Source organism: Sphaerospermopsis aphanizomenoides BCCUSP55, from assembly GCF_001586785.1.
Lineage (GTDB): Bacteria > Cyanobacteriota > Cyanobacteriia > Cyanobacteriales > Nostocaceae > Sphaerospermopsis_A > Sphaerospermopsis_A aphanizomenoides_A.
The window spans coordinates 1-57,671 of record NZ_LUFH02000013.1 but is presented as its reverse complement, the minus strand read 5'-3'; the positions used below and the strand labels follow the sequence as shown (position 1 = coordinate 57,671).

Here is a 57,671-nt window from a genome sequence, read left to right as displayed (position 1 = left end):
ACCGATAAACTTAATCGGCGCACCGGAAATTTGCCGCACTGACAAAGCTGCACCACCACGGCTATCACCATCCATTTTGGTGAGAATTGCCCCAGTAATGCCGATTTGGTCATGGAAGGTACGGGTAAGATTTGCTGCTTCTTGACCCGTCATTGAATCCACGACTAACAGAGTTTCGTCAGGTTCGATAGTTGACTTGATGCGGGCTAATTCCGCCATCATGTCTTGGTCGATTTGTAAGCGTCCAGCCGTGTCAACAATTACTGTATTAATACCTTCTGCCCTGGCGCGTTCCACCCCTTGACGGGCTATTTCTACAGGGTCAGCATCACTGCCCATCTCAAACACTGGTACGTCAATTTGCTTACCCAGCGTGATTAACTGATCAATAGCTGCGGGACGATATACGTCTGTAGCGACTAATAAACAACTACGATCTAATTTTCTTAAATGTAGGGCTAATTTAGCGGTAGCAGTGGTTTTACCAGTACCCTGTAAACCCGCCATTAGCACAACGGTGGTTTTACCTTCAACTTCTGCTAAGGGAACATTTTCTTCCCCCATGACCTGTACCAGTTCATCATAAACAATTTTGATAAACTGTTGGTCAGGGCGCACGCCAGCTATTACCTCGGCTCCCTGAGCTTTGGTTTCGACTTCAGAAATAAAATCTTTGACTACCTGGAGGTTAACATCTGCTTCCAACAAAGCCCGACGCACTTCCCGCAAAGCGTCTTGAATGTTGGATTGAGAGATTTTATCTTGCCCCCGCAGTTTTTTCCAGGCGGACTCTAAACGGTCAGATAGTGCATCAAACATAATTCAGTTACAACGTAAGTTAGCCAGTGAGAAAGTCTGAACCGCTGATATGGCGCTCCAGGATATCCGGTAAAGTTTGAACGTGCTATATTACCAGCTTAGTAGTTTTTGCTCCAAACTGTAGCACCAGGTAATGAAGGGGTGTAAGGGTGTAGGAGTGTAGGAGAAAAAAATACTTCATTCTTATTTTCGTTTTTGTACGGACATGGCTATTTTGATGGGCATTATCTGAGCTAATAAATTATTTATACTTAAGTAGGTGGGTGCAAATAAACATAACTATGTGAAGAAAAATTAACGAGGCTAAAATCCTCTTACCTTCTGCCTCCTACCTCCTGCCTTATCCTAACGATAAATATTCTCGCCCACCTACTGATTCATACTTACTTATATATTTAAACGATACCCTGCTCCACGAACGGTTTCTATGAGGTTGCTACCTAATTTTTTTCGCAAATATCCAACATAGACATCCACAATATTTGACCCTGGCTCGTAATCATATCCCCACACTCTATCCAGCAGTTGCTGGCGGCTCAGAACCTGTCCTGGATGACGAAAAAAAGTTTCCGCCAAGATAAACTCACGAAAAGGTAGTTCGATCAACTGATTATTTACCTTCACTTTTCTAGTTCTCAAATCCAATACAATATTATGAGCATTTAGAGTAAATTGTTCTGATGTAGAGATTTGGTTGACCGTTCTTAAACGCACACGAATACGGGCGAGTAACTCTTCAAATCGAAAGGGTTTGGTCATGTAGTCATCCGCGCCAGTTTCTAAACCAAATACCTTATCTTGGAGATCATCACGGGCAGTCAAAATCAAGATGGGTAGAGTTGCACCTTGTCCACGCAGGTCTTTCAAGACCTCAAAGCCATCTTTACCAGGTAGTCCTAAATCGAGTATCAGGAGTTCAAACATTCCACTTAGCCCTAATGAAAGTGCCTTTTGGGCATCAGTAGCAACCGTGGTGATAAAGCCGTGACTCTTGAGACCTTTCTCGATAAAGGAGGCAATGCGGGGTTCATCTTCTGCGATCAGAATTTGCGACATGATCTTCTACTCTTGAAAAGGATTAAGGGGTATGACAATTAGAAAGGTTGATCCTGTTCCTGGTTGACTTTGGAGTTGAATCGAGCCACGGTGTGCTTCTACGATCCCTCGGACAATTGATAATCCCAGCCCCGAACCATCTGAATGACGATGACTATTTTTGACACGAGCAAACCGCTCAAAAATTCGTTCTTGCTCACAGAGGTCAATTCCTTCTCCCGTATCCTCAATCCATATCCTCAACTTCCCATTATTGAGAGAAGCACCTAGTGTAATGCGATCGCATTCCTGGGTATGCTGGACAGCGTTCTGGGCTAAATTCATGACCGCTTGGGTGAGACGCTGGCGATCGCCAACCAATATTCCTTTCACCTTGATCTGAAATTGCCAATTCCGATGAGCTAAAGCCTGTACTTTGGTAGATATTGTGTCTAAAAACGATTTGGCATCAATGGTTTCAAGAAGTAAAAAATCTGGACGCTCAGACTTTGCTAATAAACTCAGATCATCTACCAACCGACTCATACGGTCAATCTCATCAATCACTAAATTAATGGTTTCCTGTTCAATACCAGAAGCCTGATCTAGATCCATTAGTTCCAAATGCCCTCGAATGATTGTGATCGGTGTTCTCAATTCATGACCGACATCATTCATAAAGTGTCGTTGACTGACAAAGGCAGCTTCTAAACGATTCATCATGGCGTTGAAAGAGTTTGTTAATTCAGCTAGTTCTCCACTTGTTTGTACTTCGATTCTTTCGTTGAGATTTTTCTCAGTGATTTTAATTGCTGTAGAGATGATAGAATTAAGAGGAGAAAGGACTTTTCCTGCCATAAACCAAGTCACAAGAACAGATAATATAAAGACACCTATCATTACCCAAAAAACTATTTTGAGGGTATCAAAAGCTTCCTCTTGTTCTCCATATACAGCATGGGCAACAATCAAGCGTCCGATAATCTGTTCTTGAAAATGAATAGGTTTAACTATATAGAGAATATTGCCAGTCTTCGTATTAGGTTGTAGTTTAATACCCTCTTGAACTGTTTTTATTTTGATCAAAGACTGCATGACTGATGATTGAGGCTGCAATGTCTTAGGCAGTGCTTCTGGACTGGAGCGATAAAAATCTTCATTCAAGATCCCAATCAGATAAGTGTCATCTTCTGGGATGCGTCGTGAGAGATAAATGTTAAACAAGTTAGCGAGTTGCCCAGCATCCTTTGGATATTTTATTTCTTGACCCCGGAGACCCAATTTATATTTACTCTGACTGTCATTATTCAGAAGACCTTCAAATATTTCGACTTCTTCTCTAATATCTTCAGTAACCCGATTAGCAATTGCGGAAAATACAAATTTGAATATTAAGGGGACTGTAATAACTAAAAATAGAGATAACAAAATAAAATAAGAAATAAAAATTCTTGACCGGATCGAGGTCAATACAATTGGTTTATAATTCCACATAAAGTCAATTCAAGTAATCAATTAAATTCAGTTATCAAACAGAATTCAGGAGTCAGAATCCAGAATTCAGAATGAATTTTGTGCGACTGGTGGATGAATAAACGGTATTGTACCTGAGTTTAATTAAGGTATAGGACTCCTATTTGAATTTTGAACAAAACTCCGTACAACTAAATCATCTAAAACCCTTTTGCCTCTTGCATGAGTGCCTCTTGCCTGCCTACACAAATGATTATGGCTTACGCCACGCTTCGCTATCACGAATCAAAGCGGATTCCTATAGTTTCAATCCATTTGATCAAGGAGCAATCTAATCATCGCTCCTTGGCACAGAGAGTTATTAGATGAGAATAGAGTGCATCAAAGCATCCTGCTCAGAAATCAAAGTAATTTTATAACTTTGCACATTGGTCTTCTTTACTACCTTGAACGATATTACCGCCACCAGTTGGACTAGGAGCATTTTCCTTGCATTGCAAATTGCCGTTAATGCGATTTTGCCGAATCGTCACCCCTCCAGTATTTTGAAAGGCTTGTAAATTTCCACCAATCTGGTTTTGGTTAGCAACTATTTGTCCTGAGTTTGAGTCGAACTGCACATCTCCAGTAATGCGTGTACTCACCACACGAGCCGCACTACCCTGCTTCACTTGGATGCTGCCACCCACGGTAGCACTAGAATTTACATCGACTAGACTTGCTCCCTCTGCTTGAATACTGCCATTTACTTTTGCACCTATGGCCTTGAGAGTTGCTCTCTGTTCGACAACAATATTTCCTTTAACAGTTGTACCATTGAGTGTACAAGTTTTGCCTTGAGGTACTTTCACATTATCAACGGTGATTGCACCTAAGCTTCCTTGGCAAGCAATTTCTTCAGCGATCGCCACGTGAGGTAACATCAGACTAGTGCTAAGTCCGATTAATGTCATCGCCACACCAGAAATTGATTTTAGCATTATGGTTAAAGCTTTTTGTGAGAGGTTACAGTTATTAATGTCACATCGTTACATGAACCTTGTTTAAATAATTGATGAGAAAAAGTTCATAAATATCAGGATTTATGCAAAAAATTTGGTATGGGTCATGGTTCTTGAGGACGGAAAAATACTCGCTGTGCTGCGTACGCTTCGCTAACGTAAATCCCAAATCCAAAATTTTCAAGCTCTACACTTGAGGGTGGAGTCAATCCAAAATCGAGTGACGTTATATTCTATCTTTGAATAGAGTGTTACTATTTTTCAACTTATGGCAGGACATAGTAAATGGGCAAATATTAAACGTCAAAAGGCGGTAGTCGATGCGAAAAGGGGAAATATATTTACCCAACTATCGCGGGCGATTATAGTTGCAGCTAGAAATGGTATCCCAGATCCGGCGGGAAATTTTCAGTTGCGGACGGCGATTGATAAGGCTAAGGCGGCGGGGATTCCCAATGATAATATTGAGAGAGCGATCGCTAAGGGTGCAGGGACTTTTGGCGGCGATAACTCCAGTTTAGAAGAAATTCGCTATGAAGGTTATGGCCCTGGTGGTGTAGCGATTTTAATTGAAGCCTTAACAGATAATCGTAATCGCACCGCTGCGGATTTGCGGGTGGCTTTTAGTAAAAATGGTGGAAATCTGGGAGAAACAGGTTGTGTGAGTTGGATGTTTGCCCAAAAAGGGGTATGTGTAGTTGAGAAAGTTGTGGATGAAGAACAGCTGTTAGAAGCTTCTTTAGAAGGTGAAGCGGATGCTTATGAAATGATTGCTGAGGAAACGGCTGAAGTGTTTACTGAGGTGGTAAATTTAGAGCAACTTAGTCAAACACTCAAAAATAAGGGTTTTAAAGTTACTGAAGTAGAATTGCGTTGGATTCCTGGAAATCAGGTGGAAGTTACAGAAGCTGATCAGGCTAAATCTCTGCTGAAATTAATTGATACTTTAGAAGGCTTAGATGATGTCCAAAATGTTACAGCTAACTTTGAAATGTCTGAGAATTTAATGGCTGCCAGTATGAATTAACAACCCAACAATATGTAGGGGTGTAGGGGAAAGGATTTTCCCCCTTGTTACCTGCTATATCAATCGGATATGACTGGCAGGGATGGATTTAAAGGAGTAGTAAAAATAAAATAAACTACTCCAGATCCCAGAATCATTATTGCCAAACTGAAAAGAATTACCCAGCGGTCTGTAGGTTCGTAAGTATCTTCCTCAATATCACGACGGACGGCGAAATAGTGTGTTGTGGAAAGCCAAACTGTGACTAAACCTACTAAGGAAAATACTAAACCTAATTTCCAACCAGTACCTAAATGGGGTACGAGAGGTGTTTGCAAAACACGCAACCGCACAATCACAACACCAAAACCCAAAAGCGCGATCGCTGTTCGCATCCAGGCTAGATAAGTACGTTCATTAGCTAAATGATCTCTAATCCTTGATGGATTCAGTCTTCCGGGTTTTCTGTGATTTTCTTGAGTTGATTTGGACTGTAACTGCATTAAAATAACACCCTTAATACCAAATTAATTTGCAAAAGTTTCTTTCTTTTCACTGATTAGCAGCACCAAAATAACATCTAGTTAAGATAGCTTATGCAGATGGTATATATTTTATTGATATATTTTTTACATAAAATATCCTAAGATAAATTGTAGCAAAAAACAACCTCTTAAATCTGAGTTTAATTTTACAGGTGCTGCCTGAAAATTAATTGCTCAGTAGGTTAAATATTAAATATAAAACACTCGCAATGGGATGGAGATTGGATAGTAAAAAACTACCTCTTATCTGCATAAGCAGAGTTCAATTTTAACTTTACATAGCAGTCTGATTGAAGTTTTAAACTGACTCCTAAATTCTCACAATTCAATTTTGACCAAGATTGGAAGGGACAATTGTCAATGGCAGGAATGACCCTGGATCAGCTACGCATTTTTCTAGCTGTGGCAGAACATCTACACTTTACCCGTGCAGCAGAAGAACTCTATATTACTCAACCTGCTGTGAGTGCAGCGATCCAAAATTTAGAGCAAGAATACGGAATCAAGTTGTTCCATCGTATTGGCCGTCATATTGAAATTGCTGAAGCAGGTAAGTTATTGCAATTAGAAGCAGAGAAAATTCTTAAACAAGTCACGTTGACAGAAAGGGGATTGCGAGAATTAAATAATTTACAAAGAGGTGAATTAAAATTAGGTTCAAGTCTGACTATTGGGAATTATTGGCTACCAAGTAAGATTAGTGAATTTAAAAGTCAGTATCCAGGAATTGAAATTAACTGTACTCTTGCTAACACAGAGGAAATTTGTGTAGGAACAGCAACAGGACTATTTGATTTAGGTTTGGTAGAAGGAGAAGTGAAAGCATCATTGCAAAATACTTTGGAGTATGAAATTATTGGTAGCGATCGCCTACAAATTGTTGTTGGTCAAACTCACCCTTGGTTTGAATACCCAAAAATTAGCCTCACAGAGTTAAATCAAACTCCTTGGGTGATGCGAGAACCTGGTTCTGGAACACAGCAAAGATTTGAGGAAGCCTTGCTAAATTGGGGAGTTAATCTGGATGAACTAAATGTGATATTAATCTTTAACAGCGGAGAAATGGCCAAAGCTGCTGTTGAAAGCGGTGTCGGTGCGACTGGGATTTCTGAATTGATGGTCAAAAAAGAACTGCAATTAGAAACTTTACGAGCTATTCAAACTATAGATGATCGCAAAGGTGTTGCTGTGAATGTGGAAATAGTCCGACCCTTTTACAAACTCAAGCATCGACAGAGGTTTCAAACAGGTATATCTAAAGCCTTTGAACAGATTTTATGTAAGAATTCAGGAGCAGGAGTCAGGAGTCATAATATTTAATAAAACCGTAGATTATCACTAGCGTGATTTTTGGCGTAACCTTAATCATATTGCCACAAATTTTGCATTTGTTAATCCGACTATGCACTCATAAATTCTTAATGTATCTTTGGATGAGCAATAAGCTGACTAACAAAGGAATCATGAAACTACCGAAATGCAATAACCAAACTCCAAAATTTTGATTTATTGAAGGCAGATGAATTGTCAGCACAACAACTGTTAGATAAAATCCACTGGCAAACATCAAAACCCGACCTGCAAATTTATTAGCAAGATACCAGATTCGTGGTGCTGACAAGGTTTTAGGAGTACGAATTCCATAGCCGCAATTGGGCGGCACGATCTCCGTAATCAATGGGATAGACAATAAAAAGATTAGAAGTGCCGGAATAACAAATGTTTGTTGCAGCATATTGTCATATTGTCATATTGTCAGCGTCAAACTTACTGGACGCTTTTTATTAAAATCTTTTATTACATCTATTTTAGGCTGTTTTATAATTTTTTATTTTTAAGTCCGATTAACTTGGATGTAGAAATGTTATGTAAATTCACAAAATGTTATCGTTAAATGCGGCAATAGTATGTCCAAAAAGCCGATGTGGTATTGAGGGTTTATAGCATCACTTTTATTTATCGTTTTAAAAAGAAAGAGTATTTGCTTCTATTGTTTAGTCGGCGTAAATTAAATGTCATCGGGTCAAACACAAATGGCAATTATCTCAAACCGGGTGCAACATGAATATCAAAAACATCCAAAAAACTCAAAAACCCCATGTAGTAGAGCAACAAACAGTAGTTGAAAATACGACCAATAATGATTTGACTCTTGGACAACGCCTTGCTGATAAATTTGCGGCAGAAGTAGGTTCTTGGAGATTTCTCATCTGCCAAAGCAGCATTTTAGCAGGATGGGTAGGAATCAATTTAATGCCTGGAGTTCCCCACTGGGATGAGTCCCCATTCATGATGCTTAACTTAGTATTTTCCTTCGCTTCAGCTTACACTGCTCCTATTGTTTTAATGAGTCAAAATCGCCAGTCTGATACAGATCGCAGAAATGCCGAAATTGACCACCAAGTGAATCTCAGAGCCGGACAAAATATTGAATTGCTCCATCAAAAATTAGATGACTTGCACACTCAACAGTTAAACGAACTAACTCAAATTGTCCAAGATCAACAAAAAGTCCTAAATGAATTGAAGGTAGTTTTAGTGCCTCCTGGTAAAGAGAATAAAGAAGCTAAAGTAACTATATTACCAGGACTATATATGCAAAATAACAGCAAATTCCCCAAGACAACTGTCAATAATATCATGTTTAATGTTGACCAAACAGTTGGAGACAATGAGAAAGTGGTTGACAAATTAATTCATCACTAAAAGTATGTCTCGTCTCAGTTTTAAATTTAAATCATCATACCCGCAATTTCATAGGATTAAGTTCTAGTATTGACACTTCATATCTCATGGTTATAACAGCATTTGCAGATATTACCTCATACTAGCTTCAAAAACTCCAGTGACAAGATTAAGGAGAAATAGAAATGGAAGAATTTTTAACTGCTATTCCCACTGGAATTACAGCTTTTACCGCTACAAATTTGGATGATTTAGTCATTCTCACGCTGTTATTCTCTCAGGTGAATGCTACTTTCCGTCGTCGGCATATTGTCATAGGTCAGTATTTAGGTTTCTGTACGCTGATAGTTGCCAGTATGGTTGGTTTTTTGGGAGGTTTAATATTACCATCTCATTGGGTTGGACTTCTCGGTTTAGTACCTATTACTATCGGACTCAATAGGTTGCTGAATTCTGAAAATGATTCATCATCAGAATCGGAATTTGATTTAACTCATACTTCTACTTTTGCTAGTTTTGTGTCTCCCCAAGCTTATAGTGTAGCAGCTATTACCATCGCCAATGGGAGTGATAATGTGGGGATCTATATGCCGTTGTTTGCTCATACTGCCCTTTCTAGTTTACTGGTAATTGTTGCAGTCTTCTTGTTACTGGTTGGGGTTTGGTGTTATGTGACTTACAAATTAACTTGTCAGAGTTTTATAGCTGATTTACTCTCTCGTCATGGTAATCATCTTGTGCCTTTTGTATTGATAGGTTTGGGTGTGTTTATTATTCTAGACAGTGCTTCCCTAACACCAATTGCTTTAGTTGCTAGTTGCTTGTGTTTAATAGGATTAATCAAAATTGTTCAAACTTCCAAAATCAAAACTCAAAGTTTGTAGTCCTGGAAAAAATTATGCAGCTTTTTCGATTTGCTTCCCTAGTTTTAGTAATTGTAGTTAATTTGATAATTGCTCTCCCCTCTTGGGCTGAAACACCCTCTTCTTCAAATAGTAATCCTGATTATTTTCAAGTAGGACAAAAAGTTATTTGGCTTTACAAATCTCGTGCTGATTCCAGTGATATCCAAAGAATTACCGTTGAGATAGTTAAGTTAGGCTCTAAGCAAATACAAATTAAAGTACCACTCCGCAAAAATGAATTTTGTCATCGGTGGGTGAATAGAAGTAAACTAGAGAATTTCCACAGTCTGAAAGATTAATAATCCTGGTAAATGCTAATCAAGTTTAACGAAGGCAGGAGGCAGAATGCCATTTTTTAACGAGGATATATATCCCTTTCTAAAAACTTTGGACGAAGTCCGGTTTTAGACTTGATTGTTTCGATAAAAATATTACGGTTTTAATTATTTAAATTGTTTTCTTTTTTTTGTGAAAACAACCTCTGATTTCCAACACAGGAGAAAAAATATGCAGTTTCTTAAAATCGTCATTGTTGCCCTGGTATTACTTGTAAATTTAGTGATTGCTCAACCTTCATGGGCAAGTAAGAATTTCACGAAAGGGGCTGATTATGTTGAAGTAACTCAGGAACTCAATCACCTTCTACAAGTACAGAATACACCTGAACAAGCTGGTTATACACCTGAACAATTTCAACAGCGGCTGTTACAATTACAGTCTCAAAAGACTATCATGGAAACTGCCAATAAACGGGCGCAATGCCGTAATGAAACAGGAAAAACATTAGCTGTCTATGCTAATAAAGGCAAAAAATATCCCACTCAACTTTATTACTTGGCAGATGGACAAATAACTGATGATGATTGGGATTGTGATGGTCTTTATTTACCCGCAGGAATTCAGATAGTTCTCAGTCCAAATGGTCAACCAGAACAATTGACTGATGCAATCGCTGTTAAGTTTGTTGATGGTACACAGCCTGTCGCTCAAACTAATCCTACAACTGGTGCGATTGAATTGAATATTGAACCTGCTAAAATATTCAAAGTTGGTGAGGGTAGCTGGTTGATACCATCTTTGTCTCAAGCAGAGATTGATCAGCAAATTCCTAGTCCCCAACTTATTGATTAATCTGGGCTGAATGATTCAACTTGTATCGTAAGAATTCAGGAGTCAGGAGTCAGGAGAAGCTACGCAGACATCTGGTGCAGGAGTCAGAATATTTGTTTGTAGCAGGAATCTTCCATCAGCAAGTTTTTTCATCAATGATCAAGAATGACTCGAAAACTCTAATTCATCCTGTAGGCGTAGCCGTGCCGCAGGCTATCCTGTATTCTGTATCCTGAATCCTTACCTTTTATCACAAGACTTCAACAATTGACAATTACCTCTCCCATCAAGGAAGAGGATTAAAAAATATGCACCAATTGATTTTTAGTCTGCTTTTGCCTTGGCAGACCAATTGAGGATTAATGCTCTTACTGATAAATATACGACCATACCATTAAAAAGATGCCAAAGAAAATGAGTACCACTTGAAAAGTAAGGGCAAATTACCTGATCCAGAGTGCGGAATGAAAGGGCTAACAGGAAGATTCCCGATGCAGCAAATAAAGTAAATTGTTCATTCTTTTGTTTTTGATAGTGATAAATTCCCAACATCAATAAAATTGCCAATCCAGGCAGATAGGAAAGAGAACCATTGAGAAGATTGGGAAATTGTCTACTGAAGTTACTCAGGAATAAAAAACTTATCAGCAATGCTCCTGTATAAATATATTTTATCCTAATTACCTGACGGCTATAAAGCCATAAAAAGCAAAGTTGAAACACGAAAATAGGGATCACATCTAATAAATATGCCCATTTTTGGGCAAATGTGTGCAGTAGAGTGCTACCAATGCCAATAGTAGTTGTTAAGATTATCAGTATATAAATGCTAGTTGGTACTTTTTGTTGCTGTCTTTGAGCTAATTGCCAAATAGCCCATGCGGCAATAAAGAAGGAAATATTAGAAACTGCATTAAGCGGTTCATTCCACAAACCAGGAAGAATACGTTCGCAGTAAAGGTCGATATAATCATTCATCTTGCTCTATTCAGGGAATTGGGTAAAAATAATAGGTAAAACGCTGTCATCTATCTTTACAATGTCACTCACCCAGCTTTCTCAAACCCTAACCCCTAACCACACAGCCACAGACTACCGGGGATATAATTATGATCTGGTGATTGTCGGTGGTGGTATTGTTGGTTTAACTCTAGCTGCTGCTTTAAAAGACTCTGGTTTAAGTGTACTGCTGATTGAGGCCAGGGTAACATCAGCCGCAGTAGCCAAAGGCCAAGCTTATGCTATACATATGCTTTCAGCCAGAATTTTCCAAGGAATTGGTATTTGGGATCAAATTCTGCCTAATATCGCTAAATACAGACAGGTATTTTTATCTGATGCTGACTATCCTGATGTGGTTAAATTTCAAAATTCTGATTTAGAAATTCAAACACCAGAATTAGGTTATGTAGGCGAACATTTTGCACTTTTAGAACCTTTACAGGAATTTGTCCAAAATTGTGCAAATGTAACTTGTCTGTGTCCGGCAGAAGTAGTAAATACCCAGACTGAAAAAGATATAGTTACTGTTAATATTCAGGTTGACGGTGAACATCGGAAAATTAGAACTAAGTTGTTAGTAGCTGCTGATGGTTCAAAGTCACCGATTCGTCAAGCTGCGGGAATTAAAACTAAGGGTTGGAAATATTGGCAGTCTTGTATTGTCGCTTTTGTTAGACCTGAAAAATCACATAATTACACGGCTTACGAAAAATTCTGGACGAGCGGACCTTTTGCGATTTTACCTTTACCTGGAAACCGTTGTCGAATTGTTTGGACTGCACCCCATGAAGAAGCGAAGGCTTTGTGTGCTTTGAGTGATGAGGAATTTTTAGCTGAACTGACCAAGCGTTATGGTAATCAGATGGGTAAATTGGAACTATTAGGCGATCGCTTTATTTTTCAGGTACAGTTAATGCAGAGCGATCGCTATGTTCTGCCCCGTTTGGCTTTAGTTGGTGATGCAGCACACAATTGTCATCCCGTCGGTGGACAAGGTTTAAATTTAGGTATTCGTGATGCAGCAGCATTAGCAGAAGTGATTCAAACCGCACACCAAGCAGGTGAAGATATTGGTAAAATTGAAGTTCTCAAAAAATATGAAATCTGGCGAAAAAAAGAAAATCTCGCCATTTTAGGTTTTACCGATTTGTTAGATAGAGTATTTTCTAATAACCTTTTACCTGTGGTAATTATCCGCCGTTTGGGTTTATGGTTTATGCAGCGAGTCCCAATGATCAAAATATTTGCCCTCAAATTAATGATTGGGTTAAAAGGAAAAACTCCGGAATTAGGGAGAATGTAAGTATTCAACATTTCTGGGTTATGCCAAAAATTACGATTTGATAAGCTGTCAAATATTATCTTTCACATCAACGGTGATTTATTTTAACATTGCTATGTGAAAGATGGAAAAATCAGGTGCTATGCCCAAACGTCTCCTAGTGGTTGAATCACCCGGAAAAGTCAAAAAACTGAGTCAAATTCTCGGTACAGATTGGATTGTTCGTGCTAGTTGTGGACATATCCGCGAACTCAGCAATGAGGGTGAAGATTCCCTAGGATTCACAATGGAAGGTAACAATGTCCGTTGTAATTATATTCCCCGTGACCAACGCGCTAAAGAAACCATTCAACAACTCAAAGCTGCTGTTAAACAAGTTGATGAAGTTGTTTTAGCAACAGACCCAGACCGAGAAGGAGAAACCATTGCTTGGCATCTCAAAGAAACCCTGGGATTGAGAGAACCCAACCGAGTAGTTTATACAGAGATTACAGCATCGGCGGTAAAAACAGCCATTTCCCATCCTCGAAAACTTGACTTCAACTTAATCGGTGCAGGATTATGTAGAGATTGCCTTGATAAGCTAGTAGGATACAAAGGTAGTCCCTTAGTTTGGGCATTAAATAACGGTGCAAAAAGTGTAGGTAGAGTCCAAAGCGCCACATTACACCTCATCTGTCAGCGCGAAAGAGAAATACAAGTCTTTGTTCCCCAAGATTACTGGAGTGTGTGGGTAGACTACAAAGAAGGATTTCGGGCTTTCTACAAAGGTACAGTTAACACTGCCACAGAAACACCAGAACCGGAAACAGAAACCCACGATGATGCAGCTACTAATAACCCAGAAAAACCCGAATCTAAGCGGGTTCTTTCCGAAGCAGAAGCAGACAGATTAGTTGCAGAAGCAAAGCAGCATCCCCATCAAGTCATCCAAGTTGAAGGGAAACTCACCTACCGTCAACCCCCTCCACCATTTACCACCTCAACCCTACAACAAGCAGCCGGTTCTAAACTGAAATTTGCCCCGGAAAAAACCATGCAGGTGGCACAAAAGTTATATGAGGCTGGTTTAATAACATATATGCGAACCGATTCAGTGATGTTAAGTCCGGAATTTTGTGCCAGTGCGCGTAAGTGGTTGGAGGAACATGACCCCCAGAATGTACCCCAGCAAGTAGCTAAACACCGCAGTAGTAAAACAGCACAGGAAGCACATGAGGCGATTCGTCCTACAGATGTGTTTCGTCCTTCGGTACAGTTGCGGGCAGAATTACCTGAAGATGAGTTTAACCTGTATGTGATGATTTGGAAAAGAGCGATCGCTTCCCAATGTCGTCCCGCACAAGTGAGAAAAACTCTAATCATTACTCAATCAGGAAATTTATTATGGCAAGCTAGGGGACAGGTTGTAGAATTTTACGGTTATGCGAAATACTGGCCTAATCTGGGTAAAGATGCCGTTTTACCCGTTGTCCAACAGGGACAAATACTAACTTTAGAAAATGCCGGACATGAAAAGAAACAAACCCAACCACCACCAAGGTACAGTGAACCAAAACTTGTACAATTAATGGAAAGAAAAGGTATTGGTCGTCCTAGTACCTACGCGCCTACGGTTGCGACATTAAAGAAACGTAATTATATTGAATTGAAAAAAGATCATCTTCATCCTACAGCTTTAGGGTTAGAAGTTGACGAGTTTTTACAAAAGGCATTACCAGATTTATTAGAGGCAGAATTTACTGCCAAGATGGAAGCAGAATTAGATAAAATTGCTGAAGGTAAAAATTCTTGGCAATCTTATTTAACTACTTGGAATCAAAGTTATTTTGTCCCTGCGCTTTCTCAGGCTAAAACTGTGGTTGTTAATTCAGCAACTACAACTAAAGCTAATGGTAAAGTAGATCGTAAATATGAAAGTTCAAAAACCAGATGTCCTGAATGCAAAAACTTTTTAGCTAAAATTCCTAGTAGTAAGGTGAAGAAGAAATACTTTCTTAAATGTGTGAGTGGGTGTGAAAATGTTGTTTTGTTTTGGAGTGATTTTCATAAAAGTTGGGAAGCACCAAAAACTAAAACATCGGAAAGTGAAAAGACTACTAAAACGGAAGCTAAGATCACATCTTATCCCTGTCCGGTATGTAAGAAACCTTTAGAGGAGTATAGTTATATTAAAGATGGGCAGAATAAAACTATGTTGAGGTGTTCTGGTAAGGACTCTTGGAAGGATAATAAACATAAGGATGCGGCTTATTTTCATACTGCTAAGGGATGGTGGAGTCCTAAGTTTGGGAATTTGATAATTTAATTGTCGGAATCAGGATATCCAGGATTTGAGGATTTTTAGGATAGAAAACGCAGATAAACGCAGATAAACGCAGATTTTGTCAGAATCAGGATATCCAGGATTTAAGGATTTACAGGATGTTTTTGATTCTTGAAAATGGCAATTTTTTTTAATGTAATGATAGATAATATCTTGTGATTGTAATTTTTATAATTACATGATATAATTATTGTAACACTAGCATAACATAAACTAACAATATGAAAAAGCTGGAAATAGAAATAGATGCTGGTACAGAATCACAGTTATTTTGGTTATCAAAGCTATATAACTGTACTCCTCAAGAATTATTTATCAAAGCTATTCAACAAATGGCAAAATCAGAAATAGATAATTATCCATTGTTAGGAGGTTGGGAAAATGAAGCAGAAATGGTAGATAAAATGCTAGATGATATTATTACCAATAGAGGCAGAAGCAAAAAGAAGGAAGTGGAAAAAAGTCCTGCTTGATACAGATATTTTTTCGGAAATTCGTAAAGGTATTAACCCTGTTGTTTTCAATAGGGCTAAGTTTTATCTTTGGGAATTTGGGTTTTATACTATTTCCATGATTACTGTTACAGAGATTGTTAAAGGTTGGCATAAACTGAAAAGAGAAGATAAAATTGATAAATTTTTAATAGACATTAAAGCAGCATAAATATTAACATTTGATCAAAAAAGTTCAGAATTAAGTGGACGTATTAGTGCAGATTTAGAAAAAATTGGTCAACCCATTGGTCTAGCAGATTCTTTAATTGCTAGTATTGCTATAGCTAATAATCTAGTTTTAGTCACTGGAAATACAGCCCATTATCAACGTATTCAAAAACTTGGTTATGAATTAAATTTAGATAATTGTCGTATATAAAGTCACAAGGTAAGTATTTGTCAGAATCAGGATATCAAGGATTTGAGGATTTTCAGGATGTAATAAAATAAAAATGGGTTTATTAAACATATTAAGTTTTTAAAAACTGATTTAGCGATGTTTTCAAGTAATTAAGAAAATTCATTAATTCCAACGCCAATCTATACAACTCGTCTCAAATAAAATTAATCTCCTGATGTTTACGTTGTGAAATTGTTAGTTCACTCAAACCTAAACCCCCTCAACCTTACTCTGGATATTGTGAATTTGACTGGGGACGTGGTTTTCTATTACCTGCGACGAGTAAACCGGAAATTCTGTGCATTAGTGATACTATCGCTGACCCGAATAAATCTGTTCTAGCCTATGGTCAAACTTGGAATCATGGCGGGTTTAAGTGCGTTTCCCAAAAAATTGGATTAACTTGCACTAATACTAATGATATTGGTTTCTTCCTCAGTCGGGAAAAATGGCGAGTATTGGGGATCTCACAACGTTAATTTTGTGAAAATAAAGCTGTTTGATCAAGCGATCGCTTTTTGCTCAACACCGGCATATATTAGGAACTGGAAACAGTATCTTTAAGTGCCTTCCGAGCTAATTTTACATAAGTTTTAACGGTGGCATAGGGCATTTCCAAATCTTGGGCTATGGTCTGCAATGATTCTCCCATTTCTCGCCGTGCTAAAATCGTTGCCCAGGTGGAAGCAATTTTGTCAGTGCGATCGCCCCCTGTACGTTTGCGTTGGGCTGTAAAGATTGCTGTTAATTCATCTATGCGTTCTCCTAGTAAATTTGTTAATACTTCAGAATGTGTAGTTGGTTCTGGTTCTACCCAGTCTAAACGGGTTTGTCCTAGTCCAAAGGTGGTTTTGTGACCTGTGCCACAGTAGGGAGAAAGTCGGACTAAAGCATAAAACAACTGGGTAAATTCAGTGTTAGCTAACGCAGATTTACTCAACCCACAGGAAATTGCCCCAGTGAAACCAGTCACAGAACCCCGTTTTCCCGCTGCTACTTTTACCGACTCCAAGCGGTGCTGGTGAATGATGACATTTTCATCTATCCATTCCAGAAAAGCATCTTGTTCTACAGGCATTCCCGAAAAATCATTCCAGCGTCGGAGGTAGCTGTGAAAAAGATTAATAGGAACGGGAAGGGGGAAATGATGACCTTTGCGACGAAAGCTGGTAGGTGAAACAAAACTCAGACTCACATCAGAATATTTATTTATAGGTGCGTTTAGCAGTTTGTAGGTAGTCGGTGCATGGGCAATACGCACCTGTTTTATCTGCAATGGTGCATCTCTTAATTGTAGTTGAGGGGGCAATTGGGTTAACCATTGACTAAAAAACTGAACTACTGGTTGGGAAATAGCGTTGACGTGCCAACGGTAAGTTTGGTTTGCTTGTAGTTGCAGTTGTTTACCAGTGGGAAGCAATTGACCTTCGAGGGCGGAAATATTGAAGGGTTTTTCTGATTCGCCATCATGCAGATATGCAGAAAGTTCGGGGTTATATTGCCGTACTTGGTCGAGAAACCAAGCGTGAAGTCCAATGCTGTATTGAGAATAAAGGGAAGCGGTACTGGTTGCTTCTAGGTCAAAAACTAAACCAACTAATTCTGTATCATCTGCCCAAGATAGAGGGGTGTTTCCTTGGGGTTGAGTTTTGCGTTTGCTGGATGTAGCTGTTCTTGGCATTGTCTGATGCACTTGTCGGTGATGTTGAATATTTTACTCGATTTCCGTCCCCTTGTGGGGATTACAGGAGCTATCAGCTATGAGGAGTCAGCCTAAAGGGACTTCCAAATAAAAAAATATCCACTCGTTGAGTAAGCAGGGGACGCAGGGGACGCAGGGGAGGAAAAATTTTTCGCTCTCAAAATTGGATAATTTAATTTCTGGAAGTCCTAAAACTCTCTTGCTGCAAGCCCTAATTAAAGTTTGTACCTCATTCACTTTCAATATTCTCTATTTTACGAATCTGCCTTAGTCTATAGATATTTTATAACTTTTGTTAGAGGAATAACTAGCTTTTTATTTCTAATTTTGAATTGTGCTAGTGGCAGCTAAATTGGTGATCAAACCAATATGATTGACTGAATCATCTCTAATGCATATGATTATCTAACCAATCAAGCTTTACTAAGTAGTAATTTATTTACATTGAACTGATGGAGTATAATGATGGCAATTTTATTTACTAAATTACTAAATTCTATTAAGTTTATATGTCAAAAATGGGAATTTTAGCGTGTTTTGGCTATTTTCTTAGTTGATTTTGCAGTGTTCGCAACAAGCTTAGATTCTAGTATTGAATCTGGAAGTAGTAGCGACTCTGTCACCAGAAGATTGGACAGAGTTGTACATAAAGATGATGCTGATAGACCTAAAACTACAGGAGAATGGCATCAAGAAGCACGTGAAACAGAAAATGCTCCTGGTGAAAGAGCTAAAAGAATTACAAAACAATCTGGTGAAGCTTTAAAACAATGGGGTTCTGTGTACCCAGACACAGCTAAGAGAAGTGCTGAAGAACTCCAAGATAGTAATGATTGATTAAAATTGGCAAGGTTTTATACTGATATCTTGCATTATTTTCAATAACCGTAGAGTGGGCATTGTAAATAACTTAAAAATCAGGCTTTTTCGTACATAAAACAATGCCCATACTAGATAATTTAAATTATTAATTAAGCTGCAAAAACTTGATCAACTGTAATAATGCTTACTCGAATTGAGCAAGAGTAATTTCCTTATTTGGAAAATGAGCTACTATTTTGAGATTCCCTCCTAATTCTTTGATATAACGAGAAAGAGTGGAAATTTGAATGTCTTCTTGGTTTTCTAATTGGTTTTCTAACTCACAAGTAATTGACGAAAAATCCTTAAATTGTGCTTCTATTTCAGCTTCCGTTAACCCTAAAGACTGTTGTAGTTCTAGAAGATTAATATGCAGTAGCATAATTTGAGCAATAGTTTTACTTTTTGCTCTGCGCTCTGGTGTCATTTTCTTGCTTAATTCGCTGAAAGGTTTTGTTTTCATAGTAAATTAATACTCCATTTTTTTTTGACACTAATTTAACCAATTATTTTTTAATTTTAATCCCCTTGCGGGGAAGAGAGATGGGAGACGAATAATTAGTCTAATCATCCAGCATCTCACGGATCAGAGTTTCCGTCCCCTTGCGAGGAAGCTTAAGATATTAATTAAACTCTGACAAGCATCATTATTTTATCATCTATCTTGAGTTAAAAAGCTGTAGAGATTATAAAATCATCCCTACAGCTTCAAAAGTTTAGTGATAATCTTCAATCTTGATTATCACCAGATACTTAACACCTCCTATTGTCTTAAATTGTGTTATTAACCTCTGGTTAGCTGTAAGCCACAAAGCATACTCTTGCTTACAATTCCGTTCCAGCTTATGAAATTTTAGATTTTTAAAGCTAGGTGATTTTTGATCACTGGAATTACCTGAGATCATCCGCAGAACTTTAAAAAAAGCCCTTACAACTGCTTTTGGATACCTCCTGGCTTCTTTCTTGCTTTTGTAGAGGAGTTCCAAATCCTTAGACAACTTGAAAGGTATACCTTCCAGACAAAAATCTAAAGACTTAGCAGCAGTTTCAGTTTGCTGAGAACTGTAAACAAACTTGTAGCGAGAGCCACTAGAACGTTTTTTACTTTTGCGAGAGCGAGATACCGACGATGCAGGGTGGTTAGAATAATTAGAATTAGTCTGGTTATCCACTTGCTTCATATTTGCGTCCTTTCATAGTTGTTAATACTCCTTGCCAAGTTATAGGGAACTGTATTTCTCATACTATCACGGATTTTTTCTAGATGACAAGTCACTCAATACACTTCACACTCTTAATACTTCCATCCTCTTTCAAAGCAGCAATTTTAACCTTCACTATCTGTCCTTCCTGTAGTAAACTTGCCTTTTTTGGTTCTTTCTCAGTCAGCTTAATGACTTCCAATATCTCATAACTGACCTTATTCCCACTAATTTTAGTAACTTTCGCTTCTATGACATCCCCTTCTTTAAACTCCTGAGATTCCGTCACTTTAGCAATTTCCGCTTGACGTGCTGACTCGACAACTGGTGCTGCGGGTGTGGTAATTTCCCCAATGGGAACACCTGCTTCTTTGTAATATCGCATCAAGCGAGATACCCAACCTAAAATTTGCAGAATAGTTTGAGCATCACTGTTAGGTTTAAAATACTGACTACAGGTAATTTCTATATTGTGATAATATCCAAAAGTTTTACCACTGTGTCCAATTTGTTTACCGTCTCTAACTAAGGTTTTGAGGTAGGTTAAAAATCTAGATGTAGCATCAGATTTATCAATTATTGTCCGCAGATATGCAACGGTTTTACCTACTTCGTTGACATCTGTATCTTGTTGGACTAAAGTTTGTGCGATCGCATGGGCAATTTCCCATTGATTATCTGTTAAACTCATAATTAATACATTCCTGTTGGTGGTTGTCTGTCACTGGGATAACGTAAAATAGCCGCTAGTTGATCTAATTGTTCTTTAGCGATTAATTTTGAATGTGCAGCTTGAATTTGTTTTTGAATAAATTGGTCTAATTTTGCTCCTGTTAATTCGTCATCTTCGCTAATTTCATAAGCTAAATAACGCTGTTTTAAATTTTGCGGTTGATTGATTTTATCTACATTGACTGTCATTGTTCCCATTCCAATAGGTTTACCACCACCTACTTTTAAAGCTATGGGATATTTTTTGTCTTGTCCTAAAGTAATTAATAATGTTCCTAATTCTTCGGGAAGTAAATTTTTAAACTGTATTTCTGTTGTAAAAGTATATTCTCTTCCCGCTTGTTGTACAGAAATTCCTTCTTTTTGTCCTTTATCAATAGCTTTGGAGGTATTAAAATAAAACTTCCGTCCAGCTACTTTACCATTAACAAAGTATTCATCCCGTTGATCTGGACGTGGACGGTGCAAGGAAGGCATAAATCCCGTAGAAAATCCTATATTTTCACAGTTAGCATCATTAAATTCTATCAAACCTTGCCAATCTAATGCACCAAATACCCGACTAGCTGGACAAAGTTGTTCTTTTTTTCGACAAGGTAAACGTTCTTGAGGAATTTTATCTTTATATCGAGAAGTGACAACTGGTAATGTACTATTAGTAATTGCTTCATAAACAGAACGAATACAACCTTTTAAAGAACTACCTTGAATTGATAATTTGCTATTAACTCCCTGCATCATTGTTTTAATTAGGGAAATTTTACTACCAATATCGCTACCCAAAACTACTGCACCTGTGGAAACATGAAGGGATGTTTGCACTTTCAAAGTTAGGTAAATTGTCCCATGTAAACGATTAGCATCATATTTATGATGTCCATAAGGACGCTGTAAGTTAGGTCTTTCTTTGGGAAAGGAAACAAAATCATAAGGTTTGGAATTTTCCAACTGAGTTGCACTTTTAGGAGTTGGTATTTTTGGTGGTTGGTAAGTCATAATTTATTTCTCAACTGTGAGCGATATAAAATGTACAGTTGCGGTTATTTTATCTAGAAAATATCGCTGTTTGATATGTAGGTTGTCGGGATAGTCAAAACCTTTAGGAAAGCGAGTTTCTGTAGACTGATAAAAATGAGCTTTTCTTTCTTCTATTTGCCAATCTTGACCTAATTGTTGAAAGTTATCATGATTTTCACCAGTAGTTAAAAGCAGAACTTCGTAAGTATTATTTCGTTTGTGTTTCCATCTTAGTTCAAATTCATGATTAAATATCTGCCCTTCCAACATGGGAAATTTATCTTCTGTAATTGGCTTTTTTTTAAGCGTCTGAATTCCGCTTACTTCATGAGTACAACGTAGAAAATAATGGGTATTGTCTGTTTTCAATTCATTGATTACTATCAACAGTTCAGGAACTGATAAAGGCTTTTCTTTATAACCTACAAAAGTATTCATTTTGTACCTACTAATAATTTACTCCAAGACCTAACACCGCGTTCAAATAAATCGTTAACTCTACCTTCTGTCCAAGTCAATTCAACACCAAAACCTAAAGCCATTTCTTGAGCAGCAACAGGTGTATCTTGACTATCTTGTGGTGAAAAACTGTATAATTTCGCGTCATCTTCTGTTAAAAATTCACCTACACCTAATAGAAAAGTATTGCGCCATTTTTTATTATTACCAAAGGCACAAATTTCCTGTTTATCTGCTGATAAAATACAACCAGGATACTGCACGACAGCTTTATTTAACTTGACTTCTACAGTACCCAAACCGCGAGATTTCGCAAAACCTAAACCAAACCAACCATCATTTAAATCTCGCAATACTAAACCAATTAAACCTAACTGTGCCAGGGTGAAGTTTTTTAAATGTAATTTGGTTTTAAATTCTCCCGCAGTGCAGACTTGATAATTAAATGGACCAACAGCAACAGAACCAAATACTCTGTCAATAGCTACACCGTTTCTTTCTTCTGTTTTTAATGGTTTTGAATTATCTGGATAAGCATCTTCTATTCTCAGACGACTAGCAATAGAAGTATTGCCAAATATTTGGTCGGTAAAAGAAGAAAGTTGATAAATTTCACTAGATGATTTATTTTTCAAATAATCATATTTATCATTTAATGGATCATTAGCCCAAGGTAGCTTTTTACTGTTAGGTTTTTCTTCTCCTACAGTTCTGACAATACGTTCTGCATGGGCGCGAATTGCACCTTTTAAACTGCTTCCAGGTAAGTATATGGTACGTCCACCAGGATGATAGGTTTCGACAAATTCCATATCTGGTTTTGTGGGATCTGCACCTTCTTTTCCAGATTTTATAAGAATGGGACCATCGGGTATGATGGTTAAATCTATGGTGCAGTGATTGACAAATTTTTTGTGCATAATGAATGTTAGTGTAAGTTATAGCCCACCTCAGAATGAATTCTGAGGCTAATAAAAGAAGTCGTCTCAAGACGACTATTGTCTCTAGATTTAGTCCGTTTTAACGGACTTTTGCTATTAGCCTGGAACTATGGCTTACGCTACGCTACGCTATCAGTTCTGGGCGGGTTATGTATATGATCTCGTAAATGATTTATAAAAGAATTAGTCCATTTTTTCTTGTTTTCTTTTAATTGTTGTTCACTGCATAAATAATGATTTTTATCTCCTTGAACTAACCTTTGTAAGTAATTTAATAATTCTTCGGGTTTATTCTCTGGATAATCAAACCACCACATCTCACCAATATCTAGTTTAACAACTCCTAAACCGCGAGAACGTCCACCACCAAGGGGAATTTGTTCTGTTTCAAATTGGTGTAACCCAATCATTAATAATCCTAGTTCCCAATCTTCTGCATTTTCAACTACTGCGCGAAATTCAAATTCTGTACTAGCTGGTACTACTTGAAAGTCGTAGAGTTTACCATCTGCTGCGGTTTCTGTGTCTCTATCTATTGATACTCCGTCACGTTCTTGATATTGTCCAAACCATGTATCAGGTACTACGGTTAAGTCGCGGACTTGGAATTTACTTGCTATCCAGGGTGAACCAAATAGACGAGAGATTAAATCTGTCATTTCTAACAAACTTTCTGTTAATTGTAAGTCATTATCTTTGAATTTTTCTTTTAACTCTTTAAGCTCGTTGTTTCTATTTGCAGTTGTAAAATCTGCGGGATCTTCTGCAAATTTAGAATCAATTCCTCTGAGGAAACTTTCAAGACGGGATCTTAATGCACCTTTAAAGCTTGAACCTGGTATTAATGGTTGTCCTAATGCGTCTTTGATGACGGGTAAATCTGTTCCTATGGGTTCGGTGGAACGTCCTTGACTAATGCGTAATGCGGTGATTGTTGTTAGTTTTCCGGTAATTTCTAGGCGGTTTTTGAATGTGTCGAACATAAATTAATTATTCTCCGCAAATTTTTTTTGTAGGTATATGGCTATAGTATTTGTCTCTGCTTTATTTCTTCCTGTTGTTTCAATACATATACCTAATCCTGTATCTGTCCAAGTTAATACGAATTCTACTATTCCATTATCTGTTGTACGTCGAATTGGGTTACTACGTTTGGGATTAAAAGGCAGAGAATTGATTACTTTCTTCACATAAGGAGATTGACATACTCTCTCAGAAAATGCCTGAATTATATCCTTACCATGATCATCTCTTAAGTTAATAATTTTACGACTTGGTTCAGTATCGTCTTGAGGAATGAGAGAAAGAATAGTATTTTCTTGTTTAGCAAATTGTAATCGAGAACGTTCATTAAACAAAACACCCATTGCTGAAAGACTAACTACATTGGTTTCTCCTTCAGTTTCTTTATCAATAAGTGAATATAAGTATTCACTATCTAGATTACCTTCTAGTTTTGATTCTTCTATAATTTGTTCGTCCTCAAGTTGTGCAAACAAAAGATAATTATTCAACCAAAATGCTAAATCTAAGGCTACTGGTTGTGGTGGTAACTCAATCACTTCTGAAAATTTCTCAAATAAATAGTAAACAGGAATTTCTAATGCTTGTCCAATCATTCCAGCAAATGATATCTGTGCTTTATAACCACCAGTTGCATTAATGGCTATTGTTTCTGGAGTAAATTTTCTTACTTCTGTGCTAATTTCTTTGACTAAATTTTTTAACCCCTGTTGTTTAAAAGCCTTAACATCATTATCACGTAAACCTTCAAGTATGCGATAATCAACTTCATCAAACTTTAAAGAATTTTTTTTATTGCTATAGTATAGCTTTAACACTTGACCTGTATTCTTACCCTCTTCGGTATCTGAAACTAAAAAAATCAAGCGTATTCTGGATGTCAGGAGATTTTTACTGCAAATACTGGTAATAGAATTTATTTCTGCACCGCAAACCCGCGCTGTATTTTCTTGTTCAATTAATAACAATGCTAATTGATTCCAATTTTTATCTTCAAATGCTTTTTTTATTGATTCCTCAGAATTTCTGATATTGCCAAATAGACTTGTTCCAACAGTGCAAATTAGTGTGTTTCTCATTTCTGTTTTTACCTTCAATTTACGAAAAATATTTTACTTAAGCAGCATTTCCGTCACGCTTAAACTTCAAATGACGTGCGCCATATCCCAAATAACGGCGAATTAGTTCTAACCAAATAGGTTTAAAATCAGCATCGCAACATTCACCAATTATTTGAGCGGATTTCTTGATATTATTATCAATATCTTCAATGATTTTCTCAGCTAAAGAACCTTTACCTCGTCCCCATTTTTTATCACGTCCAACTTGATAACAGATAAAGTTCTTAATTACTTCTGCACTATCTGTAGTGTCAGCGACACGGAGTAAGTTACGAAATTGAGATTCTTCTAAGTCTCCATAACTTGTTTTATCCAAGGCGCTTTTAATCCAGATAACGAGATCATCCTCAGCTAAACGTATACCTTTTTGAATTTGTAACTGTTGTTGAGTTGATAATTCAATCATACTGCTTCCTCTCTTAACACTAAATGAAACTCATTGCAGATTTGCACCTGTCCAAAACCTTCGGAAGTGCGATCGCCTATTCCATACATTTCCAAATCTTCCCAAGCTTGTAACCACGAGTCTTTATTGTCTGTACTAAATAAATACACACCTCCTCTATTTGTCACTAACTCCACATCTTTCATCAAACCCCAAGCAGCATTCCAACCAGAACGATAGTCATAGCTACTATAAGCAGTGTGAAGTTGCAAAGATGAATCCTTCACCCCTGTAAACTGTTTTAGCATTGTTTCGGAAATTACTGTTGTGCGTTGCCAATTTTCTGTTAAAATTGCATCCGATTGTAAATCAATGGTGAAATAAATACGATTTGCGGGTAAGTCGGAAACTGTACCAAAAATATTACTCCATTCATCCCAACGTTTACGCAATTTTTGATTAAATTGATCTATTTGATAATTGACTTTTGATTCAATCTCTTGAGGTGGTTTGGCTGTCATCTTTATCTTTCCTAAACCACGTGAACTTGCACCTCCTAAACGGAAACTATCTTGATGATTATGAATAAATGTTTGCAGAGTATTAGCTAAATCATCAGGTGCTAAAATTTTGCTTGTGTATATGACAGCTTCCTTTTTCTGTTCTTTTGATTCATTTAATACTTCAATACTATAAAGTACCCTTTCTTCAGAAGTAGCACGTCTTCGGTTTATTCCTACTCTAGTTAATAGACGAGTTTTAGCAGAGTTCTTAGAATATTTACTGCTTTTTCGACTATAAAAACCAGGAAAATTATCTACTCTATCTCCTTCTACTTCATTACCCTCTCTCGGACTATTAAAATCATACACTTGACCATAATTTTCTGCACAAAAGCGGTCTATTAAAGTGTCAAAAACACCATCCCCTTTGGTTTTAAATCCAGGTTTTATTTTAGAACTTAACGCAGTTGTAGGTATGACTATAACTTCGGATTTAATTTTAGCATCTTCTGGATAAGCATTTTGGAAAATTGCCGGATTTCCACCCAAAAACAATTTATAAAAATCATCATCTGGTTCAATTTCTTGATTTGTTTGTTTCAATATCTGACTAGCAACTGCACCACGAATTACAGAACCAGGAATACAATCTTCAACTTCACTAATATTACCTCCTGGTTTCTTGTGTCCAATTGCTAAAGGTGATAAAGCCTTAATTTCTAACTCAATTTTTTTCATTATTCTCTACTTCCTTTAGCTAAAAATTCCCATGCTGCTTGTTCTACAGATAAATCTGGTAATTCCCAAGTTAACCAACCTAAACCGGCTGATTTACTTCCACCTAAAGCGTTAATATGTTTCAATCCGGCTAAAATTAATGGTGCTGTATAAGGAGGTGCATTTAATAGGTGAATATCACCTTTAAACCTCAGTTTTGTATTTGCTGGTGATGTTTCTAAAAAGTAAAGTTTGCTTTCTTCTGAAGTGCGACGACGACGGTTGATAGTTACACCAGGACGGATAATTTCTGGTAAGTTATCAGGATCTTCTTCACAAATTAAATCATCTACTATGATGCGGGAAGGTAAAACTGGATTTCCAAAGATTTGACAAATTAAACAATGATGGTTTTTGTCATCTTCTGATATTTTATACTCTTCTCTTTCAAAATTACCATCTAATCCCGCTCTTTGGGGACACATTGTTTGCGGGTTGGGAGAATAGCAAATATCCCATTTTAAACCTCTGGCTATTTTCTCACATTCATGGCGTAAACGTCCTTTTAATTGTGAACCAGGAATGAGTAAATTTCCTTCTGCGTTGCGAACTATGGGTTTATCTGCGAGTGAACCGGAAGAACCACCAGCACCTATACATAATGCTGTGTCAATGATAGCGGTAATGGTTTTAGTTTCGGTTGAGTTAGTTATTTGTTCTAATTTAATCATGACTCAACCCCCGCTGTTAAATTTTCTGATTTATCTGATTCTTCACTTTCTGGTTCTTCTACAAATTCATAAATATCAACAATATCGCGCCAAATTGTTTCGTAGATTTTTTCCTCTGCATCATACATCCAAGGTGCTAAGTTACCATTATTATTTTCATCTTTGGGTAAACACCAAACTTCTTCAAAATCTCTTTTTAATTCAGCTTTACCTTGTTTAAGTCTGACTCGGAAATAACGATAGTTAAGGATAGCTGTGTGTTTACCTCGTTCTAATAAACTACGAATTTGATAAAGTTGTGATTTGGGGAACTTGGCTTTTTTCAATGCTGCAATGGATTTTAATAATCCTCCTATTTCATGTAATGTATAGGGTGCTGCATAAAGTCTTAATTTAGGAGAAGTTTCGATAATTAACGCTTCACTACGGAAGTCTTTAACATTAGATGCAATCATGCTAACTGATTTTAGAGTTAGAAAGTCTATTGTTCCACCGTGATATTCTACTTTCTTTAATTTCTTGGCCTTTTCTTTGGCGGATTTTAGTAATTGTTCTGTTAAATCTTTGGCGTAGTAAATTGGTGTGTTAACAGCAGTAATTAAAACTCCTATGGATGTACTCAATTTACATTCTGAGTTTTTAGCTGTTTGTGGTTGATAACGGTGAATTTTTCTCTTATCTACAGGTTTATTTGCTTCAATTCTATAATCTGTTATTTCATCTGATCTGTCAATCATTATTTCTTCAAATTTCTCTCCTATCATTTGAGAAATTTCTAAGGCTTTGTTAGCAGGAACAATGATGAAAATGTCGTCACCACCGATGGTAATGATTTCAAATGGATGCACTAAATCTCCACTTTTAAATCTATGATCTTCATCATTATTGTAATTCTTCAAAACATGAGGATGTAAGTTTTCTGCTATTGCGTGAAAAACAGCCTTTTCTGTAGCTTTACTTACGTCTGCACTAAATTTTTGATATTTCTGAGGAGTGCGAATTTTTTGGATATATCCACCCATGTTATTACCATCTGCGTAAATATAGGCTACAAAGCCATTACTAGCATTGGATACATGAGTTAATGTTTTAGGAATTTCTACATCTTTAGGTTTGATATTTCCATAATATTTGGTTTTTAAATAGTCATGCTTTTCTAAAAATCTATCAAATCTTTTTACCCAACTTTCAAATATACCTCTACGCCATTCTAATTTAGAATCAATATACCATGTTGGTTCTTCTGTATCTCCATCTTTGGTTCTATCACCAACAAGATATTTTCTAACTGATGCTTCCGAAAAATAGGTTTCTCTTGGTAATTCACCTTCACCTACTCTCATAATAGTAGAACGTCGATCACTTCCATCTCTAACTAAATAAGGATGGGTTTCAAACATGACTGGATATCGACGGTTGGTATGTCGTCCGGGAATATCATTACCGCTACGTCGTTGATTAAATAAAATGGCTAGTTTGGTGGTGATTTCATTAAAGCTTTTGCGGTTTTGAAATACTTCTAAACGTTCATTTTCATTTTTAGGAAATCCGAAATAAGCTTGAACAATTGGTTTTTGGTAATTCTTTTGATACCAATCTAACCAAGGTGTATCTTCTATTTTTTCTTTGAGTAATCCAAACCGAATTTCTAATAGTCTAAATGTATCACCAACCGCACAGGAATTAGCTGTTAATGTTTCATGAGTATAACGTTTTTCGATAGCATCAGCTAAGTCATGAACATACGCAGCAGGACAAAAAGCCAGAATGTTTCCACCTGTTGAATAGATGATTAATTGGGGAATGAGAACTTCTGATAAATCGTAGTCTTGATTAAAATTATCGTTTAACCATTTTTTTACATTATTACATTGAATTGTATATAAGTTTTTATCTCTTTCATTAGAGGATGCTGGTTGATAAATTTGATTGAAAAATGCTGGTAAATCAACTAAATTAATTCTATCTAATAAACCAGATGCACCACGCACTTCTTGAATTTTTGCTGATTCAAATACATACTGTTTAACCTTAGTTACACCACCATAAACTAAACCAATTTCCGATTCCCAAAATTGAGGATATTTTTCTGTTAGTTGCTTTAATTCTTCTACAGTATTAGGAAATTTCAACCCGTCTAATTCTTGCGCTTGCTGAACTAACTTATTCACTTCCTCTGGAAATTCTTCATCATTTTTTAAAGCTTCCCGCATTTGCTGGATAACTTCTTTATTCTGCGGTTCCCGTCCATTACCCCAAGCTAAACACCAACTAATTGCGATCGCCACCGAACTCATACCTGTCATAATAATATTTTCCGTCTCTCTACTACTGAATTTTCTTAATTCCTAGCCATTCACAATCTTTCTTACTCGTTCTAGTAAAATCTCTGGAACAGCACGCGCTTTACCTCGTACCCAAGCACCACAAGTAATTTCTACATAAGGTTCACAGGTGTGAACTATTTCAACTTCTGTGAGAGTGCTGAAAATAACAGCTACTGGTATTAAATTAGCATAACTACCACAAAAATCATGCCAACCATCCACCGCTTCCAGTCGGGAACTAATGATTAAATAATGTGTACAAACTTCCAACAGCGGTAATTTTTCTGGTTGTACCATCCCACCCACATCCACAATTACCAGAGACTTCTGTCGTCGTAACTGAAGAATAGCTTGCGCTTGGTAGGGAAAAAACCTCTCTGTCAGAGAACCGCGATTACGTGCTTTAAAAGCTTCAATTTCTTCATCTGTAGCCTCTGTACCCATTTCTAACACATAATTTCCCTCACCATCCCAATGTGCGCGTTGTAAATAAATATCAGGATTTTCTGATAGCAAAGCTTGAAACAACGCATGGGAAAATACACTTTTACCACTGTCAGGAGGACCGACAACCATCAAAGCTGGACACAATTTTTCCTGTTGTGGAAGAGGAGAAATAGACGTATTTTTTGCTCTCAATTCCTGAAGATTCTGAAAATAATTAGACCATTCTTCTGGTGTAGAATTCCCTTCCTGTGTTCTACCGTTGGGAGGAATAATTTTGATTACTTGTCCGATATGCACTAACCGAGTGTGAGTAGCTACCACTACCGCACCCATGCGAGGATCATAACAAGCCACCCAAGCTGTAGGATGTAATTCATGGATAAGATAGCCATATAACCAAATCGGTGCGCGTCCAGAAATTACCACACCACCAGTTGTATCAATTCCCGCAGGTAGTTCTAAGTCTATCAAGTCTTGTGGTTCAATGATGCGATCGCTTTTTGTTAATTCAATCAATAACATCTGATATTGTAAAGCTTCTACCATCAGGGTTTCACTTAATAACAAGCGTAAAGCAGGTTCAGTCATCAGCATTTCTCCTTTGCTGTGTAGATAAATCTAAATAAAATTGACAATTGATAATTGACAATTGAAAATGGTTTGATTCCAGCAGCTTTCAGCAGTCAGCAGTAAAACCCTTTTGGTGTAAGGCTTTGTGTTAAAAATTTGTACCTTATTGATCTGCAATATGCTGTAAATTATCAATTGCTACAGATAAAGACATAACCATAAATTTGTCTTTTCAAGTTTGACAGGTATCATTATGTCACCCATACAGAAGAGGGGTATTCCAACGCCAAAAGAAAATAATTGTCAATTGTCAATTGTCAATTATCAATTTTTTTACTGCTTTTTATGATGGAAGTTAAAAGTTTGATTAACTCCATATTATCATCTTTGATGCTTTTGTATTGTTTTTCTGTGAGGTAATCTGTTTGATAGATTAGTTCTATCCAGTAATCTGATTCATTTGCTTCTTTCAGCGAAATTGCTAATTTATGAATGAAATCTGCTTTACTTTCTGCTTGTTCAGCTTCTCTTACTAATGCGCCAATTGCAGTACCAGATCGGAGTAATTGCTTTGATAAAACAAATTCTTGTTTTTCGTTACTTAAATATTTATATAAGTTGACAACACGAACTGCAAAATCAAAGCTTTTACCCTTAATAATATTTTCTTTCATAATTGAGAATCATTTTATTTATCTTCGGGATAGCAATATTATCAATTGTCAATTGTCAATTATCAATTGTCAATTATCAACACAGATTAATATTTAGCAATTTTTTGTAATTGTAAGAAAAGTTTGGTTTTTTGAGTTGACATCTTCAGGTTTTTGTTTTATTCTGTTTTTATTGCCTCAATACAGCTATCTGAACCTTAAAAAATTAATACTTGTTTTGATTGTCACATTGTTGTTTCAGTAGCTCGGTGCAGTCGCACTTTAAAAGCTAAATGTGACAAGGGTTTCATAAGTGTAGGGTTTTTCATAACCACTTCCCCGCAAGGGGATTGAAACCGTTCAGCGCGTCTAAGCTCTTAGTATGATTCTTAATCATCCAGGTTTTTCATAACCACTTCCCCGCAAGGGGATTGAAACTACTGGATCTCATCTAAATCATCATTGAGATCGGTCACGTTTTTCATAACCACTTCCCCGCAAGGGGATTGAAACCTCCCCACAGAGTAAAAATTCTACCGTCTTTTTTGACAGAGGGTTTTTCATAACCACTTCCCCGCAAGGGGATTGAAACTCCTCTGTATCGAATCCTGATGCCTTGTTTCTAAATAATCCTGTTTTTCATAACCACTTCCCCGCAAGGGGATTGAAACCTGCTAGTTCAGATTTCTTATCTGTAGGTATCTTTACTTTAATAGTTTTTCATAACCACTTCCCCGCAAGGGGATTAAAAAAACTTCCCTTTCTCAAAAAAATACCTTTCTTTTTCTTTGCGCCTTTGCGCCTTTGCGTGAGACTAAATCATATTTTCAAACATCAACACCAAAAAAATATGATTTTCGTGAATTGCTATGACACCTGGATGTGAAAAAATACAGATACAACCCAACCAATATAAACATTGAACTCCTTCCCCTATCCACCCACACCGCAAATATTACATTGGTTAGCAGCAGGACAACTAGCCAACAGATTACAGCGTTCAATCAGACTATGGGTAATATTAAATAAACTCTACGGGGAAGAAAACTGCACAACAGACCTACCAAAAAATTTTACCTACGCACAACTGCGCGATCGCCTATATTCTCCACACCATCCCAAAAGCGAAAAACTCAACGCCGAAGAAATAACTACAAAATGTCAAGATATCACTTGCATCTGTCATCAAACAGCATGGCAAATTATCCAAATATCAAATTGCCACATATCAGAAACCGAATGGCAACAAGAAATATTACAACTCACCGGCATAAATATTAAACAACTCCAAGAACTACAACAACAACGCCCCTTTGCTACCGTTCATCGTTCCATCAGAGATGATCTCAAACAGCTAACTAATTTAGGATGGCTACAAACAATTCTCAAAGGACAATATCAAATTCTTCCCAAAGCCGAACTACCAGCACCCACAACACCATCAGCCACACAAACCACCTTTACCCAGTTGTCCTTACCCCAAACCTGGGAACTACTGCACGTATTAGAGTCAATAGCTTTTGTCCAACCAAACTTAGATATCATCATCCAAAGTTTGTGGGAACAAATATTAGACCATTCTCCTTCTTCTTCCTCAACTACCCAAGAACCACAACAAAGGATATTTCTGCACTTAGATTATATTCTGTCTCCAGAAATGCAAGACCAAGTAGACAACTATCAAGAACAGCTAGAACAGCTTTGGCGTAAACCTCCTGGTGGAGTAGTGCAGTTTGAATATTGGATAGCAAAAACCGAAAGCAAAGTAGAAATTACAGTTTATCCAGTTTGTTTGCATTACCTACGTCGTGCTAAATATCTCAGCGCCTATGGCTTAGATCCTCAAGGAAATTTAACATGGCACAACTACCGTCTTGACCGCATTGCTTCAGAAAAATTGCAAATTCTAGCCTGGGGAGATCCTGCCATACCTAAACAACTAAAAGAAATGTGGCATATAGGAAATTTACCCACCCCAGAATATGTACAATCAGAATTAGAGAAAGCTTGGGGATTCAACTTTTACCTCAAACGAGAATTATTAATTATTCGTTTTCCCTCCGCATTTGCCCATTGGTATGTAGATAACACATTTCGCCATCATTCTTTTCGGCGTATTGCTTTTGAAAAACTACCAAATTTAATTACAACAAATATTCCCGCAGCCCAGCAACAAGAGATTTTAGGTATTCTCAAACAAAGAAATAATCAAGATGTTTATTACATGGCTTGGATACGTACTGGTGATATCAACGTCCTGATGCGCTTGCGAGACTGGCGACCAAATGGAGAAGTAATTTCACCCTTATCAATTCGACAACAACTCAAAGAAGAAGCAATCAAAGAATTGTCTAACTATAACAAGTGTTCAACAATTGACAATTGACAATTGACAATTGACAATTAACTCTACCTAGAAATGAGAGGATTAGAAAATAGTAACTGTTTGAATTTTTATCCTGGAAAGGAGAGGTTTTAAACCTGAAATGAAACAATTATCAATTATCAATTATCAATTATCAATTATCAATTATCAATTATCAATTATCAATTATCAATTATCAATTATCAATTATCAATTATCAATTATCAATTATCAATTATCAATTATCAATATCACTTCCGGAGAGAATACCTTGGAATAGGCTACTTCCACTGTCATGTATGATGTAGTCATTGGTTAGAGATACAAATCATGACTACTTACAAAATTGAGTTGCAAGAAGGAATTTTACGAATTAATTTTGGCGAACCTGCCCAAAATGACCAAATTGTTAAAGATGCAGCCGCACGCTTGGAACAGATGGCACAGTCGGGAGAATTAGCAGGAGGTCAATTGTTGAAGATTAATGGCCCTGTGTCTATTCCTGTGGCTTTTGTGCTGGCGCATAAACTTGCACATATCTATGGTGCTATTGGTTTTTTTGACCCGAAATTGGCTAAGTATGTAATTTGTATTACTCACAATCCTGCTTATAAGCTAGGAGATTTGATTGATTAACTACCGAGTACAGCGTTGGGAGAATGGCTGAGAGGCTGGCAAATAAAACCATAAGCAATCGTTGAATAAGCCGTAGGAGTGGGGGAGACAGGGGACGGAGGGGGAGAACAATCAGATAGTTATCATTAGATGCAGGAAGTTTACAAGTTGTAGCAATTATTTACAGCGATTGTAATATTGGCAGTGATTATATTGAGCAAAAAGGGCATAAGCTTATAGGGAGAGTTCACTGTTTACAGCGAAATGGAGATGTATCCTAGCGTCCGATGGTGCAAGCTTTGGCGTGGGTTTTAAAGTTGTTGTGAGCAAAAGTATTTATGGTGACAAGTTCTCAAATAGCATTACAGGTTATTCAACAAGCGATCGCAGCTTTAGCAAAATGGGCTGAATGTGATTATCCTTCTCCAGATAATAAAGAGTATATAGAAGTTACAAGAGCAAAGAAAATATTAGGTTGGAATGAAAATACAGAAGTTGGAGTATTACGCTTGTTGTTTGACCGTGTAAATTTATCTGATACCCCAATTCAAGAACCATCAGAAACTCATTACCATGCACTAGCAGCTATTAAAAATAAAGACGAAGACTATCCGACAATACCTTATCCATTGAATTACAAACCTGATCAAGAAGCACAGGAAGGTTTCAAAGCTGAAATTAATCAGGAACTTGACAAGTATCTCAAAGATAATTGGCAAAATCTTTCTTTATTAATGCTCATATTAGAAAAATTTGGTTCATGTCTCAGCTTTGGAGAATCTGATGTAGCTTTGGTAGACATGGCAAGAACTACAGCTGCAGTAGCAGCAGCTTTAATTGACAATCCTGCTGAGGAAATTAGCTTAATTGCTGGTGATTTATCAGGGATTCAAAAATTTATTTATACTATTTCTGCTGATGGTGCGCTTAAATCTTTAAGGGCTAGGAGTTTTTATTTAGAATTGGTGACAGAAGAAGTAGTACAACAATTACTAGAAGAGTTAAACTTACCAAATACTAATATAATTTATGCGGGTGGAGGAAATTTTTATGTAATTGCTTCTACTGACTTACAGCAAGTTAAGAAATCAGTAAATAAAATTTGCAAAAAATTTAATAAATGGCTGTTGAAAAGCTTTAAAGGTAAACTTTTTTTAGCTATTGATAGCTTATCTGTACCTACTCAAGCTATCAAAGAGAAAAATTTTGCTGAATATTGGACAAAACTCACTAAAGACTTAGCAGAGCAAAAGGCTCGTAAGTTTAATCAAGAAATAAATCTTATTATCCAACCAAATCCGAGTTATCAACCATGTAAAGTTTGTCACAGAGATGACTTACCCAGTTTAAAACCATTAATTCAAGGAAATAATGATTCTTCTCGCGCTTGTTGGATGTGCCGCAATATGTTTGAACTAGGAGAACGCTTATTTAATGTTAAAGCATTACTACGGTCTAAAAGGTCAAATGTCAAAGGTAGTGTAGATAAACATATAGAAAGAATTTATATTCCAGGGTACTACTACTATCTTTGTAAAACACGAGAGGAAGCACTGAGTTTAGCTAAAAATGACGAAAAAATTATCCTAATTAATGATTGGATTTTGGAAAATTATAAATCAAAAAATACTAGTCTTTTATTGTTAGGAAATTATGGCAAGAAGAATGAAGAAGAAAAAAGATTTATCCGTGCTGAAGAAATGGCGAAATCAGCAGAGATAGTGGGTGCAATTCCCAGAGTTGGTTATTTGCGAATGGATGTAGACAAACTAGGAAGAATTTTTGCAGAAGGGTTGAATAAAAACAATCGGACTTTGCCTAGAATTGCTGGACTTTCCCGCCAAATGAGTTATTTTTTTAAAGTTTACCTCAATAGTTTAGCAGAAACCCGTTATGCTAATTTTATCCAGCCTCAAGAACAACAAAATATCACGGTTCTAAAAAATGCTAAATATTTAACTAGAGAAAAGCGAGATCATTTACTATTCATTTACGCAGGAGGTGATGATTTATTCATAAGTGGAGCATGGAATGAAATCGTAGAATTTGCTTGTGATATTTACCAGTGTTTTCGAGCCTATACAGGGAATAATCCAGATATTACGATATCAGGCGGAATTAGTATTGATGATATTAAATTCCCGCTTTATCAAGCTGCGAAATCATCAGGTGACGCTGAAGATGCTGCTAAAGCAAATGGTAGAAATAGTTTAGGGCTATTTGGAAAAGCCTTCAAGTGGAGTGAGTGGTTAGGATCAGAAAATGTTAATGTTTCAGATATTAAATTATTCGATTATAAAATTAAACAATATTTAGGGTTAAATACAAGGCTTGATTTATTTGGTATCCTCCCATTTGTAAAGAAAATACAAGAACAGAATATTGAAATCAATTATGCTCGCAGCTTTGTTCGTAATCTTCTAGATACTGCTCAAATGCAAGAGCAGAAAATTCAAGAAATTGAGAGTAAACGTAAAAAGGAGCAATATGAAAGTGAAATTGATGATATCCGTTACTATTTACACTTACCTAAAATAGCCTATACGTTAGCAAGATTACCTAGTGAAATACTCAATAATGATAGCTTTACTCCGGTTCGGAAATCGTTAATGAGTCCTTATAACGCACGTTATTTTTTGGCTATTGCTACGTGGATTGAACTATTAAATCGTAATCAAACAAATGATACAACCACCAAAAAAATTCAACTCTAAACCAGAGCCTAAGTCTCTACCAGCTAAAGCAGTTGAAACATCACAAAAACGGTCAGAGGCACAAATGCAACTCACCGCTGACCAAAAGATGATTCAAACTATCAAAGCTTTAAAGGATGGAGAATTGCGAAATTATGAAATTCGTTGTTTGGTTGAACAAGCTAAAGAATTGGGAGAATATCTGCAAGAAATAGGATTAACAACAAACCAAATTCGCAAATTTTTGGATGCTGTTAATCGCCTCAAAGTAAAACTTGCTCAAGACAAAGATGAAAAATTTTCGACTATTGAAACAGAGGTAGTTCTGCTTAAACCTAAATTGGTATATGCTACTGCCCGCAAAGATAAGGAAAAAATAAATCCAGTTAAGCCATTGAATGATGTGCTTTCAGAGGCGATAGATAGAGTCAAAGATATACCTGATTTTTATCGGCTAGTAAATTTAATCGAATCTATCATTGCTTATCACAAAGCTGCTGAAACAAATAATTCAAATAGGAATAATTAAATGCTAAAACAAAAACAATTACTTGGTAAATTTCGTATAGAAGGAATTCTCGTTGTAGAGACTGGGTTACATATTGGAGGTGGTGAAGGAAAAATGGATATTGGGGGGTTAGATAAACCTGTAGCGCGTGATCCAATTACCCAATATCCTTACTTACCTGGTTCTTCTCTCAAAGGAAAACTTCGCTCTCTTCTAGAACGATTTCACAACAGGCCTTTAAATCGTGCTGGAAGTCGGGATACTTTTCGTTATGAAAGTGATGATTTAGTTGATGGATATACCGAACTTGATGGACACACAATTAAATATACAGGAGCGCGGACTTGTCCTATCAGTAGATTATTTGGTTCAACTGGCGGTTCTAATTTTTGGGTAAAAACAACAGACGCAGTAGCTGAAAATTTAGACAGAGTTAAGCAAAATGACGAATATGTTACAAAAGACTTTTCTGGAGTGGAATATAGCAAGATTCTAAGGGGTCGTAACTCTCCAGCTAAAATTATTGTGCGAGATTGTCGTTTATGTGAAGACTCAGCTAAAAAACTAGAACGAGTTGACACAGGTTTATACATGACCGAATGGAAATGGGAAAACGGTTTGGATCGGGTGACAGCAGCAGCGAATCCCCGTCAAATCGAACGAGTACCAGCAGGTGCAGAATTTGAGTTTGAACTAGTTTATACAGTGGAAGCAGAGGGTAGCCAAACAGAACAAGAAGCATTCATTGAAGCTGCGGAGGATTTGCGGAATATTGCGATCGCACTATCATTATTAGAAGATGATGCTTTAGGTGGACATGGTTCACGTGGTTATGGCAAAGTTAAGTTTAAAAATTATAAGTGCTTTTGGCGGGACGTGAAACAATATCGAAAGGTAGTGGAGGATGGTGTCGAATTTAAAGAGCCAATCATTACCGCTGAAGATACTTTAAATATTCTCAAGAAATTTGGTAATTTAAGCGATGAAATGCAAAAGAGTTTACCAGGAGCTTCATAATGAATAGCTGGAAACTCGTAAGGCTGAATTTTGGCTCTAATGCTGCTCACTTTGGAGAATTGGGAATTGGGATTGAAGAAACTAGTGAAAGAGTACGTTCTGACACTCTATTTAGTGCCTTAATTACAGCCTATGCTCAATTATTTCCTGATGCAGTAAGCAATTTATTACAGCAATTCTTAGAGCAACCAAATAAGCCTCCATTTCGTCTCAGTTCTACCTTTTTATATCAACAAGTCGCAGATAAAATTGTTGATTATCTTCCCAAACCTTTGAAATTCCCATGTAATTATCCTCAAGATGATGATTTGGCATTTTTCAAAACTTACAAAAAGTTGAACTTCTTACCTGTAGAAGTTTGGCATCGTTGGTATCAAGAAGATGGTTTTAGAGCTTTGGGTGTTGATTGTGATTGTCACCAATTAATTCAAGAAACAACAAATAAATCCAATGGTAGTTTACGCAAAGCCTGCACCTTTAGTTATGGGAAAGGCTTTGAAAAGACTCTTCTACCGAAAATTGCTGTAGACAGAATTACTAAAGCTACAAACCTCTATCATACTGGGTTGATACACTTTAAACAACAGTCTGGTTTATATTTCATTATTCAGTTTCCAGAAGTCAACAATAAACTAGAAACTCAGGTAAAAGCTGCACTGACTTTGTTAGGAGAACAAGGGTTAGGAGGTGAACGTTCTAGCGGTTCTGGGCAGTTTACATTCCAGTGGTTTGAATTTTCTCAATTATCTGAAACTTGGCAAAAAGTTTTAAATTCTCCAAGCTTAACTCATTACTCCCTTATCAGTTTATTTTGGGAATCAAATATTTCGGAAAGTTTGATTGAAGGTTCTAGCTATGAACTTCAAAAACGAGGAGGTTGGATTTATTCAAGTTCAGGTTATCAGTTACGCCGTAAATCAGTGCAAATGTTTGCTGAAGGTTCAGTTTTCCAGACTCAACCTGTGGGACAACTAGCTGATGTCACCCCAGAGAATTTTAACAAATACAGAAATTGGCATCCTATTTATCGCAGTGGTATTAGTTTGAGTCTTCCTATTAAATTACCCTCGAATATATGAGGTTATCATGACTAACTATGACATGGTTTTGTATAAACCACAATTCATCCAATCTCGAAGAATTAAACTAAAAAGCCCCATATTACACATCGGAGGAGAAATACAAAAGTTAAGTCCTTTTGAATATATACAAACTCCTGAAAATATTTATATTCCCAATCAGGAAGCATTAGCCAAAGCTTTATACAAACGGGGTTATTTGCAGACACCCAAACCTTGGGAAAGAGTCAAGGATTTGAATTCGGGAAAAGCTTTAGATCAATATATTCAAGCGATTAAAAACAAAGATGATCGAAGAGTTACAGAAATCATTGAGCTTGCACTAGGTAAGCAATGGTCTACTGCAAAATCTGAAGATGACAAACCTATCTTTCCTGATTATGGAATTATCCCTAAATCATTTCCACATAGAATTAATCATGAAATACGTCCTATGATTCGGGATGCTTTTGGGAAATTGTATATTCCAGGTTCATCAATTAAAGGGGCAATTAGGACTGCAATAGCATACTATATGCTGAAAAATAAACCTACACAACTCAGTGATATTGAGCAGAAGCTCCAAGAAAGGTTGAAAATACCTCAAAGGGTTGGTAACAGTAAAAAAACTTTAGGAAATGAATTATTTATGAAGGATTTATTTTCTAACTTCTTACTAACCTATCAAAATAGAGAATTTAATCCTGAGAGCGAATCAAACAGAGACTTTATGAGATGTTTGAAAGTTACAGATTCTCAACCTTTGTTGAAAAATGGATCTATGAATTTATCTTGTGTCGATGAAGTTATAATTTCTAGCTATTATAGAGAATCCACGTCTATTCAGGAAAAAAATCCAGCTAAATATCGTGGTTCTATTTACACAGAGATGGTTCATAATGTGGAAACTGAATTTACTCTAACTCTAGACAATAATTCAGAGGAAGATATAGAAACTACAGGTATGCTCTCGTGGTTTAGTCGCAATGATGGAATCAAAATACCATTTCATAATATTGAAGGAGCATTTCATAATATTGAAGGAGTTTTAAATATCTGCAAAATATTTGCTCAAGAACAATGGAATCATGAGCGAAATTATTGGCAAAGAATAAAAAATAACTTAGAGGATGTTAAAGGGAGAAATATCAACCTCAATTTTGACCTGATTAATGAATTCTATCAAAATTCTGAGTGTCCTTTTAACTTACGATTAGGATGGGCTAGTGGAATGCTAGGAACTACGATTGGTTTACATTTAAATGATGAAACTAGAAGAGGTATTAGAGATGAATGTGCCAGTCCCAAAAATCGCGCTCCATTATTTGAAGCTCCCAAATCTAGACGCAGTGTAATGAATAATAATGGAGAAATTGAATTTGTCCCTGGATGGGTTAATTTAGAATTATTACCAAATGTATGCTAATTCACACTACATTTACCTTAACCGTACCCACAGCAACAATTTTACCCCGTCCCTATGGGTTAGAACTGATAAGACAACTGCATCAAAAACTAAACTTAGAAATGGGAAGTGAAATAATACCCTCAGTTTCCTATTCAGGAATAACAGGTAATTATTTAACATCCAGAGATTTTATTACATTCCATCCAGAAGAATTTTATCAATTATCTCTATCTGGATTAAATGAAACATCTGCTAAAGCTATCTCTCACCTTCATCTTGGAGATTCATTAGAATTTTTAGGAGCAAAATTTAACATTATCAACCGAGAAGACGAAATTACCAGCTACGAGGAACTATATACAACATTAGTAGGAAATGAACCTGAACCAATTAGAAATTATAATTTACAATTTATCACACCTACAGCCTTTGCTCAAGGTAAAGCAAAATTATCTTTACCCGTTCCTACATTAATGTTTCATAGTTGGTTAGAACGGTGGAATAGTTTTGCACCTGTTTATTTAGGAGGTGATGAATTAATTGCTTATCTGAGCAATGCAGTATTACTTAAACATCACAAAATTAGAACTAAAAGTTGGCAATTAAATAACGGATTTGTTAATGGATTCGTTGGTGATGTGAGTTTACAAGTTTTCCAACGTGCTGATCCTTTGTTGGCAAATGTGGCTAATTTATTAGTTCAATATGCGCGGTTTGCTGGTACGGGAATTAAGACACGGTTGGGAATGGGATGGACTAGGCTTAATTCAAGTTATAAGTAATATCTTTTCACAATAGAGGTAAGTATGAAAGCAATTTCATTTTTAGGATTTAATCCCAAAAAAGGTTACGATAGAACTATCTATATTAGTCCTGATGGTAATGATGAATATGAAACAGAATTTTTTCAAGAAGCAATGGTAAAATTCTACAAACCGCAAGTTCTATATGTGCTTTTAACAAATAAAGCTGAAACGGGGATTCCTGAAGATAGAACTGAATCTAATTGGTCGTCTTTACAAAAACGATTAGCTGGTAAGGTTGACTTACAACCTATTAAGAATGTACCAGAAAGTAGCAGCCCTGAAGATTTATGGAAAATTTTTTCTTTATTAACTGAATGCCTTCAAGAAGAAGATAGCGTTTTATTTGATATAACTTATGGATTTAGATTTTTACCAATTGTAGCTTTGATTGCTGTCAGTTACTTACGGATAGTAAGACAGGTAAAAATAGATGGATTAATTTATGGTGCGCTAGATGCTAAAAACAGAGAAACCAATAAAACTCCTATTTTTGACCTATTACCAATAGTCAGCTTACTAGAATGGACAACAGCAACAGACCAATTTCTTAAAACAGGCAACGCTCAAGCACTAGCGGGATTATTAGATAATGGTGATCATACAACTAAGAAATTAGCAAATAATATTGACGAAATAGCAAAGGGGTTACAACTTCTACGTCCAATAGATGTCATGGAAGAAGCTGCATTATTACCTAAAAATATTAAAGCTGTATCATCAATTGTCTCTCAAAGTTTACCACCATTCACAACTCTCCTAAACCGTGTAGAAAATGATTATGGAAGTTTTGGTTTGTCTAACCCAGAAGAATATCAAACTAATGCTAAAGCATCTTTGGTTAAGCAGTTAAGAATGGTTGAATGGTATGTAAATAAGGGTCAAGTTGTTCAAGCTTTATCTTTAGCCAGAGAATGGCTACCCTCATTATTATGTTACTACTTCAATCTTGATCCTCGGAAACAAGGACATCGAGAAGACATGGAAAAGTTGCTAAAAGCACCTACCAACCCAACAGCACAATTAAATTTAGTCAGAGATTTACGTCACTTATCACAATGGTCAAAAGTGCCACAAAGTAAAAAAGAAAAGTTAAGACAACTTTGGAAAGGCAAGTATAATCTCACTAAGCTACGTAATGATGTGTTGCACGCTGGTTGTGGTGAAGACCCAGAGCTAGCAGTAGATATTCTAAATAAAACTAAGAATATTCTTAAAGAATTAAAAGAAGTTGCACTTGCCTGGAATATCTTACCTTAACTAAAGCGATCTAGGATACAAAAATTTTTCCTCCCACCCCTTGACTCTCCAGTGAACTGGAGGATTGAAGATGATAACAGTTGTTAATCATCCCTAAATCCAGTTATGGAAAACACCACCCTCAAACTACGCGGTATGAGTTGTGCTGCTTGTGCTAACAGCGTGGAAAATGCTATTAATTCTGTCCCTGGAGTCAGTGAATGTATCGTTAACTTTAGTGCAGAACAAGCCACAATTAAATATAACCCCAAAATCACAGATATACCAACAATTCAAAACGCCGTAGAAGCCGCAGGTTATTCTGCTTATCCACTGCAAAAACAACAACTTCTTGCCGGAGAAGATGACAGCGAAAAAATATATCGTCAGCGCCAATTACGCCAGTTAATACAAAAAGTCACAGTCGGAGGAATCATTAGTAGTTTACTATTAATAGGTTCTTTACCGATGATGACAGGATTAAATTTACCATTTATTCCCGCATGGTTACATAATCCTTGGACACAATTAATCTTAACTACTCCCGTACAGTTTTGGTGTGGTTATTCCTTTTATATCAATGCTAGTAAAGCCTTTAAACGCCACTCGGCGACAATGGATACTCTCATTGCTTTAGGTACAAGTGCAGCCTATTTTTATTCCCTGTTTGCAACTTTATTTCCTGGCTTTTTCATCAGTCAAGGCATGATGGCAGATGTCTATTATGAAACTGCCGCCATAGTCATTACCTTAATATTATTAGGGAGAATATTTGAAAATCGCGCCAAAGGAAAAACATCCGATGCTATTCGTAAATTAATAGGTTTACAAGCAAAAACAGCCCGCTTAATTCGCAATGGTCAAGAAATTGATGTACCATTAGAAGATGTGCAAATAGGTGATATCATCTTAGTGCGTCCTGGTGAAAAAATACCCGTTGATGGAGAAATCATTGAAGGTACATCAACAATTGATGAAGCAATGATTACAGGTGAAAGTGTACCTGTGAAAAAACAACCAGGAAATGAAGTTATTGGTGCAACAATTAATCAAACTGGCAGTTTTAAATTTAAAGCCACAAGAGTAGGCACAGATACAGTATTAGCACAAATTGTCCAACTAGTACAACAAGCACAAGGTTCTAAAGCCCCCATTCAAAGATTAGCAGACCAGGTAACAGGTTGGTTTGTACCTGCGGTAATAGCAATTTCACTGCTAACTTTTATAATTTGGTTTGATTTTACCGGCAACCTTTCTTTATCACTTATTGCTACAGTTGGTGTTTTAATTATCGCTTGTCCTTGTGCTTTGGGTTTAGCTACACCGACATCTGTGATGGTAGGAACGGGTAAAGGTGCAGAAAACGGCATTTTAATTAAAGGTGCAGAAAGTCTAGAATTAGCCTATAAAATCCAAACCATTGTATTAGATAAAACAGGCACTATTACCCAAGGTAAACCCACAGTTACAGATTTTATCACTGTTCATGGAACAGCCGCAGGTAATGAAATAAAATTACTCAAGTTGGCAGCATCATTAGAACGTAATTCAGAACACCCCTTAGCTGAAGCCGTAGTTAAATATGCCCAAAATCAAGAAGTTGATTTGACGAATGTCATAGATTTTGCAGCAATTTCAGGTAGCGGAGTACAGGGTTTAGTAGATAATCATATTGTACAGATTGGTACAGAAAAATGGATGGAAGAATTAAACATTGATATTTCCGAAATGCAAGAGCAAAAACAACGTTTAGAATATTTTGGTAAAACAGCAATTTTGATAGCTGTTGATGGTACAATTCAAGGATTAATGGGAATTGCCGATGCTATTAAACCTACTTCTAGTCAAACTGTTAAAGCATTACAAAAAATGGGTTTAGAAGTAGTAATGTTAACAGGTGATAATCAACGTACAGCTAATACAATTGCACGGGAAGTAGGAATTGATCGAGTATTTGCTGAAGTCCGTCCTGACCAAAAAGCCAGCACAATTCAAAGATTGCAAAAAGAAAGAAAAATTGTGGCAATGGTGGGAGATGGAATTAATGATGCACCAGCTTTAGCGCAAGCAGATGTGGGAATAGCAATTGGTACAGGAACAGATATAGCCATAGCTGCTAGTGATATTACACTTATTTCCGGTGATTTACAAGGTATTATTACCGCCATCCAACTCAGTCGCGCTACCATTAGAAACATTCAACAAAACCTATTTTTCGCCTTTATTTATAACGTGGCAGGTATTCCCATTGCTGCTGGTATTCTCTTTCCTTTCTTTGGTTGGTTACTCAACCCAATTATCGCTGGTGCAGCAATGGCTTTTAGTTCCGTTTCTGTCGTTACCAATGCCTTAAGATTACGTAAATTTCAAGCCAAAGCAATTATTTAAAGGAGGTCAAAAATGTTGAACAAAAAGATAATTTTCAGCAGTCTTACTACCTACGGAATTATGTTGAGTTTAGCAACTGCTACAGCAATAGCAAACCCAAATCACGAAACATCAACCCAGAAACAACAAACAGCAAAATTACCAACCATCGAACAAACTTTATCAACCAAAACAGCAGTAACAGCAGGAGGTTTAGCATTAATTGGTTTAGAATTATGGTGGTTTTTAATCAGTAAACCCAAATCTAAACAATCGTAAGTATTCAGCTATAGGACTACTATTTGATTTTTGATAGCTTGCGTGGCGTAGCCATACAAAACTCAGTACACCTAAATTCTATAAAACCCTCTTGCCTTTTGCCTCTTGCCTTTTGCCTGCCTACACAAGTAAATTCAGAAACCAAACCGGATTCCTATATCAGTAATCAGTAATCAGCCAATAGCAAGGATTCAGACTTTTTAATTTTAGGAATGTCATTTACATCTGTTTATTTTCATTCTTTGTATTTCAATCTTTCAGGTACATAGCTGACGGCTGACGGCTGAATGCTTACAAACAATCAGAAACTCATCAATAAATTTCATCAAATTCACAAAATTTAACTTTTGCTACTTGACTCTCTAGTTCGCTGGAGAGTTTATCCTAGAGTAGAAAGTGAAATGTAGTGGTAAGTAAAATTATGTTAGCTCAAGACAACTCAAAACTCATAGGTGCAGTTGCTAAAGAAAGTGGTGTACCTATTAAAACTATTCGCTACTATGAAGAACTAGGTTTACTCAAATCATCAGGCAGAACAGAAGGGGGATATAGAATATTTGAACCTGATGTTTTTACAAGATTGAAATTTATTAAACGCGCTCAACATTTAGGTTTAACTTTATCAGAAATCAAAGAATTTTTGAATGTTCATGATCAAGGAGAATTACCTTGTCACCATATTAAAATCAAATTACAAGATAAGTTAACAGCCATTGATGAACAAATTCATCAATTACTTATGTTAAAGCAAGATTTAGAAGGGCTACTTGAAGGTTGGGAAACTGTACATGAAACCAAGTCAGAAACAATTTGTCCCATCATTGAAAAAGAGTAAATTCTTGGCTTGATATAGCAATTACCATTAACATGAGGTACAAGTTGTCATAATTAAACGCAAATGACCGCAGACAAACGCAGATGATTTTCTACTTCACCAGACTAGGAAATGCTATAAGTTGATAAATTTTCTATGGTTTTTCTATGGTTGTCATTTTGATAAGGTTTCAATTTTCTGAGTAAAGTATGTTTCTTGATATTTAAGTTGTTGCGCTATTTCTAATCCTTTTTGAAACGCTGTGAGTGCTTTTGCATCTTCTTTCTGTTCTAAATACAATTGCCCCATTTGATCATAAGCTTGCATCAAACCATAAAAATTTGTGGCTAGTGTTTCCGTTTCTAATAGAATTAGACCAGCTTGCAAAGCTTCATCAATTTGATTTTGGGAACGGTAAAGCTGGATGAGTTTTTGCAAAGCTTCACTAGCAGTAACATATTGTTGTGATTGCCAAGCAGTAACGTAAGCTTCTTGATAGTTGTTAAATGCTTCCTGTCTTAAGTTGGGATTTTCCTTCGCTAAAAATTGATAGTTTTCTGCGATCGCAATTTTTAAACCAGGAATCGGTGTAAGATTATTATCACTAGTATATATTTCCCCTAACTTCCTTAATACAGTAATCGCTTGTTGACGCTGTTTACCTTGCTCATAAATATAAGCTAATTGTTGTAAATACCCGATTTCATTGAGCCTATCATCCTGTTTTATAGCCAAATTTAACAACTCTTGGTAAGTTGTAGCTGCTTGGATATAATCAAACCAACTTAAATGTAATTCTCCAATTTTTTTGAGAGTTTCTAGTTCAGCAGTGGTATTATTTTGTTGTCTAACTAAGATTAAAATTTGCTGATAAGCTCCCACAGCCAATTTAGGAACACGAACATTTTCGTAAGCTTCACCAAGCGATCGCCATAATTCTAAATCATTGCTTTTCTCAGTCTGCATCTGTTTTTCGATTACCTGCAACCGCTGAGTAATATAAGTTACTTGTTGACGCTCATTTTCATTCCAGGCGATTCCACCCACCCGTGATAATGCTTGCACCTGTGACAATGAACCTAAAAAACGCCGCAGTCGCAGTTCTCGGTTCCAAATCTCAAACGCTGCTGGTTTATCACCTGCTTGTAGAGTCATTGTAGCTTCTTGATTTAACTCATCTAGCGCATTTTCCAACTTTTGTAATTCTTGTGCTGTTAACGGTTGTTTTTTGACTGAATCTCTCACCAGCGGATCAGGTGTAGTTATCTCCAACGGACTAGGAGGAAACTTATCCATTTGTTCTGGCTTTTGACTTTCTGCCAGTGTCACAAAACCGCACAGATGCCAGAAAATAATAGTAGTGACTATCAAATTTAAGCGTTTTAGCATGAACAACTTACCTGTCCTCTTGAAAATTCCTAGATAATTTAGCATTACAACTTGTTTGACCCATAGCTAATTTATCAATTTCCGCCTTGTCCATGACATTTAGTTACTAATTTGGAGTTGTCTTTATAAACTCTTTATTTTCCTCAGTCTTAAATGTGCATTTTTCATGTAACCAGACACAGTAAGATAATGAAAATTAGTGATGATAATTTCCTTGCAGGTCAAATTACACTTATAACCCATGTAAACATCTGATGACTAGATATTTGCTGTTTATCTATAGGACTCATCTTTGATTTTTCTAAGCTAGGCACACCTTTATTCCTTGTTTCCTGTTCCCTGTTAAAAGTTCCCTACTTCTACAAGTAGTTTCTGTAATCAAACCAGATTCCTAGAGTTGTTTTCTAAGTTTTGTCAATATGGGTAAAATAATTCCTGCCATCAGAGTTAAAAATTTTAGCTTTTATTATGATAATAAAAAAATCATTGAAGATGTATCAATGGATATTCCCCAAAATAAAATCATAGCTATTATGGGGCCAAGTGGTTGTGGTAAGTCCACTTTTCTGAAATCTCTCAACCGCATGAATGAATTAGAAAGAGAGGTAAGAGTTGAAGGCAAAGTAGAATTTTTTGGTCAAAATATTTATGGTCGTCGTGTTAACTTAAATCGGCTACGTCGTCAAATTAGTATTATCTATGCCAGACCAAATCTTTTTCCCATTAGCATTTATGATAATGTTGCCTATGGAGTCAAACTAATCGGATGGCATCCAAAAGTAGAATTAGATGAGATTGTTGAACTAGCACTTAAAGCTGCTAATCTTTGGGAAGAAGTAAAAAACCAACTATATAAATCCGCGTTAGAACTATCTTTCGGACAACAACAGAGATTGTGTATTGCCCGTGCTTTAGCAGTCAAACCGCAAGTTCTACTCATCGATGAACTTTGTTCGGGACTGGATGCCATTGCTACCATGAAAATTGAAGAACTGATTGAATGTTTACGTTCTGAATTAACAATTGTTTTTGTTTCTCACAACATCCAGCAAGTTTCTCGCTTATCAGATTTTACAGCTTTGTTCCACTATAACGAAAATCGCATTGGCCAACTGCTAGAATTTGCGACCACCAAGAAACTCGTACCCCATACTTTTAATTATCGTACCCGTGATTATGTTGCTGCCCATTTCCGCTAGGCTGACGCTAACAATGTCGGTTCTTCAGTATTTATAGCCTTTTTACTCATGATTTAACATTGATATATCCCTGGCAACTAATTACAATTTTTGGACATTATTCCATCATTTATGTCTTTTTATTTTAGCCATCAATAGAAATTATATATCATGACTGTTTGTTAATTGTGCTACTGGGAAAACATCCTCTTAGCCTATTGCTTGGGTCAGAGAATAGTAGATAGGTAATAGGTAAGAGAAAAATATTTATTATTACTAATAAACCATACTTGATATTAGGGATATTTATCAAGTTTATTTTTTAACACAAAAATATTTTTGATCAATCAACAGCTTTCCCAGATAATATTTGTCTTTCTGTCACTTGTGCGTAAGTTAAAAAGATAAATAAAATGTCCGCAAGAGCGGACATATATCAGGGCTTCTGTCACTTTTATTGGCTACAATCATGTCTGGAACATGATGCTTTTATTGTTGATTATAAAAATAAAAATATCAAGCTTTTTATATCAATTACATAGACATAAATGCTTTATTTATATCTTTTTCTTTAAGTTTTTATATAATTTTTTCTCTCTTCCTATCCCCTATCCACTCTTAACTGGTATCTAATCCCATAAATATAATAAGTATTCAACTAAACATGATAAGTAAGTCAGCACGAAAAAACCACGGTATGTAACAAAATATAAAATTGCTAAAAGCTTCTTCCCTCCTGCCTTGCCATAACACAAAATATAAAAATCCAGGCATTTATTTTTAGACATAAATCCTGTCTTTATGTCCTTGCGGCATCAAAAATTCTGGTATTTTGAAATTACAAAGGTAAAGGTGGTCAGGTATGAAAGCCCTAGGAATAAATTTTTATTCTTGGGGCTTTATTTATATAGGACGTGACAGGTGACAGAGTTTAAATATCAAATTAATTAATTTGGGTGTGTAAGGATTCAGGATATAGAATACAGGATAGAGAATAAATGAGAGTTTTCGAGAGATTCTTGATAATTGATGAGAAAACGTACTTCTTTAGCTGACTGCTACAAACAAATATTCTGACTCCTGACTCCTGACTTCTGAATTCTTACTTGGGTGTAAGGTTTAAAAACCGTGATAGCTGACTGCTGATGACTAAATGCTTACTCACATTTGGTAACGACGCGGCGTATATACCCAAAGATTATTATCCGTGGTTTGCATCTGGCGAGTTTGAGAAGAACCAACAATAATTAAAGTTCGCATATCAGCATCTTGTGGTTCTAATTGTTCAAGAGTAATCACTTTCACCGCTTGTCCGGGTCTGCCCATATTTCGCCCTAATACTACTGGAGTATCTGGTTTTCTATATCGAAGTAAAATATTTTTAGCTTCTGCTAATTGCCAAGTCCGTTCTTTGGAAACAGGATTATAAAAAGCAATCACAAAATCGCCCTGTGCTGCGGCGGCGATACGTTGAGTAATAATTTCCCAAGGTTTTAAAATGTCAGATAAAGAAATAGCACAAAAGTCATGGCCTAAAGGTGCGCCAATAGCTGCTGCTGTGGCTTGCATAGCCGAGATTCCAGGGGCAACTTGAATATCAATATTTTGCCATTCTGGTTTGTTGTAGCGGTCTAAAACCTCAAACACAGCGGTAGCCATTGCATAGATACCAGGGTCTCCAGAAGAAACCACAACAACATACTTTCCTTGGGCTGCTAAGTCTAGGGCAAATTTTGCTCTTGCTTCTTCTTCTCGATTATCAGACTCATGGAGAATTTTGCCATCGGCTAAAGAACCAATTAAATTGATATAAGTTTGATAACCGACTAAATCAGTAGCTGCATCGAGAATTTCTTTGACTTCAGGTGACATCCACTTTAATGCACCAGGTCCAGTCCCAATAATGGCTAATTTTCCTCGTGGTTTATCAATACTTTCCGATTTTTCCAGTTGATAAACTAAACAATTGAGTTGAGGATTACCCAAACTTTCAGTAACCTGAATTGTTAACTCTCCATTCGGGTCAATTGGTAATTTACTTTCAATCAACCAAGGCGCTGTTCCTTCTAATTTAACTTTTGCCCCTGCCAATAAATCAGCAATAAATTTTTTCCCATCCTCTGGGTTAGCTAAACGATAACCAGGAGGAGGAGATAATAAAGCTGTATGAAAACGTAAATCTCCGGTGGTTGTAATTGCAGGTTTGACGTTTAATACTTGTGCAATTTGACGGGCTAAATCATTAACTCCACTCAGTCCACCCAATAGAGGTACTACCGCACTTCCATCTTCAGCTACAGCTAATACTGGCGGTTCTTGACCTTTATCTGTAATTAGGGGTGCGAGAGTTCTAATCAGAATTCCGGCTGCACACATACCAATTAAAGGTGTTCCCGCAGCGAATAATTCCCGTAGGGTATCGCCAAAATTGGTAAAACTAACATCAACATCAACAGTGCGACTGGCTAAACCGTACAATTTCGCCCCTGGAAAAATGCTGGTGATTTTCCGCCCTACAGTTAAACTATTTTGACCGAGTATTACTACAGCAGGTGCAACCCCTGTTTTCATAAATTACCTAGAAAATTCAAAATGATAAAAGAGGATGAAGAGGTGACAGGTGACAGGGAATAGGGAATAGGTAAAAGGCTTGAGAAAAAATTTCCCATCTTCCCTACACCCCCCGACAATTTACAATTTCTGCTTTGTCGGTATAACAATCATAGAAAAATAAGGAACTTCCTCTGGGTTCACTTCATCTAAAGGTACAATTCTTTGCTGTGCCATTGTTGCCCGTTCAATATATTTTGCCCGTGATGCTAGTCCTAATTGATGGAGGATATCTCGGACTTTGGTAAAATGGCGACCCAATTTCATAATTGCTGCTGCATCTGTAGCTAGAAGATGGGAAATCAGCGTTTCTGTGGGCAGCGTACCTGGTAGAACTGTGAGAATATCGTTGTAGTAGGTAAAGGGTACACCCAATGACACTGGACAGGCCATGAGTGAAGAAACTCCTGGTACAACTTCCGTTTGGTACTGCTCAGATAAACGAGTAAAAAGATACATAAAAGAACCGTAAAAAAACGGATCGCCTTCACACAGTACCACCACGTCCTGACCTGCTGCCAGATGGTCAGCTATGGGTTGAACTTCTCGGTCGTAGATGGATGTGGCTTTTTCTGGTTCTAAGGCACGGGGAAGATGAAACAAGACTTCAATTTGATTTCCAGGTAAATATTGAGACACTATTTTTCTGGCGATGCTGTCCTTGTCTATTGCTGATTGATAGGCAATAACGGGGACAGATTGTAATAAGCGCAGAGCTTTTAATGTCAACAGTTCTGGATCTCCCGGACCGACACCAACACCATACAGACGACCTTTTGAGTTCATATTTCTTCCTCTGTTGCTAGGGCATTAATGGCAGCAGCTGCGATCGCACTTCCACCACGTCGTCCGTGTAAAGTTAAAAATGGTACATTATAGTTATGTTGTGTTAAGGCTATTTTGGATTCTGCTGCACCCACAAAACCCACCGGAAAACCTAATATTAATGCCGGACGTGGCACTCCCTCATCCAGGATTTCCAATAACCGGAATAGGGCTGTAGGTGCATTACCAATAGCGACAACTGCCCCATCTAGATGAAAACGCCATAATTCTAAAGCAGATGCTGACCTGGTGTTTGTCAACCGTTTGGCTATGGTTGGAACTTCTGGGTCATTGATAGTGCAGATAACTCGGTTATTGGCAGGTAATCTTTTGCGAGTTACACCTTCAGCTACCATGTGGCAATCACACAAAATTGGTGCGCCTGCTGCTAAGGCTTTTCTACCTGCTTGCACAGCCGTTTCTGAATATCCCAAGTCAGCAACAATATCCGTCATTCCACAGGCATGAATCAGGCGGACAGCAACTTTTGCTACATCTTTTGGGAGAGAATCTAGATTTGCTTCTTCCCGAATGATAGAAAAAGAGTTCCGGTAGATTTCATTAGCATCGCGTATATAGTTAAACATAAGTCATTGGTAATGGGTATTTGGTGAACGGTCATTTAAGGAGATAATTGTAGCAATTGAGATGTACCATAACGGTAGACAAATTCCCTAAATGATTCATCAAAACTTAATCGTTGATTTTGATAGACTTGCAACATTTGCGAAATCAAGTTTGGTAATTCAGTCAAGGTCACATATTCATATAGTTGATAACCAAATTTTTGTAAAGTACCATCAGTGACATATACTTGATAGCCTTCTACAGATTTATTTTCTAGCTCACGACTAACACCAAGCAAGGTAATATCAGCTTGGTTGTGTTGAGCGCAAGATTTAGCACAACCGCTAAAATGGATATTGACTGGATAATCTAGGGTAAGATGATTTTCCAGATAATTTGCTAACGCCAAAGCATGATCTTTAGTTTCCGTTGCGGATGCAGCACAACCCCGCTTACCAGAACAAGCTACTAAAGCACTTTTGACATCATTTTGTGAGATATTTAACTCTAAGTTGTGAATCTCTGTATTGACTTCAGCAAGTTTTGTTTGGGGAATGTGAGTAATCAGCAAATTCTGCCAAGGTGTTAGCCTTAAACTACCATTACCATATTTTGTAGCTAAACTAGCTAAACCCCTAATTTGCCAACTTTTTAAACGTCCTAGAGGTAAAACTATCCCTATATAGAATAAACCGGGCTGGCGTTGAGGATAAATCCCAAGATGGTAAAACTTTTCCTTTTGATACTTTTGTACAGAAAGTAAGGAGCGTGAGGTCAATAATTGATCATCAGTAAATTCAGAATTATTGACTTTTAATTGCTGTTGAACTTGTTGAAGATAATTTTCTACACCTAAAGCATTGATAACTTCTCGTAACCGAGGTTTACGGCGTAATTTTACATCTGTGTGTTGTAAATAAACATCAGCTAAAGCAGCTAAAACCGGGATACATTCTTGTAGTTTTAACAAAATTCCTGTGTCTTGGGGTGGTTTTCCCTTTTCACCACAACTGAGATACAACCGAAAATAAATATGAGGAGTTTTTTCATTTCCATTTAGCAATTCTGCCGCTAAAGTAATATCGTTAACACAATTTTTTACAGCAACTTTGCCACCACCATCAAAACAAACGCTAAATTTAGCAGATAGTCCTGATAAATGGGAATGTGCTGTAATGTAGTCATCCCAAGCTTTCACTAAAGGAAGAGTATCTATTAATTCCTGGGGATCAATACCCGCAGTGGGGCTAGTCATAATGTTGCGGATCTGGTCTACAGTGGGATTAGTAGAACCTAAACCCAATTGCTGTAAACCTTGGAGAGCATCAATACTGATTCCGGTTTTGATTTCTCGTATTTGCAAATTAGCGCGGTTTGTCACATCAACATAGCCACCACCATAATCATCAGCTATATTGGCAATAGTGCAGCACTGCTCACTAGTAAGAATGCCACCGGGAATTCTGATGCGAGATAGGATCCCATCTTGGGCTGGTGTGGAGTAAAATAAACCTGGACAGGCAGTAAATGCAGACAACAAAATTGTGACTCCTTCCCTGTGCAACGCAGAGACAGAACTTAAGGTTCTTCCTGGCTTTGGCATTCTGACTCGTTCAATTTTAGATGTCGTGATTTTAGAGTTTTCCTCGGTCTCAAGAGTCTAAAATTGCATTACAGCTGCGGCACAGTCCCGGAATTGCACCGGAGTTTCCCAACTCCAAGATTTAGGATTATATCACAACTAGTATTTATGGGGTGGATTGTTTACAAAACTATAATTTTTGACTTGATACGGTTTGGTACTACGGCTTCTTGTTTGAAAATAAAGCGTGTGATAATTTTTACATTCTATTTACTTGCTCATATATATTTTATGCTAAAAAAGCACACAAATTATTGCGACAATGTAATATAATAAATTTGATATTGAGGCTAATCATCGGGCATTAATATGTCTATAGACAAAACAACTGAAGGTGCATGGATTATTCATCATACAGATAAAATAAATGATTTTGTCCATGCAGCTAATGATTTTGAAGCCATTAATTTTGCTGGAAAGTGTGGATTATTACTTTCTAGTTTAGCTGCTTCGGAAGAACACTTTATATCTGAAGAGAAATTAAAAACTTTAGCTAGTGCAATTAAGATTAATCGAAAGTCCGAGTTACCCAGTATATTAACTGAGCTTGAAAGACAAAAGCTAATCAGCAGTCATCCATTAGGATTTAATATTTTAGGATTAACCACAAACACAACATTAGAATATACAGCATCAATTTTTTATGAAAACGAGCCGAAAAACTATGAAATTGCAGTTATAGAATTGTCAGAAAAAACTTCTGAATTACCTATCGATTCTGAAAGTGCAAAAGAATATATAAGTGACATTTATAAAATTTCTAGCTCGGAAGTAGATCACATCTTGAACTCTTCAGAACAAATTGGTTTTGTGGATGTAGAAAATGTAGATTCTTCAAGGAAAATGATATTTAATGGAAATCTATTTCGACGAGATGAAGTGCAAAAAATTAATGCAATTTGTTCATCTCTTTCTGAAGCTCAAGTCAGAAAAATAAAAGAGCTAGATGAAAATTTGAAAACTTCAGGGTGCGTACCTGTGTCGTTAGCTCATCAAATTCTTGGAGAAAAGCTATTTAAAAGTTTAAATTTTATTGGATTTTATGATGTTAATGCAGTTAATAACGAACAGGGTAATTTTAAATTCGTTACAAAACCATCAGCTTTCTCAAAGTTTGGTAATGCTGCTGTCGAGGATGCCTTTGATCTAGCAAAAGCTTTCGTGACTTCTTTAACATTTGGTATGATTCAAAGTGAAAGTAATAGAGGCAAGATTACAAGAATTCAGCAGCTTATGCGTAAGCTCATAAATGGTGAATGGGTTGGTCCTGCGACAGCTATAGGACAGGACTATCAAATATTAGAGCTTCGTGGTGTTATTCAGGTTAAAAAATCACAGCAATACCCAGGTCGATTTTCGATGAAACTATTGAAGAAAGATGTTGGAGAGTTGGCACTCAAGGTAATTACCAGTGGTGATATTAGTACCGAAGCTCTTTTATCTTTACCAAGTGCATCTATAACTGGTTACATTGGTCCAGAGAGAAATAGAGCTTATGAGCGCAAGTCAAACACACCACAAATTCAAAATAATGTGGGTGAATTATTAGATATATTGAGAACAGGTTTATAGTTGTGCTATGAAAACAGAACTTGGCAAAGGTGAGATAGCAGAGGAAGTTCTTAGAAGCTATTTTATAGAACATGGTTATTTTGTAGTTCGTTCACTTCCTTTTGCATATAATCAAATTGATATTACTGATGTTGATTTATGGCTTTATGAAAAAGCTTCACCTTTTACCAGAGAGAGAACTAATGTTGACATTAAAAATAGAAGTAACCCTCAAGCATTTGAAAGAATAATTTGGGCGAAGGGTTTACAAGCTACTTTAAAACTAGAAAGAGCTATGGTTGCTACAACATCTACTAGAAAAGAAGCGAGAGATTTCGGTTTGGCGAATGAAGTAATTGTATTAGAAGGTAATTTTTTGAACAATTTAATTCAAAAGGGAATTAGCCTAAATAGAATAACAGAAGAAATTTTTTTATTAGATATTGAAAAAGAAAGTTATGGCAAAGGCAAAGATGATTGGAAGGGAAGATATAAAGCATCTAAAGGTAGACTTTTGAGTAAATTAAATTTTGATGGATGCAACGAATATTTAAGAGAAATTAATTACTTCCTTGAACAATCTTTACTAAGAGTGGATCAAAATCTCACACCTCTAAGGCTTTTTTATGTAAATATTGCATTTTTACTAATTTGTATTGATTTTATGATCAAAAATCATATATGTCTTGATCAGAAGACACGGATGGAATTTTTGGCAAATGGATTTAACTATGGTGAGAGGGGTAAAGAGCGTACAGACAGCATAACTAACGCTGCTATAAAGTTGGCATCATCTGTTATAGCAAACCCTAGCATACCCAGAACCTTACAAATGGAAGTAAATAAACAAATTAAAGGCAGACCAGTTGAAATTCTAGCCGACTTCTTTTCAAGAGATTCTAGTATAAATTCGTTGTTTGAAATTGCTAAATTATTTGAATGTTTTTCTTATTCACAAGTGATTTCACCACCTTCAAAACTACCAGTAGAATTACAAAGTATAATAGCTCTAATAGCGGATTTTTTTCATATAGATAGAAAAAGAATTTTGAGTATTTAATATATATTATATTAATCGCTTTGCGTATCTTAATACTTAATACGTGTCAGCCAATTGCAGAAATTAAACCAGTTTTACTTACTTCTCAACACATGATATATTATGCTTTATATGCTAACTAATTTACTATTTATTTGGTTACTTCGTTATCTGAAGATATTTTAACTAGTTTCATTTATTAATTAAACTATTATTAAAACTTTTTTGTA

At 36.6% G+C, this 57,671-nt stretch carries 55 protein-coding genes, 1 CRISPR repeat array and 1 riboswitch (1 of these 57 running past the window's edge); of the genes, 28 read left to right on the top strand and 27 right to left on the bottom strand.

Annotated features, from left to right (window positions below; all coding sequences use genetic code 11):
* The 4 genes from ffh to A0J48_RS05220 form a co-directional block, all read right to left on the bottom strand.
* On the bottom strand, positions 1 to 819 hold the 5' portion of the coding sequence (gene ffh, locus A0J48_RS05235) for a signal recognition particle protein (protein WP_200320999.1). It extends 636 nt beyond the left edge of the window; only the first 819 of its 1,455 coding nucleotides appear in the window; it begins with the start codon at positions 817 to 819; the stop codon falls past the left edge of the window.
* 387 nt (positions 820 to 1,206) lie between these two features.
* Positions 1,207 to 1,875 carry a response regulator transcription factor gene (locus A0J48_RS05230; RefSeq protein WP_200320998.1) on the bottom strand — a complete coding sequence of 223 codons (669 nt, stop codon included), beginning with the start codon at positions 1,873 to 1,875 and terminating at the stop codon, positions 1,207 to 1,209.
* Positions 1,876 to 1,881: 6 nt separating this feature from the next.
* Positions 1,882 to 3,282 (bottom strand): sensor histidine kinase, encoded by a 1,401-nt coding sequence (locus A0J48_RS05225; protein ID WP_234300729.1) that lies wholly within the window; start codon positions 3,280 to 3,282, stop codon positions 1,882 to 1,884.
* 458 nt (positions 3,283 to 3,740) lie between these two features.
* Entirely contained in the window at positions 3,741 to 4,307 is a 567-nt protein-coding gene (locus tag A0J48_RS05220) for a hypothetical protein (protein WP_200320996.1), read from the bottom strand.
* Positions 4,308 to 4,596: 289 nt separating this feature from the next.
* Between A0J48_RS05220 and A0J48_RS05215 the strand changes: the two genes are divergently transcribed.
* Entirely contained in the window at positions 4,597 to 5,355 is a 759-nt protein-coding gene (locus A0J48_RS05215) for a YebC/PmpR family DNA-binding transcriptional regulator (RefSeq protein ID WP_200320995.1), read from the top strand.
* Between the two features lie 59 nt (positions 5,356 to 5,414).
* Here the strand turns inward: A0J48_RS05215 and A0J48_RS05210 are convergent, their stop codons facing one another.
* Positions 5,415 to 5,837 (bottom strand): YidH family protein, encoded by a 423-nt coding sequence (locus A0J48_RS05210; RefSeq protein WP_200320994.1) that lies wholly within the window; start codon positions 5,835 to 5,837, stop codon positions 5,415 to 5,417.
* A 402-nt stretch (positions 5,838 to 6,239) separates the two neighbouring features.
* Between A0J48_RS05210 and A0J48_RS05205 the strand changes: the two genes are divergently transcribed.
* Complete coding sequence (locus A0J48_RS05205) at positions 6,240 to 7,199, top strand: LysR substrate-binding domain-containing protein (RefSeq protein WP_200320993.1); 960 nt, start codon at positions 6,240 to 6,242, stop codon at positions 7,197 to 7,199.
* A gap of 88 nt (positions 7,200 to 7,287) precedes the next feature.
* Here the strand turns inward: A0J48_RS05205 and A0J48_RS05200 are convergent, their stop codons facing one another.
* Positions 7,288 to 7,542, bottom strand: coding sequence for an SdpI family protein (locus A0J48_RS05200; RefSeq protein ID WP_325078512.1), 255 nt, complete (start codon positions 7,540 to 7,542; stop codon positions 7,288 to 7,290).
* Positions 7,543 to 7,940: 398 nt separating this feature from the next.
* Here A0J48_RS05200 and A0J48_RS05195 point away from each other — a divergent pair, with 398 nt between their 5' ends.
* From A0J48_RS05195 to A0J48_RS05180, 4 genes are all read left to right on the top strand, one after another.
* Positions 7,941 to 8,585: a DUF1003 domain-containing protein gene (locus A0J48_RS05195; protein WP_200320989.1), complete on the top strand. Its 645-nt coding sequence runs from the start codon at positions 7,941 to 7,943 to the stop codon at positions 8,583 to 8,585.
* A 164-nt stretch (positions 8,586 to 8,749) separates the two neighbouring features.
* Positions 8,750 to 9,448 (top strand): cadmium resistance transporter, encoded by a 699-nt coding sequence (locus tag A0J48_RS05190; protein WP_200320987.1) that lies wholly within the window; start codon positions 8,750 to 8,752, stop codon positions 9,446 to 9,448.
* Positions 9,449 to 9,462: 14 nt separating this feature from the next.
* Positions 9,463 to 9,768 carry a hypothetical protein gene (locus A0J48_RS05185; RefSeq protein WP_200320985.1) on the top strand — a complete coding sequence of 102 codons (306 nt, stop codon included), beginning with the start codon at positions 9,463 to 9,465 and terminating at the stop codon, positions 9,766 to 9,768.
* Positions 9,769 to 9,976: 208 nt separating this feature from the next.
* Positions 9,977 to 10,600, top strand: coding sequence for a hypothetical protein (locus tag A0J48_RS05180; RefSeq protein WP_200320983.1), 624 nt, complete (start codon positions 9,977 to 9,979; stop codon positions 10,598 to 10,600).
* Between the two features lie 303 nt (positions 10,601 to 10,903).
* On the opposite strand, the gene A0J48_RS05175 is transcribed toward A0J48_RS05180, so the two are convergent.
* Complete coding sequence (locus A0J48_RS05175) at positions 10,904 to 11,557, bottom strand: ceramidase domain-containing protein (RefSeq protein ID WP_200320981.1); 654 nt, start codon at positions 11,555 to 11,557, stop codon at positions 10,904 to 10,906.
* 61 nt (positions 11,558 to 11,618) lie between these two features.
* On the opposite strand from A0J48_RS05175, the gene A0J48_RS05170 reads away from it, so the two are divergent.
* The 5 genes from A0J48_RS05170 (at position 11,619) to A0J48_RS27570 (ending at position 16,562) form a co-directional block, all read left to right on the top strand.
* The gene (locus tag A0J48_RS05170) at positions 11,619 to 12,884 is read left to right on the top strand and encodes an FAD-dependent hydroxylase (RefSeq protein WP_200320979.1); all 1,266 of its coding nucleotides are present in this window, start codon (positions 11,619 to 11,621) and stop codon (positions 12,882 to 12,884) included.
* A 121-nt stretch (positions 12,885 to 13,005) separates the two neighbouring features.
* Positions 13,006 to 15,171: a type I DNA topoisomerase gene (topA, locus tag A0J48_RS05165; protein WP_200321030.1), complete on the top strand. Its 2,166-nt coding sequence runs from the start codon at positions 13,006 to 13,008 to the stop codon at positions 15,169 to 15,171.
* 239 nt (positions 15,172 to 15,410) lie between these two features.
* Entirely contained in the window at positions 15,411 to 15,662 is a 252-nt protein-coding gene (locus tag A0J48_RS05160; RefSeq protein WP_200320977.1) for a hypothetical protein, read from the top strand.
* Positions 15,601 to 15,852: a PIN domain-containing protein gene (locus A0J48_RS26750; protein WP_234300728.1), complete on the top strand. Its 252-nt coding sequence runs from the start codon at positions 15,601 to 15,603 to the stop codon at positions 15,850 to 15,852. Before A0J48_RS05160 ends, A0J48_RS26750 begins: the two co-directional genes overlap by 62 nt.
* A 422-nt stretch (positions 15,853 to 16,274) precedes the next feature.
* The gene (locus A0J48_RS27570; protein ID WP_325078516.1) at positions 16,275 to 16,562 is read left to right on the top strand and encodes a DUF6636 domain-containing protein; all 288 of its coding nucleotides are present in this window, start codon (positions 16,275 to 16,277) and stop codon (positions 16,560 to 16,562) included.
* 59 nt (positions 16,563 to 16,621) lie between these two features.
* Here the strand turns inward: A0J48_RS27570 and cas6 (A0J48_RS05150) are convergent, their stop codons facing one another.
* Positions 16,622 to 17,764, bottom strand: coding sequence for a CRISPR-associated endoribonuclease Cas6 (gene cas6, locus A0J48_RS05150; protein ID WP_200320976.1), 1,143 nt, complete (start codon positions 17,762 to 17,764; stop codon positions 16,622 to 16,624).
* A gap of 585 nt (positions 17,765 to 18,349) precedes the next feature.
* Here cas6 (A0J48_RS05150) and A0J48_RS05145 point away from each other — a divergent pair.
* On the top strand, positions 18,350 to 18,622 hold the full coding sequence (locus tag A0J48_RS05145; protein ID WP_325078510.1) for a hypothetical protein: 273 nt from the start codon (positions 18,350 to 18,352) through the stop codon (positions 18,620 to 18,622).
* Positions 18,623 to 18,791: 169 nt separating this feature from the next.
* Here the strand turns inward: A0J48_RS05145 and A0J48_RS05140 are convergent, their stop codons facing one another.
* The 14 genes from A0J48_RS05140 to A0J48_RS05075 all read right to left on the bottom strand — a co-directional run bounded on the left by A0J48_RS05140 (position 18,792) and on the right by A0J48_RS05075 (position 31,495).
* Positions 18,792 to 19,109, bottom strand: a complete 318-nt coding sequence (locus A0J48_RS05140) for a transcriptional regulator (RefSeq protein WP_200320974.1) — start codon at positions 19,107 to 19,109, stop codon at positions 18,792 to 18,794.
* Between the two features lie 253 nt (positions 19,110 to 19,362).
* A complete protein-coding gene (locus A0J48_RS05135; RefSeq protein WP_200320972.1) occupies positions 19,363 to 19,827 on the bottom strand; it encodes a type II toxin-antitoxin system RelE/ParE family toxin in 465 nt (154 codons plus the stop codon).
* A 91-nt stretch (positions 19,828 to 19,918) separates the two neighbouring features.
* Entirely contained in the window at positions 19,919 to 20,539 is a 621-nt protein-coding gene (locus A0J48_RS05130) for a hypothetical protein (RefSeq protein WP_200320970.1), read from the bottom strand.
* A 2-nt stretch (positions 20,540 to 20,541) separates the two neighbouring features.
* The gene (locus A0J48_RS05125) at positions 20,542 to 21,576 is read right to left on the bottom strand and encodes an RAMP superfamily CRISPR-associated protein (RefSeq protein ID WP_200320968.1); all 1,035 of its coding nucleotides are present in this window, start codon (positions 21,574 to 21,576) and stop codon (positions 20,542 to 20,544) included.
* A gap of 3 nt (positions 21,577 to 21,579) precedes the next feature.
* Positions 21,580 to 22,035 carry a hypothetical protein gene (locus A0J48_RS05120; protein ID WP_200320966.1) on the bottom strand — a complete coding sequence of 152 codons (456 nt, stop codon included), beginning with the start codon at positions 22,033 to 22,035 and terminating at the stop codon, positions 21,580 to 21,582.
* Positions 22,032 to 22,976 (bottom strand): RAMP superfamily CRISPR-associated protein, encoded by a 945-nt coding sequence (locus A0J48_RS05115; RefSeq protein ID WP_200320964.1) that lies wholly within the window; start codon positions 22,974 to 22,976, stop codon positions 22,032 to 22,034. The genes A0J48_RS05120 and A0J48_RS05115 overlap by 4 nt, the downstream gene beginning before the upstream one ends.
* Positions 22,977 to 23,116: 140 nt before the next feature.
* Positions 23,117 to 23,980, bottom strand: a complete 864-nt coding sequence (gene csx7, locus A0J48_RS05110; protein ID WP_200320962.1) for a type III CRISPR-associated RAMP protein Csx7 — start codon at positions 23,978 to 23,980, stop codon at positions 23,117 to 23,119.
* A 3-nt stretch (positions 23,981 to 23,983) separates the two neighbouring features.
* A complete protein-coding gene (locus A0J48_RS05105; RefSeq protein ID WP_200320960.1) occupies positions 23,984 to 25,099 on the bottom strand; it encodes a putative CRISPR-associated protein in 1,116 nt (371 codons plus the stop codon).
* 37 nt (positions 25,100 to 25,136) lie between these two features.
* Positions 25,137 to 25,547 carry a hypothetical protein gene (locus tag A0J48_RS05100; protein WP_200320958.1) on the bottom strand — a complete coding sequence of 137 codons (411 nt, stop codon included), beginning with the start codon at positions 25,545 to 25,547 and terminating at the stop codon, positions 25,137 to 25,139.
* Positions 25,544 to 26,767 (bottom strand): type III-D CRISPR-associated RAMP protein Csx10, encoded by a 1,224-nt coding sequence (gene csx10, locus A0J48_RS05095; protein ID WP_200320956.1) that lies wholly within the window; start codon positions 26,765 to 26,767, stop codon positions 25,544 to 25,546. Before csx10 ends, A0J48_RS05100 begins: the two co-directional genes overlap by 4 nt.
* Positions 26,767 to 27,477 (bottom strand): RAMP superfamily CRISPR-associated protein, encoded by a 711-nt coding sequence (locus tag A0J48_RS05090; protein WP_200320954.1) that lies wholly within the window; start codon positions 27,475 to 27,477, stop codon positions 26,767 to 26,769. The genes csx10 and A0J48_RS05090 overlap by 1 nt, the downstream gene beginning before the upstream one ends.
* Complete coding sequence (cas10, locus tag A0J48_RS05085; protein WP_200320952.1) at positions 27,474 to 29,783, bottom strand: type III-B CRISPR-associated protein Cas10/Cmr2; 2,310 nt, start codon at positions 29,781 to 29,783, stop codon at positions 27,474 to 27,476. The genes A0J48_RS05090 and cas10 (A0J48_RS05085) overlap by 4 nt, the downstream gene beginning before the upstream one ends.
* Before the next feature lie 42 nt (positions 29,784 to 29,825).
* A complete protein-coding gene (gene crn3 / locus A0J48_RS05080) occupies positions 29,826 to 30,839 on the bottom strand; it encodes a CRISPR-associated ring nuclease Crn3/Csx3 (protein WP_200320950.1) in 1,014 nt (337 codons plus the stop codon).
* 299 nt (positions 30,840 to 31,138) lie between these two features.
* Positions 31,139 to 31,495, bottom strand: a complete 357-nt coding sequence (locus A0J48_RS05075) for a four helix bundle protein (RefSeq protein ID WP_200320948.1) — start codon at positions 31,493 to 31,495, stop codon at positions 31,139 to 31,141.
* A gap of 299 nt (positions 31,496 to 31,794) precedes the next feature.
* Positions 31,795 to 32,226: direct repeats of the CRISPR family, unit length 37 nt; unit sequence GTTTTTCATAACCACTTCCCCGCAAGGGGATTGAAAC.
* 167 nt (positions 32,227 to 32,393) lie between these two features.
* Between A0J48_RS05075 and A0J48_RS05070 the strand changes: the two genes are divergently transcribed.
* The 13 genes from A0J48_RS05070 (at position 32,394) to A0J48_RS05010 (ending at position 46,661) form a co-directional block, all read left to right on the top strand.
* The gene (locus A0J48_RS05070) at positions 32,394 to 33,860 is read left to right on the top strand and encodes a TIGR03985 family CRISPR-associated protein (protein WP_200320946.1); all 1,467 of its coding nucleotides are present in this window, start codon (positions 32,394 to 32,396) and stop codon (positions 33,858 to 33,860) included.
* Positions 33,861 to 33,960: 100 nt separating this feature from the next.
* Complete coding sequence (locus A0J48_RS05065) at positions 33,961 to 34,119, top strand: alpha/beta hydrolase (RefSeq protein ID WP_200320944.1); 159 nt, start codon at positions 33,961 to 33,963, stop codon at positions 34,117 to 34,119.
* 50 nt (positions 34,120 to 34,169) lie between these two features.
* On the top strand, positions 34,170 to 34,475 hold the full coding sequence (locus A0J48_RS05060; protein WP_200320942.1) for a CRISPR-associated protein Csx3: 306 nt from the start codon (positions 34,170 to 34,172) through the stop codon (positions 34,473 to 34,475).
* Between the two features lie 317 nt (positions 34,476 to 34,792).
* Positions 34,793 to 37,168 carry a type III-A CRISPR-associated protein Cas10/Csm1 gene (gene cas10, locus A0J48_RS05055; RefSeq protein ID WP_200320940.1) on the top strand — a complete coding sequence of 792 codons (2,376 nt, stop codon included), beginning with the start codon at positions 34,793 to 34,795 and terminating at the stop codon, positions 37,166 to 37,168.
* Positions 37,137 to 37,676, top strand: a complete 540-nt coding sequence (gene csm2, locus A0J48_RS05050; protein WP_234300727.1) for a type III-A CRISPR-associated protein Csm2 — start codon at positions 37,137 to 37,139, stop codon at positions 37,674 to 37,676. The genes cas10 (A0J48_RS05055) and csm2 overlap by 32 nt, the downstream gene beginning before the upstream one ends.
* On the top strand, positions 37,677 to 38,672 hold the full coding sequence (gene csm3, locus A0J48_RS05045; protein WP_200320938.1) for a type III-A CRISPR-associated RAMP protein Csm3: 996 nt from the start codon (positions 37,677 to 37,679) through the stop codon (positions 38,670 to 38,672).
* A complete protein-coding gene (gene csm4 / locus A0J48_RS05040; RefSeq protein ID WP_200320936.1) occupies positions 38,672 to 39,751 on the top strand; it encodes a type III-A CRISPR-associated RAMP protein Csm4 in 1,080 nt (359 codons plus the stop codon). The genes csm3 and csm4 overlap by 1 nt, the downstream gene beginning before the upstream one ends.
* Before the next feature lie 7 nt (positions 39,752 to 39,758).
* Complete coding sequence (gene csm5, locus A0J48_RS05035) at positions 39,759 to 41,156, top strand: type III-A CRISPR-associated RAMP protein Csm5 (RefSeq protein WP_234300726.1); 1,398 nt, start codon at positions 39,759 to 39,761, stop codon at positions 41,154 to 41,156.
* Complete coding sequence (cas6, locus tag A0J48_RS05030) at positions 41,150 to 41,920, top strand: CRISPR system precrRNA processing endoribonuclease RAMP protein Cas6 (protein ID WP_200320934.1); 771 nt, start codon at positions 41,150 to 41,152, stop codon at positions 41,918 to 41,920. The genes csm5 and cas6 (A0J48_RS05030) overlap by 7 nt, the downstream gene beginning before the upstream one ends.
* Positions 41,921 to 41,944: 24 nt before the next feature.
* A complete protein-coding gene (csx2, locus tag A0J48_RS05025) occupies positions 41,945 to 43,201 on the top strand; it encodes a TIGR02221 family CRISPR-associated protein (RefSeq protein WP_200320932.1) in 1,257 nt (418 codons plus the stop codon).
* Positions 43,202 to 43,306: 105 nt separating this feature from the next.
* Positions 43,307 to 45,568 carry a heavy metal translocating P-type ATPase gene (locus A0J48_RS05020; protein WP_200320930.1) on the top strand — a complete coding sequence of 754 codons (2,262 nt, stop codon included), beginning with the start codon at positions 43,307 to 43,309 and terminating at the stop codon, positions 45,566 to 45,568.
* A gap of 12 nt (positions 45,569 to 45,580) precedes the next feature.
* The gene (locus A0J48_RS05015) at positions 45,581 to 45,826 is read left to right on the top strand and encodes a hypothetical protein (protein ID WP_234300725.1); all 246 of its coding nucleotides are present in this window, start codon (positions 45,581 to 45,583) and stop codon (positions 45,824 to 45,826) included.
* Positions 45,827 to 46,247: 421 nt separating this feature from the next.
* Complete coding sequence (locus A0J48_RS05010; protein ID WP_200320928.1) at positions 46,248 to 46,661, top strand: heavy metal-responsive transcriptional regulator; 414 nt, start codon at positions 46,248 to 46,250, stop codon at positions 46,659 to 46,661.
* A 153-nt stretch (positions 46,662 to 46,814) separates the two neighbouring features.
* Here the strand turns inward: A0J48_RS05010 and A0J48_RS05005 are convergent, their stop codons facing one another.
* Positions 46,815 to 48,029 carry a tetratricopeptide repeat protein gene (locus A0J48_RS05005; protein ID WP_200320926.1) on the bottom strand — a complete coding sequence of 405 codons (1,215 nt, stop codon included), beginning with the start codon at positions 48,027 to 48,029 and terminating at the stop codon, positions 46,815 to 46,817.
* 419 nt (positions 48,030 to 48,448) lie between these two features.
* On the opposite strand from A0J48_RS05005, the gene A0J48_RS05000 reads away from it, so the two are divergent.
* A complete protein-coding gene (locus A0J48_RS05000; RefSeq protein WP_200320924.1) occupies positions 48,449 to 49,228 on the top strand; it encodes a phosphate ABC transporter ATP-binding protein in 780 nt (259 codons plus the stop codon).
* A gap of 1,140 nt (positions 49,229 to 50,368) precedes the next feature.
* On the opposite strand, the gene cobJ is transcribed toward A0J48_RS05000, so the two are convergent.
* The 4 genes from cobJ to cobG form a co-directional block, all read right to left on the bottom strand.
* Positions 50,369 to 51,778 carry a precorrin-3B C(17)-methyltransferase gene (cobJ, locus tag A0J48_RS04995; protein WP_200320922.1) on the bottom strand — a complete coding sequence of 470 codons (1,410 nt, stop codon included), beginning with the start codon at positions 51,776 to 51,778 and terminating at the stop codon, positions 50,369 to 50,371.
* A 120-nt stretch (positions 51,779 to 51,898) separates the two neighbouring features.
* The gene (locus tag A0J48_RS04990; protein ID WP_200320920.1) at positions 51,899 to 52,603 is read right to left on the bottom strand and encodes a precorrin-2 C(20)-methyltransferase; all 705 of its coding nucleotides are present in this window, start codon (positions 52,601 to 52,603) and stop codon (positions 51,899 to 51,901) included.
* Positions 52,600 to 53,229: a precorrin-8X methylmutase gene (locus A0J48_RS04985; RefSeq protein WP_200320918.1), complete on the bottom strand. Its 630-nt coding sequence runs from the start codon at positions 53,227 to 53,229 to the stop codon at positions 52,600 to 52,602. Before A0J48_RS04985 ends, A0J48_RS04990 begins: the two co-directional genes overlap by 4 nt.
* Positions 53,230 to 53,264: 35 nt before the next feature.
* A complete protein-coding gene (cobG, locus tag A0J48_RS04980; protein ID WP_200320916.1) occupies positions 53,265 to 54,812 on the bottom strand; it encodes a precorrin-3B synthase in 1,548 nt (515 codons plus the stop codon).
* Positions 54,791 to 54,964, bottom strand: a riboswitch (cobalamin riboswitch). (Overlaps the previous gene by 22 nt.)
* A gap of 196 nt (positions 54,965 to 55,160) precedes the next feature.
* Here cobG and A0J48_RS04975 point away from each other — a divergent pair.
* Together A0J48_RS04975 and A0J48_RS04970 are read left to right on the top strand one after the other, a co-directional pair.
* A complete protein-coding gene (locus A0J48_RS04975) occupies positions 55,161 to 56,423 on the top strand; it encodes a hypothetical protein (protein ID WP_200320904.1) in 1,263 nt (420 codons plus the stop codon).
* Positions 56,424 to 56,430: 7 nt separating this feature from the next.
* Complete coding sequence (locus A0J48_RS04970) at positions 56,431 to 57,462, top strand: hypothetical protein (RefSeq protein WP_200320902.1); 1,032 nt, start codon at positions 56,431 to 56,433, stop codon at positions 57,460 to 57,462.
* Positions 57,463 to 57,671: the final 209 nt, after the last annotated feature.

What these genes read in the sequence shown, in the direction of transcription:
- A0J48_RS05230 (WP_200320998.1), bottom strand. Translation starts at nt 1,875, where the DNA reads ATGTCGCAAATTCTGATCGCAGAAGATGAACCCCGCATTGCCTCCTTT.
- A0J48_RS05220 (WP_200320996.1), bottom strand. Translation starts at nt 4,307, where the DNA reads ATGCTAAAATCAATTTCTGGTGTGGCGATGACATTAATCGGACTTAGC.
- A0J48_RS05215 (WP_200320995.1), top strand. Translation starts at nt 4,597, where the DNA reads ATGGCAGGACATAGTAAATGGGCAAATATTAAACGTCAAAAGGCGGTA.
- A0J48_RS05210 (WP_200320994.1), bottom strand. Translation starts at nt 5,837, where the DNA reads ATGCAGTTACAGTCCAAATCAACTCAAGAAAATCACAGAAAACCCGGA.
- A0J48_RS05205 (WP_200320993.1), top strand. Translation starts at nt 6,240, where the DNA reads ATGGCAGGAATGACCCTGGATCAGCTACGCATTTTTCTAGCTGTGGCA.
- A0J48_RS05195 (WP_200320989.1), top strand. Translation starts at nt 7,941, where the DNA reads ATGAATATCAAAAACATCCAAAAAACTCAAAAACCCCATGTAGTAGAG.
- A0J48_RS05190 (WP_200320987.1), top strand. Translation starts at nt 8,750, where the DNA reads ATGGAAGAATTTTTAACTGCTATTCCCACTGGAATTACAGCTTTTACC.
- A0J48_RS05185 (WP_200320985.1), top strand. Translation starts at nt 9,463, where the DNA reads ATGCAGCTTTTTCGATTTGCTTCCCTAGTTTTAGTAATTGTAGTTAAT.
- A0J48_RS05180 (WP_200320983.1), top strand. Translation starts at nt 9,977, where the DNA reads ATGCAGTTTCTTAAAATCGTCATTGTTGCCCTGGTATTACTTGTAAAT.
- A0J48_RS05175 (WP_200320981.1), bottom strand. Translation starts at nt 11,557, where the DNA reads ATGAATGATTATATCGACCTTTACTGCGAACGTATTCTTCCTGGTTTG.
- A0J48_RS05170 (WP_200320979.1), top strand. Translation starts at nt 11,619, where the DNA reads ATGTCACTCACCCAGCTTTCTCAAACCCTAACCCCTAACCACACAGCC.
- topA (WP_200321030.1), top strand. Translation starts at nt 13,006, where the DNA reads ATGCCCAAACGTCTCCTAGTGGTTGAATCACCCGGAAAAGTCAAAAAA.
- A0J48_RS05160 (WP_200320977.1), top strand. Translation starts at nt 15,411, where the DNA reads ATGAAAAAGCTGGAAATAGAAATAGATGCTGGTACAGAATCACAGTTA.
- A0J48_RS26750 (WP_234300728.1), top strand. Translation starts at nt 15,601, where the DNA reads ATGATATTATTACCAATAGAGGCAGAAGCAAAAAGAAGGAAGTGGAAA.
- cas6 (WP_200320976.1), bottom strand. Translation starts at nt 17,764, where the DNA reads ATGCCAAGAACAGCTACATCCAGCAAACGCAAAACTCAACCCCAAGGA.
- A0J48_RS05140 (WP_200320974.1), bottom strand. Translation starts at nt 19,109, where the DNA reads ATGAAAACAAAACCTTTCAGCGAATTAAGCAAGAAAATGACACCAGAG.
- A0J48_RS05135 (WP_200320972.1), bottom strand. Translation starts at nt 19,827, where the DNA reads ATGAAGCAAGTGGATAACCAGACTAATTCTAATTATTCTAACCACCCT.
- A0J48_RS05130 (WP_200320970.1), bottom strand. Translation starts at nt 20,539, where the DNA reads ATGAGTTTAACAGATAATCAATGGGAAATTGCCCATGCGATCGCACAA.
- A0J48_RS05125 (WP_200320968.1), bottom strand. Translation starts at nt 21,576, where the DNA reads ATGACTTACCAACCACCAAAAATACCAACTCCTAAAAGTGCAACTCAG.
- A0J48_RS05120 (WP_200320966.1), bottom strand. Translation starts at nt 22,035, where the DNA reads ATGAATACTTTTGTAGGTTATAAAGAAAAGCCTTTATCAGTTCCTGAA.
- A0J48_RS05115 (WP_200320964.1), bottom strand. Translation starts at nt 22,976, where the DNA reads ATGCACAAAAAATTTGTCAATCACTGCACCATAGATTTAACCATCATA.
- csx7 (WP_200320962.1), bottom strand. Translation starts at nt 23,980, where the DNA reads ATGTTCGACACATTCAAAAACCGCCTAGAAATTACCGGAAAACTAACA.
- A0J48_RS05105 (WP_200320960.1), bottom strand. Translation starts at nt 25,099, where the DNA reads ATGAGAAACACACTAATTTGCACTGTTGGAACAAGTCTATTTGGCAAT.
- A0J48_RS05100 (WP_200320958.1), bottom strand. Translation starts at nt 25,547, where the DNA reads ATGATTGAATTATCAACTCAACAACAGTTACAAATTCAAAAAGGTATA.
- csx10 (WP_200320956.1), bottom strand. Translation starts at nt 26,767, where the DNA reads ATGAAAAAAATTGAGTTAGAAATTAAGGCTTTATCACCTTTAGCAATT.
- A0J48_RS05090 (WP_200320954.1), bottom strand. Translation starts at nt 27,477, where the DNA reads ATGATTAAATTAGAACAAATAACTAACTCAACCGAAACTAAAACCATT.
- cas10 (WP_200320952.1), bottom strand. Translation starts at nt 29,783, where the DNA reads ATGACAGGTATGAGTTCGGTGGCGATCGCAATTAGTTGGTGTTTAGCT.
- crn3 (WP_200320950.1), bottom strand. Translation starts at nt 30,839, where the DNA reads ATGACTGAACCTGCTTTACGCTTGTTATTAAGTGAAACCCTGATGGTA.
- A0J48_RS05075 (WP_200320948.1), bottom strand. Translation starts at nt 31,495, where the DNA reads ATGAAAGAAAATATTATTAAGGGTAAAAGCTTTGATTTTGCAGTTCGT.
- A0J48_RS05065 (WP_200320944.1), top strand. Translation starts at nt 33,961, where the DNA reads ATGAAACAATTATCAATTATCAATTATCAATTATCAATTATCAATTAT.
- A0J48_RS05060 (WP_200320942.1), top strand. Translation starts at nt 34,170, where the DNA reads ATGACTACTTACAAAATTGAGTTGCAAGAAGGAATTTTACGAATTAAT.
- cas10 (WP_200320940.1), top strand. Translation starts at nt 34,793, where the DNA reads ATGGTGACAAGTTCTCAAATAGCATTACAGGTTATTCAACAAGCGATC.
- csm2 (WP_234300727.1), top strand. Translation starts at nt 37,137, where the DNA reads ATGATACAACCACCAAAAAAATTCAACTCTAAACCAGAGCCTAAGTCT.
- csm3 (WP_200320938.1), top strand. Translation starts at nt 37,677, where the DNA reads ATGCTAAAACAAAAACAATTACTTGGTAAATTTCGTATAGAAGGAATT.
- csm4 (WP_200320936.1), top strand. Translation starts at nt 38,672, where the DNA reads ATGAATAGCTGGAAACTCGTAAGGCTGAATTTTGGCTCTAATGCTGCT.
- csm5 (WP_234300726.1), top strand. Translation starts at nt 39,759, where the DNA reads ATGACTAACTATGACATGGTTTTGTATAAACCACAATTCATCCAATCT.
- cas6 (WP_200320934.1), top strand. Translation starts at nt 41,150, where the DNA reads ATGCTAATTCACACTACATTTACCTTAACCGTACCCACAGCAACAATT.
- csx2 (WP_200320932.1), top strand. Translation starts at nt 41,945, where the DNA reads ATGAAAGCAATTTCATTTTTAGGATTTAATCCCAAAAAAGGTTACGAT.
- A0J48_RS05020 (WP_200320930.1), top strand. Translation starts at nt 43,307, where the DNA reads ATGGAAAACACCACCCTCAAACTACGCGGTATGAGTTGTGCTGCTTGT.
- A0J48_RS05015 (WP_234300725.1), top strand. Translation starts at nt 45,581, where the DNA reads ATGTTGAACAAAAAGATAATTTTCAGCAGTCTTACTACCTACGGAATT.
- A0J48_RS05010 (WP_200320928.1), top strand. Translation starts at nt 46,248, where the DNA reads ATGTTAGCTCAAGACAACTCAAAACTCATAGGTGCAGTTGCTAAAGAA.
- A0J48_RS05005 (WP_200320926.1), bottom strand. Translation starts at nt 48,029, where the DNA reads ATGCTAAAACGCTTAAATTTGATAGTCACTACTATTATTTTCTGGCAT.
- A0J48_RS05000 (WP_200320924.1), top strand. Translation starts at nt 48,449, where the DNA reads ATGGGTAAAATAATTCCTGCCATCAGAGTTAAAAATTTTAGCTTTTAT.
- cobJ (WP_200320922.1), bottom strand. Translation starts at nt 51,778, where the DNA reads ATGAAAACAGGGGTTGCACCTGCTGTAGTAATACTCGGTCAAAATAGT.
- A0J48_RS04990 (WP_200320920.1), bottom strand. Translation starts at nt 52,603, where the DNA reads ATGAACTCAAAAGGTCGTCTGTATGGTGTTGGTGTCGGTCCGGGAGAT.
- A0J48_RS04985 (WP_200320918.1), bottom strand. Translation starts at nt 53,229, where the DNA reads ATGTTTAACTATATACGCGATGCTAATGAAATCTACCGGAACTCTTTT.
- cobG (WP_200320916.1), bottom strand. Translation starts at nt 54,812, where the DNA reads ATGCCAAAGCCAGGAAGAACCTTAAGTTCTGTCTCTGCGTTGCACAGG.
- A0J48_RS04975 (WP_200320904.1), top strand. Translation starts at nt 55,161, where the DNA reads ATGTCTATAGACAAAACAACTGAAGGTGCATGGATTATTCATCATACA.
- A0J48_RS04970 (WP_200320902.1), top strand. Translation starts at nt 56,431, where the DNA reads ATGAAAACAGAACTTGGCAAAGGTGAGATAGCAGAGGAAGTTCTTAGA.